The sequence below is a fragment of the Amphritea sp. genome (assembly GCF_016744155.1).
Lineage (GTDB): Bacteria > Pseudomonadota > Gammaproteobacteria > Pseudomonadales > Balneatricaceae > Amphritea.
In genome coordinates, this window is sequence record NZ_JADGEW010000007.1 from 1 (window position 1) to 57671 (window position 57671).

Genomic DNA, 57671 nt, shown 5'->3' on the forward strand with positions numbered 1-57671 from the left:
AACGAGCAACGAGCAACGTCTCACTTATTAACTGAACAAGTTGGGTGTAATGCAGAGTAAATTAATACTAAGAGGGTGAATCTTGGAAAGATGGCTGGGGTAGGAGGATTCGAACCTCCGCGTGACGAGATCAAAACCCGTTGCCTTACCGCTTGGCTATACCCCAACAATGTCTATCTTAAAAATGGTGGCAATAGCGGGACTCGAACCTGCGACCCTCGCATTATGAATGCGATGCTCTAACCAGCTGAGCTATATTGCCATTCTATATAGCAGTGAATAAAGAACTGATATACAAAATCTGGTTGTTACCAACCTATCTTTAAAGCCTTTGGGTAGATCATGAGGAGATTAAGCCTCTGAATCTTCAATCGCTTTAAAAGATGGCTGGGGTAGGAGGATTCGAACCTCCGCGTGACGAGATCAAAACCCGTTGCCTTACCGCTTGGCTATACCCCAACAGTCTTGATAAATGAAATGGTGGCAATAGCGGGACTCGAACCTGCGACCCTCGCATTATGAATGCGATGCTCTAACCAGCTGAGCTATATTGCCTTAGCACTTATCAAGGCCGCGAATTATTCTCTTTTTTGCTAACCATGTCAACCGATTAGAGGGAAAAAACAGACCATTTCCATGGCTATTCGGTGGCTAAAAAAAAAGCCATCCGGAATCATTCCCGAATGGCTGTTTTTTGTACAGATCTGATGGTTAGCAGATCAGGATTAACGGCGATCTATTTCTTAAACGTTAAAGCGGAAGTGGACAACATCACCATCTTTCAGAACGTAGTCTTTTCCTTCGAGTCGCCATTTTCCAGCTTCTTTCGCGCCGGATTCTCCTTTGAACTGGATGAAGTCGTTGTAGCTGGTTACTTCTGCGCGGATAAAGCCCTTTTGGAAGTCGGTGTGGATAACTCCGGCGCCCTCTGGTGCGGTAGCACCTTCTTTGACAGTCCAGGCGCGAACTTCCTGAACACCGGCAGTAAAGTAGGTGTGAAGTCCCAGCAGGTTATAGCCAGCACGGATTACCCGATCAAGGCCGGGCTCTTCCATGCCCATCTCCTGAAGGAATTCCATTTTTTCATCATCTTCCAGTTCTGAAATCTCAGCTTCCATCATATTACAGATGGCAACAATCTCGGCGCCTTCTTTCGCGGCGAGTGTTTTTACTTTGTCCAGATGGGGGTTGTTTTCGAAACCGTCTTCGGAAACGTTCGCGATATACATGGTAGGTTTGATGGTTAATAGGTGAAACTGTGATATTTCAGCCAGTTCATCATCATCGAGTTCCAGAGAGCGAACCGGATTGCCCTGTTCCAATTGCGCCAGCACTTTTTCCAGAATTGCCTTGGACTTAATGGCGGCTTTGTCACCGCTATTAGCGATACGAGCCACTTTATTTAGCTGTTTTTCAACTGATTCAAGGTCAGCCAGCGCCAGTTCAGTGTTGATGATTTCAATATCATCCATGGGGTCGATCTTATTCGCCACATGGATAACATTCTCATCTTCGAAACAGCGTACTACGTGCGCGATGGCATCGGTTTCGCGAATATTGGCGAGAAACTTGTTGCCCAGGCCTTCGCCTTTAGAAGCTCCGGCAACCAGACCTGCAATGTCCACGAATTCCATCGTGGTGGCCAGTACCCGCTTAGGCTTAACAATTGCAGCCAGCGCGTCAAGACGGGGATCAGGCATTGGTACAACGCCCGCATTGGGTTCAATTGTACAAAATGGGAAGTTTTCAGCACCGATACCTGCTTTGGTCAGGGCGTTGAAAAGGGTAGATTTACCTACGTTTGGCAAGCCAACGATGCCGCATTTGAAACCCATGCCAGTTATCCTGTCGTCAGTTATTCAGCTTTAAAAGTGTGTAAGGTCGTCATCGCTTTGTGCCAGTCGCCACTGGTGGCTTGTTCTAGCACTTGCATCGCTTCGTCACAGGCCGCTTCAGTCATTTTGAATTCGGAAACTGGGGCTTTTTTAAGGACGAAACCACTGACTTGGCTTGCGCTGCCCGGATGTCCGATGCCAATGCGCAAGCGATAGAAATTCTTGTTGTTGCCCATTTTGCTGATCATGTCGCGTAAACCGTTATGGCCGCCGTGTCCGCCACCTAATTTAAAGCGGGCAACACCGGGGGGTAAGTCCAGTTCATCGTGGGCGACAAGGATGGATTCAGCAGGAATCTTGTAAAAGTTAGCCAGTGAGGCAACAGCCTGGCCACTGAGATTCATGAAGGTAGTAGGGATCAGCAGGTGAACAGGAGAGCCGTTCAGGCTGATTTTTCCATACAGGCCGTGAAACTTTGATTCAGGCTTGAGTGGGGTAAGGTGTCGGGCAGCAAGCTGCCCGACAAAGTCGGCTCCGGCATTATGACGGGTCTGGTCGTACTTCTGGCCGGGATTACCCAAGCCAACGATCAGCTGTATCTGGTCTTGCATGCCGGAACCTGTCTTCTGTTAGCAGAATTACTCTGCAGCTACACTGCCGCGTGGAGTGTAAGCCTGTGCGATACTCTGATCACGGTCAGCACCGCGACGCAGCTGTACGATCTCTACGCCTGCTGGCAGAGTTACGTCAGACAGGTGAATAACCGTGTCCATATCGATAGCAGACATATCTACTTCAAGAGCTTCTGGTAGTTTATCAGCCAGGCAGCGAACCTTAGTGGTGTTCTGCTGGATAGTAAATTTACCTGATGCTTTGCCAGCTGGAGACTTGTCAAAGTTAACAAAGTTCAGCGGTACGACGATTTCGATAGGCGCAGATTTAGTGATACGCAGGAAATCGATGTGCATGATGTTGCTTTTAGATGGGTGGCGCTGCAGATCTTTGATGATTACTTGCTCTTCCTTACCTTCTAATTCCAGAGTCAGAATAGAGGAGTAGAAAGAAGAATCTTCAGTCTGCTTAACCAGTACGCGGTTTTCCAGAGAGATAGATACAGGCTTCTTACGCTTGTCTCCACCGTAAACTACAGCTGGAACATATCCAGAGTGACGAAGGCGGCGGCTCGCACCTTTCCCTTCGTCTGTACGTGGTAGTGCATTCAATACAAAGTTGCTCATTTTAATACCTATAGTAAAAACAAAACTGCAAACACCTTGCGACCAGGTCTTTGCAGTTGTTGAGTAAGCCCTTGTGGGCGCATTATCCCTATGTGGGATCTATATCAGCTGTCAGCTATGCCCAAAGGCTTAGCGGAACATTGCGCTGATAGATTCTTCGTTGCAGACGCGGCGTACCGCTTCTGCCAGCATCGGTGCCAGCGTTAGCTGGCGGATCTGACGGCAACTCGCAGCAGCTTCGCTGAGCGGGATAGTATCTGTTACAACCAGTTCGTCTAGTTCTGAGCCGGTAATGTTGCTGATCGCTGCGCCTGACAGCACTGCGTGGGTAGCGTAAGCAACAACTTTCTCGGCGCCGTTAGCCTTCAGGGCTCCCGCTGCTTTACATAGCGTGCCGGCGGTGTCACACATGTCGTCTACCAGAATACAGGTACGACCTTGTACATCACCGATCAGGTTCATTACCTGAGCTTCATTGGCTTTTTCACGACGCTTGTCGATGATAGCCAGATCGCAACCCAGTTGTTTTGCAACAGCTCTGGCGCGAACTACACCACCAACATCAGGAGAGACAACAATAGGGTTGTCATAGCTCTGACGGGCAATCTCATCCAGCAGAACCGGAGAGCCGTATACGTTATCTACAGGGATATCGAAGAATCCCTGGATCTGATCAGCGTGTAGATCGACGGTCAATACCCGGTCGATACCTACACCTGCCAGCATGTCAGCGACTACTTTGGCGCTGATCGCAACCCTAGCAGAACGCGGACGACGATCCTGACGGGCGTAGCCGTAATAAGGGATTACAGCAGTGATTCGGCTGGCAGAGCCTCGACGCAGAGCGTCAGCCATCACAATCAGTTCCATCAGGTTGTCATTAGTGGGAGCGCAAGTCGGCTGGATGATAAAGACATCCTTACCTCGTGCGTTCTCATGAATCTCAACGCTGATCTCGCCATCGCTGAATTTTGTTACGGTGGCTTCGCCCATTGGAATATCTAGGCGTTCTACTACTTTTTCAGCCAGCTGGCGATTTGCATTGCCAGTGAAGACCATCATTTTAGGCACAATGTCTACCTTCTCGGATCTACAGTCGTTTAATTGAGATTCTTTCATAATTTTGACGGGGCTCGCACTTTACTTAAACCTCATAAAAAGGGTCAGGTACTGCTGCCCGGCCATTCTCTTTAGCCTGATGCTATGAAAGCAGGGTTTTAAGATGGCTGGGGTAGGAGGATTTGAACCTCCGCATGACGAGATCAAAACCCGTTGCCTTACCGCTTGGCTATACCCCAGTAACTCTTAATTCCGGTCATTGCCCGGTAAAAGAGGCGCACATTTTCCCGGAACGAACCGTTAAAGTCAAACGAATGCCGCTGAAAAGCGTCAATTTCAGAGTTGGATCTGCCACTCTTTTGCAATGATAGTCAGGCGCAGGTCATTCTGGCTGATAGTGAGCTTTTCCGGTAGGGAATAGCCCTGTTGGTTACTGAATCGTAAGTAATTGATTTCCCAGTTGTTCTGGATTATTTTCTGCGGCCTTTGTTGGTTCAAACTTAGTTCGAATGGCTGTCCGGGTGCTGGAATGCCACGGACCCAGTACAGCAGCTGGTGAACCGGGAATTGCCAGCCAAGAGTTTGTTCCATCAGTAACTCAGGCGATGCTGCCCAGAGGGGGTCTTCACCGGCTATATTAATCGTAATTCCTTCGCCATTACCGTCGATTCGGGCGCCGCCTTGCCCCAGTGGGCCTGTGAGCTCGATCTGATAGTGCTGTTGTTGTTGTAGCCAATAGAGGCTGGCGCTTTGGTTTTCGCTGGGAGTGCGTATGCCAATCTTCCCTTTGAGCTGCCAACTGTCTGCGGTGAGTAACGCTTGTCGCAGTTCATCCCATGAGTGCGCCGGGACTGCAGCATCCTGTTTTTGTGTCAGACCGGAGCAGCCCGCCAGCAGTAATGCCATAGATAAAATAAGTGCACGAATCTTCAAGGTTTATTCCTATGGCTTATCGATGGATGTCGCCGCATCCATCAGAAAATCATTACCAGGGTGTTTGAGAAGTTCTTGATGTAAAAGTTTTTGAGCTCTCTGTAATTGCCCTGATGCCTGGTAAGCCTGGATAAGGTGAGCGCTTACTTCTGGATCGGGAAACTGGTCGTAAGCTTGTTGAAGAAAGTTGACCGCTTCTGCTGCTTTACCTTGTTTCAGTAAAATCCATCCCATGCTGTCGAGAATAGCAGGGTCATTCGGTTTGAGTTTGAATGCTGCTGTTATCAGCTCAAATGCTTCATCAAAGCGATCGGTATAGAGTGATAGGGTGTAGCCCAGTGCGTTGAGCGCCATGCTGTTATCTGGTTCCAGTTCAAGGACTCGGCGAAGATCGCGTTCTATCAGTTGAATATCCTGAGGCTCAAGTATCATTGCCCTCGTGTACAGCAGGCTAACGTCATCCTGGTGTTGCTGCAAGGCTTCGTCGAGAACACTGAGAGCTGTGCCTTTATAATCGTTTAGATTCAACCACTCGGCTTCCATAACATAAAGCTGAATGCTTATTTCAGGAATGCTGTTGCGGGCCTGCTGAATTATTTCTTGTAGGCGAAGGCGGTCACTGGGGTGGTCCAGCAAGGTTGCTATTCGTCGGTAAGCCGGCAACAAATTGTTATTGTCCCGTACTTTAAGAAAGTGATCGAGTGCCAGTTCAGTATTGCCTTCCTGTTGTTCAACCAAGCCCAGATAGTAGTGAGGGGTGGTGTTGTCCGGATAGCGAATAAGCAGGTCTTTCATTATCTTGCGGCTTTGCTCGGTCTGCTCGTTTTCCAATAGGAGTAGAGCAACATAAAAGCTTAGTTGTGGCTCATTCGAAAAGCTGTCGACCAGCAGTTGTGCCTGTTCGCTGCCTTTTTTTATCTGCTTTGACTGGAACAGTAGTTGAACGTATAGCGTATAGAGCTGCTGATCAGGTTTGTTTTTTTCCATTTGTGATTCAAGAATCACGATAGCTTGTCTGAACTTGTTCTGAGTTCGTAGAAGTTCTGCTTTTTGAATGATCGCTTCAAGGTGCTCAGGTTCTGCCTGGATGGCGGCATCAAAGCGCTTTAATGCTAGTTCGTTATTTCCTTGCTGTTTGTACAGCAGGCCTAACGTTGTAAGTAAGGTTGCATCTGTTTCATCGGCAGCGAACTCCTCCAGCAGGTGAATATAGGCCTCAGCCTCTTCGGAGCTGAATTGCTTTGTCTGGGCGCTGATGACCATCAGAGTTTGCGGGTTAGAATGGCTGAGAGCCTTTCTAAGTAGAGGCAATGCGGTAGCGAATTCGCCTTTGCGTAGCAGAAGGCTGGCGGCTATCTGGTAGGGCTCCGGATTTTCAGGCTCAGCCTGTTGCCAAAGTGTGCTGGCCAGCAACGTCTGGTCAGGTTGGTGTAAATATTGAGCGATATAGGTCGCCCGTTTGGCGATTGCCGGATCACCTGTTAGTTGAGCCTGGTGGAGGTAATTTTCCAGAGATAGGTCAAAGGCTTTTCGTTGGCCAGCTATTTCCGCTACAACCAGGTCATAGAGGGTTTCCCGGTTAAGTTCGCCAGGCACATATTCTACTTTTGGCAGCTGTGCTTCAGCTGCTGTAGTGGCTGCTTTGTTAAGTTGGCTGGTACATCCGCTGATGCTTAACAAAGTGGCTAAAAGTGTTGTCGCGATAGTCGTTACGAGATTAGGTGCTTTCATTGAGCTGATCTTATCTGTCGCAAATAGATGGAAGCTCCACTATAGATGAATCTCGGGGCTGTTGTCATATCTGGGTGTAAATAGTAAAAAATTGATCTGATCCGGCCTTGGTTTTTTAACCTTTCCCTTAATAAAGTGTATTATTACGCGCTATTTTAAATCTGGGTGTCGTTTTCCTATATGGCTTTGCTCGCGTTAGGTATTAATCACAAGACCGCTTCGGTATCCGTTCGGGAGAAAGTTGCTTTCGCGCCGGAGCAGATGGCCGAGGCGTTGGCACAAGCCTGCGAACTTGCTCACCTGAAAGAGGTGGCGATTCTTTCTACCTGTAACCGTACTGAGCTTTATTGCTCGACTGAGTTGGAAGGTACCCGGGCATTGCTGGAGTGGCTGGGTAGTTACCATCGTCTCGACCCTGATGAGCTGCAAGGCTGTAGTTATGCACATTGGAATCAGGATGCAGCCCAGCATATGATGCGGGTCGCCAGCGGGCTTGATTCATTGGTGTTAGGTGAACCTCAGATTCTGGGGCAGCTGAAGTCCTGTTATGCGGTCTCTCAGGATGCAGGCGTTGTCGGGGCTGAATTGGCACGGTTGTTCCAGCAGACCTTTGCAGTGGCGAAGAAAGTACGCACTGACACTGCTATCGGAGAAAACCCGGTTTCTGTTGCTTACGCCTCTGTTAGTCTGGCGCAGCATATTTTTTCCGATTTAAGTCAAAGTAAAGCATTACTGATCGGCGCGGGTGAAACCATTGAGCTTGTGGCGCGGCATCTATCTGAAGCCGGGGTGCAGCAGATGACGGTAGCGAACCGGACGCTGGTGCGTGCAGAAGCGCTGGCCGATGAGTTTAATGCCCGGGCAATAATGCTGGGTGATATTCCTGAAGCGTTGGAAGATGCTGATATTGTTATCTCATCTACCGCCAGTCAACTGCCGATTCTAGGCAAGGGTGCGGTAGAGTCTGCCTTGAAAAAGCGTAAACACCGGCCTGTCTTTATGGTGGATATCGCCGTTCCCCGGGATATTGAGCCGGAAGTCTCCGATCTGGATGACGTATATCTTTATACCGTCGATGACCTGAAAGAGGTTATCGAGGAAAACGTTCGCAGTCGTGAAACCGCTGCTATGGAAGCTGAAACGCTGGTGGAAGTTGGTGCCGTTGATTTTATGCGTCAGCTTCGGGCGCTGGGTGCGGTAGAAACTGTGATGGCGCTGCGTCAGCAAACAGAACAGCTGCGTGATGCTGAGCTTGAAAAAGCGTTGCGTCAGCTGAGTAACGGTAAGTCAGCGGATGAGGTGTTAAATAATCTGGCTCGCGGCCTGACCAATAAATTTCTCCACAGCCCCACAGTACAGCTGAGAAAAGCCAGTGCTGAGGGGCGTGACGACTATCTCGAGATGGCGCAGGATCTGCACCAGCTGTCTCATAATGTAAAAGAAGACTGATTAGCGATGAAAGAATCTATAGCTCTGAAACTGGAAATTCTGGCCGATCGATATGAAGAGCTGGCAGCATTGCTGGGCGATGCGACGGTAATCAATGATCAGAATAAGTTTCGTGCTTACTCAATGGAATACTCTGAATTAGAGCCGGTCGTTAAGTGCTTTCAATCTTATCTGACAGCTCAAAATGATCTGGAAGAAGCCAAGTTGATGCTGGAAGATTCAGACCCTGATATGCGGGAGATGGCGAAAGAGGAATTTACCGGGGCGAAGGAGAGTATTGAAACTCTGGCGCAGGAACTGCAAGTTCTGTTACTGCCGAAGGACCCTAATGATTCCCGCAACGTCTTTGTGGAAGTGCGTGCGGGTACCGGTGGTGATGAGGCGGCAATTTTCTCTGGCGACCTGCTGCGGATGTATAGCCGTTATGCTGAAAATCAGGGTTGGAAGCTGGAGATTATCAGTGCCAACGAAGGTGATCACGGTGGTTATAAAGAGGTCATCTCGCGCATAGTAGGCAAGGATGTTTATTCCCGATTGAAATTTGAGTCTGGTGCCCATCGGGTGCAGCGGGTGCCTGAAACTGAATCTCAGGGACGTGTTCATACCTCAGCCTGTACCGTGGCAGTGATGCCTGAGATGGATGAGGTCAGCGATATTGAGATCAATAAGGCCGACCTGCGGGTTGATACATTCAGAGCCTCCGGCGCCGGTGGTCAGCACGTTAACAAAACTGACTCCGCTATCCGTCTTACTCATATCCCTACCGGTGTGGTGGTTGAGTGTCAGGAAGAGCGTTCGCAACACAAGAACCGCGCAAAAGCGATGTCTCTGCTAGCGTCCCGTCTTCAGGCTGCGGAGCAGGAACGCCATGCGGCGACTCAGGCCAGTACCCGTAAATCCCTGGTGGGCAGTGGTGACCGTTCAGAGCGTATCAGGACATATAACTATCCTCAGGGACGTATTACAGATCATCGCATCAATCTTACGCTGTATAAGCTTCAGGAGGTGATGGAAGGTGCGTTAGGGTCTGTGGTCGATCCATTAGTTAACGAATACCAGGCTGAGCAGTTGGGTGCTCTGTCTGAGGACAGTTGATCGCTCTGCAAATGAACATATCTGATGCGTTGGCAGTTGCGGGCCAACTAACGGGGAGCAGTGACAGTCCTGAACTGGATGTTGAGCTGCTACTCTGCCATATCCTTGAGAAAAATCGTACTTTCCTGTTTCTTCATCGTGACTATCTGCTGACAGCGGCTCAACAGCATAAGTTTAAGTCTTTTATTCAGCGTCGTCAGCAGGGCGAGCCTATTGCTCACCTGACCGGTAGTCGTGGTTTTTGGACCTTAGATCTGGATGTTAATCCCACCACGCTTATTCCCCGTCCAGATACCGAATGTCTGGTTGAAAAAGCCCTTGAACTAATTCCCCATTCTGTAGCCAGAGTATTAGACCTGGGAACAGGTACCGGTGCTATCGCACTGGCGCTGGCTTCAGAATGCCCGGCCTGGCAACTGGTTGCTGTTGACCGGGTTGCAGAGGCGGCAGCATTGGCCGAGCAAAATCGTCAGCGGCTCGGGTTGGATAATGTGGAAGTGCTACAGGGCAGTTGGTTTGAACCGGTGGGCGGGCTGTTTGAGATGATCGTTAGTAATCCGCCCTATATTGATCCTCTGGATCCTCATCTGGAACGGGGAGATCTGCGATTTGAGCCGGTGAGTGCTCTGGTGGCGGCGGATAAAGGCCTGGCGGATATACGCCAGATCGCCACGCAAGCCAGGCGTTTTCTGATGGAAGGTGGCAAACTGTTATTTGAACACGGTTATGATCAGACCGCGGCGGTACAGCAGTTGCTGGCTGAATTGAGTTACAGCGACATAGATTCAGCTCAGGATTATGGCGGCAATGACCGTATAACCTGGGCGATTTGGAAAGAAGAGAATAAACAGAATGTTGAATGATGAGCAGCTGCTGCGTTATAGCCGTCAGATTATGTTGCCTGAGGTTGATATTGCAGGGCAGGAGGCCTGGTTAAAGGCGTCGGTTCTAGTGATTGGATTAGGTGGTCTTGGCAGCCCTGTAGCGATGTATCTTGCGGCGGCTGGAGTGGGCCGGTTGGTGCTGGTGGATGATGATAAGGTCGAGCTGACTAATCTGCAGCGGCAGATTGTACACCGTACCTCAACTATCGGTCAGTCTAAGGTGGATTCAGCGAAAACGGCGCTTATAGAGCTGAATCCAGATACGGATGTGGTGGCCATTAATAACCGCTTGAATGGCGTGGCGTTGGCAAAACAGGTTGCTGAAGTTGATCTCGTCGTCGATTGTAGTGACAACTTTACTACCCGTTTTGCGATTAATGACGCTTGTGTGAAGTATAAGACACCGTTAGTTTCAGGTGCTGCTATTCGCTTTGATGGCCAGGTAGCGGTCTTTGATCCGCGACGTGAAGATGCCCCCTGTTATCGCTGTTTGTATCGTGAAGGTGATGATGAAAATTTAACCTGCTCTGAAAGTGGAGTGATTGCGCCACTGGTCGGTATTATCGGTTCAGTGCAGGCGATGGAAGCATTAAAAGTACTGGCGGATGTTGGTCATCCTCTGGTCGGAAAATTGTTACTTCTGGATGGGCGTCATATGGATTGGCGAACCCTAAAACTACGGCGAGACCCTGAGTGTCCTTGCTGTGGGAATAAAAATAATTAAAAGGAGCCAGATTCAATGGAAGTCATTCGTCAGATTCTAGAAAAAAGTAAAACGATAGCGATGGTAGGTGCCAGCCCTAAGTCTCACCGTGCCAGTAATCAGGTGATGCATTTCCTGTTAGCTAAAGGCTATAACGTGATTCCGGTAAACCCCTTTAAAGTGGGTGAGCAGATTCATGGACGGGTGGTGGTTTCCTCTCTGGCCGATATAAAAGAACCTATTGATATGGTGGATATTTTCCGTAGCTCTGCAGAAGCGGGAGATGTGGTTGACGAAGCGATTGCCGTGAATGCGAAGTCGATATGGATGCAGCTGGGGGTTATTAATGAACCTGCTGCTGAAAAGGCTCAGGCGGCCGGGCTTCAGGTGGTGATGGATCGCTGCCCTGCCATAGAGATTCCCCGACTCTGAGTCACTCCTTTGCTTCTCATATGAGAAGACGCTCTGAGATAGCGATATTTTCTGCTATTACCCTGACAACATCTCTTTATGCCGCTAATGCTTCTCAATTCAGGAGCATTAGGCTGGTGTCTAATGGCTGATCTACTACAATTATTGATTTTTACACTAGTGTTTTTTTAGGATTAAGGGTGAATACAGATGACAATTGAACGACTGGAGATTGGCCAGCGGATGAGTCGGATCGTGATCCATAACGATACCGTTTACCTCTGTGGTCAGGTGGCAAAAGATGCGTCCGCTGGGATTAAAGAACAAACCGCTACCATGCTGGAAAAAGTGGATGCGTTTTTAGAACAAGCGGGTAGTGATCGTGAGCATATCCTTTCTGCGACGCTGTATATCCGTGATATGAAAGATTTTGCGGGTATGAATGAAGTTTGGGACAACTGGGTGCCCGCAGGACATGCACCGGCAAGAGCTTGTGTTGAAGCGCGGATGGCGCGTCCAGAGTTGCTGGTCGAAGTCTCTGTGGTTGCTGCAGTTAAGAAATAAGTTGTTAGCTTAACATCATCTGTCTGATTGCCAGATCATCGGCGAGCCGCTTGGCGTAGTCGATGATCTCTTTACTGCATCCCTCCGTCTCCAGCTTTTCTGATAACGCTGCGCCACTATTTATCAGCATCTGCACCAACGCTCTGTTTTCCATCTGCATTGCCAGTATCAGCGAACTATTGCCTTGCTTATCGCAGTGGTTGAGGTCGGCTCCATTTTCATTCAGTCTGCTGAGGTGAAGCATCAGACTGGTATCAGAGCAAAACTGGAAGCAGGCAAAGAGCGTGTGATCAGGGGTCATGTCGGGATAGGTTAAAGGTGCGCCAGCCTGAAGTAATATCGTCATTAGCTGTAAACTTTTTAATGGATGTTGCAGCGCCTGATATAACAAAGGCTCGGTCTGACTGGCGCTTAAGCCGCAGCCGGCTTGAAGTAAGTGTTGTAGTGATTTGGGCTGGCCGGATCTGATAGCGAGTTCGGCGGCGTTGAGGTTTTGACTATCGAAATCGAATAGATGTTCGTTTATTAACTTGGCGTCCAGCTTACTAAACTGCTTTTTTAGTGTGATTAGATCCGCTTCAATGATCGCTAGTTGTAGTTTTTTCAGATTGCGCTTATCAAAGAAGCTCATGCGCAGGCAGTCGTTGTATCTTTCCAGATAAACTGGCGTAGAGGCTTTACTGCCAGGACAAACAGGATAATCGCTGCAACCCATTTAATGATCATAAAGCCACCAGAATCGTGATGAGCCATCGCAGTGCCGACTGATATCATTTGATCGCTTAGAATGGCATCAGTCGCCAATCCCAGTAAAACCGCGCAGACACTAATGCCAAGAAGGTAGATAACGACGGCGCGGATACCAAGCTCACGGCTGAGAATGCCTATGGAGGCGATGTTAGTGGCGGGACCTACCAGCAGAAAGACCAGAATTGCGCCTGGAGACATGCCGGCGGCCAGTAGTGCGGCAGCCAGGGGTGTGGAGGCTGTTGCGCAGATATAGAGCGGTAGGCCAACAACTAGCATGAGTAGCATAGCGGTCAGGCCGCTGCCCCACTGACTCAGGCTGGCAGGCTCAACCAATGTGGCAACCACAGCGGCGAGTATCAAGCCGATGCTGAGCCATTTGGAAATGTCATCGAGGATATCTACGATGGCAAACTGTAGTCCGGCTAAAATACCAGATGGCTTCGGTGTCTCGCTCTGTTCAGCGTAGCAGTTGGATTCTGTTGCTTCAGTTTTGCTACAGCAGCTAGTAACGGGTTCTTCAGTTTCACTACAACAGCTACTAACCTTTTCATTTTCCTTCTTCTCGCTGCAGCAGCTAGTCTCTTTTTTGTCAGCTACCGCTTTTGTAGAAAAATCTCTGTTATTTTCGTTGCTGTCGAACAGTAAAATCATAATACCGCTGACCACCGCGCTGATAATGGCCGATATGGGTCGGATGATAGCCATAACAGGCCCCAGTAGGGCATAGGTTACCGAGATTGAATCAACCCCGGTTTCCGGTGTGGCAACCAGGAAAGATACTGTTGCGGGTTTTGATGCGCCTGAACGTCGCAGGGCTATTGCTGTGGGAAGTACTCCGCAAGAGCAGAGGGGTAGCGGTGCGCCGATGAGTGCTGCCCGGATAACCGAACCAGTGCCGGTACCGCTAAGCCATTTCTCCACCAGTGTGGTTGGAATCCAGCCTTTCAGCACAGCTGCCAGAACAAGACCGAATAGCAGCCAAACTGCGGTGTCGAGAAACAGGCTCAAAAGATGGTCAAAAAATTCAAGTAACATAGCGCTACCTTGTATATAAGATACTGCTTATCTTACTCTTCCCTAAGCCAAATTCCAGAGTCGTAGCAGGTAGATTCCGCTACTCAGTGTGACGATAGAGCCGATGGTAGTGGTCAGAATAATATTGGCAGCCAGTTGTGCATTACCTTTCATCGCTTTTGCCATAATAAAGCTGGCCGCTGCAGTAGGGCAACCGAACAGGATGAACAGGATGCCCAGCTCCTGGCCTCTTATGCCGCTTATCCAGGCGCCACTGGTCAATATCAGGGGCATAAGGATCAGTTTAATAAGAGTGGCCCAGCTGGACTCTCCAGAGGTGTCTCTCAAGCTTCTCAGGTTCAGGGATGCTCCTACGGCAAGCAAAGCAAGAGGTAGTGTCAGATTAGCGAAATAGTTGCCGATTTTATCAATAGCTGTAGGTAAGCCCCAATCGAAATAGGAAAAGGGGAGCGCCAGTAATACCGCTATGATTAGCGGATTTCGGGCGATCTCAATCAGAGGTTGAGTGAGGTTTAGTCCGTTCTGCTTCTGCATTGGTAGCGAAAGCGCGAGGACTGACAGGGTGTTGTACAGGGGGATAACACAAGCCAGCAAAAGTGAAGCTTGAGCAAGCCCACTGTCGCCAAACATATTAAAACTAACAGCCAACCCGATAATCCCATAGTTGCCACGAAAGGCTCCCTGAATAAACACGCCGAGATCTTCAGGCTTGTGAATAAAACGTTTACTAATCTGCCAGAGCAGCGAGAAACTGAGCAGAGTACTGATCACAAAGTAGGTGAGTAAAGTTGGGTTAAATACTGCCTGGAAATCCATTCTGGAGATGCTCATGAAAACCAAAGCAGGCAATGTAATGGTGAAAACCAATTTGGAGGCTGTAGCGACGAAATTCTGATCGATAACCTGCAATCGCATCAACAGGTAGCCAAGCAGAGAGATGAAAAAGATAGGTGCGACTATATTGCTAGTGAATAGTAACGTGTCGAGATAGAGGCTCACAGCGGATATTCCGATGGGTAACAGATAATGGTGCTAGTGTATCACTTTTGCTTTATATGTTACTTCACCAGGCTGGTCATCAATTATGTAACTTGGGGTAATCCAGTCGTTCCAGCGTACCGCAGGATTCCGAGATCTCTTCCCAGTTGGTGACGCTTAGGGCAAGCTGAATGACGCCGCTGGTGGGAAACTTTGGAATAAGCTCCTGTGTCAGATAAAAGCTGGCCATTTCAAGCGTTGGGCTGTGTCCAACGACTAACAAGCTACGATAATGATCTGACTGGCCCTGTAGTAGATTAATAAGGGTTTCAGATCGAGCATGATAGAGCTCGGGTATCTCAATAATCTTGTCGATTGAGTAGTCTTGCTCCAGGGCAATTTGCTCGGCTGTAGTGATTGCTCTGCGAGCACCACTACTGAGTATGAGGTCTGGCTGAATATTCATGTTGGCCAGCCTGGCAGCCATTAGGGGGAGGTCTCTCTTGCCTCTTTTGTTCAGGGGTCGATCAAAATCAGACAGTTCAGGGTTATTCCAGCTGGATTTGGCGTGCCTTACCAGTGTCAGCATCTTCATAGAATATCCCTTGGCTTCATAGGTGAAAACTCAAGTATTAACCATCGACGGGGTAAAAGCTATGGTTCAGCTAGCGATACAACCTTCCAGGCTATCTCTTTGTTCATTCAGGCTATGAATGAGTTGTGCCCAGACTTTACGCATATGCCCGGCGGGATGACTGCCGCTATGTAGCAGGTTCATCGGGCCCTCTTTAAAAAGTCTAGGATCCATTGGTGTCAGGTTGTCGTCGATCAATGGTGTGAAATCCATCTGATCGAGAATATCTTTTTGCAGATCGATGCCGGGTGCCACTTCTATCAGCTTGAGTCCTTTAGCTGTGAGGGTGAAGACAGCACGTTCAGTGATAAAGGTGACCTTCTGGCCCTGTTTTACCGCGTATTGGCCGTTGAATGTGATCTGCTGTACCTGCTTAAGAAACTTCTTAACGGATCCGTTTCTGACTACGTTCAGTTCGCCGTTGTTTATCTCAATCTGTTGCGATCCGGAGGTAAAGGTGCCGAGAAAATACAGCTCCTGAGTGTTCTGGGTAATATTAATAAAACCACCGGCCCCTGCAAGTTTGCTGCCAAAACGACTGACGTTAACATGGCCTTCGGGGCAAGTTTCGGCTAACCCGAGGAAGGCTTGGTCCAGCCCGCCGCCATCGTAAAAATCAAACTGAGCAGGTTGGTCTATGATGGCGGCGGCATTACTGACTGCGCCAAAACTCAGGCCGCTGGCAGGTTGTCCGCCAATACCTCCAGGCTCTACGGTCAGGGTAAAGTCATTGAGTATCTTTTCCTCGGCGGCCACAGCAGAAACCATTTCAGGCATGCCGATACCCAGGTTAACTACTGATCCTTTTCGCAGCTCCATCAAAGCTCTACGGCCAATGATTTTACGGGCTGAAAGGGCTTCTGGTTGCTGTTCTAATGGGGCAATAACGTCGCCACAATAGGCGGGGTTGAATTGTTCAGCAAAGGTTTGAGGATGGTCTTGTGGTTCGGCAATGACAACGTGGTCTACCAAAATTCCGGGGATTTTTACCCGGTCAGGTGTCAGTTGATGCTTGTCGGTGGTGCGTTCTACCTGAACAATGACTTTTCCACCACTGTTGTGGGTAGCCTGGGCTATAGCTAACACATCAAGGGGAAGTGCCTCGCGCTCCATAGAGATATTTCCATCTGCATCAGCGGTAGTGCCCCGGAGCAAAGCTATATCGATGGGAAAGGCTTTGTAAAATAGATACTCTTCGCCCTGTAATGTCAGGAGTTCTACCTGATCGGTGAGCGTTCGGCTGTTTATTTTGCCTCCACCCTGACGAGGGTCGACAAAGGTATGCAGGCCGACTTTGGTTAGGGTACCAGGCTTACCTGCGGCGATATCCCTGAATAGATGGCAGATGACGCCCTGAGGTAAGTTGTAAGCTTCTATTAGATTGTCGGTGGCTAGTTTTCCCAGCCCTGGTGCTAATCCCCAGTGTCCCCCGATTACTTTTCGTACCATGCCTTCATGGGCAAAATGGTTCAAACCTCGAGTTTTGGCGTCTCCCTGGCCGGCAGCGTAAACCAAGGCGAGCTGTTTGGGTTGTTGGCTGGATAAAAAACGTTGTTCGATCGCTTTGGCTATCGCTTCGGCAAAGCCGATACCGATAAAACCGCCGGTAGCGATAGTGGCGTTATCGGGGATAAGTTGGGCGACCTGCTCTGCACTCAGTAGCTTAGACATGGAGTAGTCCTGTGATTTTTATTTTTTTAATATATGTATTGTTTAGCAATCACTGAGCCAATACTAATAAGTGTTATTAAATCATAAGGTTATGTTGTTAATAGGCAGATATAAAAATACACAGTGTCTAAATTTATAGACATAATGTTTTTATATGTCTAATTCGATTTACATATTTAGACGTTTAATCCGGTTGTACAAAGTTGCTCGTGAAATACCCAACAGTCTGGCCGCTTTAGTTTTATTGTGCTGGCACTGCGTAAGTGCCTGTTGAAGGGCTTCTGCCTCAGCGTGATGCTTAATCTGATTAAAATCTGAAAAGACATTAACGGGAGGGCCGGTATTCAGGTCATCGGCGCCTAGGTCTTCTGCTGAGATAAGCTCTTGTTCAGCCATAACACAGGCTCGCTCGAGCCGGTTATGAAGTTCACGAACATTACCGGGCCAGTGATAGTGTTGCAGCCAGGACAGGGCGTCCTGGCTAAGGTTAAGTGCCGGCAGGCCTGATTCATGGGCGATTTTTTTCATCAGGTAGCTGCTGAGAGCGGGTATGTCCGTTGCTCTTTCTCGCAGGGCTGGAAGTTGAAGGGGTAATACATTCAGTCGGTAGTAGAGATCGGCTCTAAATAGCCCTTTATCGACCAGCTGTTTAAGGTCTTGGGAAGTGGCTGCGATAATCCGGACATCAACTTTTTCCAGCCGATTTGAGCCAAGTGCTTCAACTTCCCGTTCCTGGATAACCCGTAATAGTTTTGCCTGAATAGCCGCTGAGATATCAGCGATCTCATCGAGGAACAAGGTGCCGCCTGCCGCTAGCTGAATTTTACCCAGTCGGCCGTTTTTACTCGCGCCGGTATAAGCGCCTGCGGCTGTTCCAAATAGCTCGGCTTCCACCAAAGATTCGGGTAGGGCAGCCATATTGATGCCGACAAAAGGAGCGTCGCTTCGGGGTGAAGCATTGTGGATGCCCTGGGCAAGTAATTCTTTGCCTGTGCCGGTCTCGCCCAATAATAGAATAGTTGTATCGAGCTGTGCGGATCTCAGTGCCTGACGCTTAATTTTAAGCAGTGCAGGAGAGTTACCAATAAGGTCGTCCAGTTCATATTTGCTGGTTCGCAGCAAGTTCTCTGAAACCAGCTGTTTCTTCAGTCGAGCAAACTTATCAAACAGCGGTTGGAGGTTTTCCAGATCGTCATAGAAGACAAAGCCGATAGCGCCGAACACCGAGCCGTCGGGGTTTTTAAGCGGTAAGCGGGTAACTGCGCACCAACGGTTATTGATCTGCATAAGGTCGAGAAAGCTGGGTTGGCCTGTCTTGAGGATTCTGGGAAGTTGAGTGGTTGGCAGAATGTCGTTTACAAGCTGGCCTATGAATTCAGTATTGTCAGGCAGTTCCATCAACTCTCGGTATTGTTGGCTTAGCCAGACAATTCGACATTCTTGATCAATGGCTATAGCGCCCTGGCAAAGACTGGAGAGCAGAGTAAGGAGGTTTTCGTCGCTGGTATTAATGAGAGTTTCTAGCTGGCTCATTTGGATTCTGCGCTGCGGATAGATTCAGCCCAGTGTGCCAGAATTTACTTCAGGATGGCAGTGCTCAGCTCAGGCTGTTGTATTGCCTGCAGCAGACATATGGGAAACAGGCTAAAGCGTCAGGCGACGCGTTGCTGATTATCTTCTATATCAAGCAGTTCCCAGCGGTGGGGGACACTGATAAGGCCGATGTGTGAGCTGCAGTCTTTGCATATATACAGCGTGTTGTTATGCACATGTTTTACTTCGCTCAGGCCTCTATGCAGGCTGATGCTTTGATGTTCCAGTAGAGCCTTGCACTGAGGGCAGATACATGACATTTGAATTACCTCTCGACTGTATTCTGGATATCTTTTATGGACAGCAGATCTTTAAACAGTTATTTGTCTTTAAAAATAGACAATAAATAGCATAGATGGCGCTTTTTATGTCTTATATATGCGACTGATATTAACACAATATAAGTTGATTAAAAACATTGATATAAGTCACTGTTATATAAGAGGGAATAGCTGAAAGGGTTGATGTGTATCAGTAGTTGGATGGAGTATTAGGTGAAATATTTACCAGAAAATAAGAAAGCCAGTCTCTCGACTGGCTTTTTGTCTTTATACGGAGACAGTATTTACCCCCCTAAATATGCTTGTCTAACGGATTCGTCCGTCAGTAGGTTGGCGCCGGTGTCGGTCTTAATGACGCGACCGTTTTCCAGTACATAGCCCCGATCGGCGATACGCAACGCCTGGTTAGCGTTTTGCTCTACCAGGAAGATAGTTACACCCTCATCGCGCAGTTTTTGGATAATGTCAAAAATCTGCTGAATAATGATCGGTGCCAGGCCCAGAGATGGCTCGTCCAGCAGTAGTAGCCGGGGTTTGCTCATCATCGCCCGGCCGATGGCCAGCATCTGTTGTTCACCACCCGACATCGTTCCGGCGCGTTGCTTGTAGCGCTCTTCCAGCCGAGGAAATAGCTCTAGCACGTGCTTTACTGTTTTCTGGGCTTCTTCCTTACTGCGGAAGTAAGACCCCATAAACAGATTCTCTTCAACGGTCATACCACTGAATACACGACGTCCTTCCGGCACAATGGCCAGGCCTTTACGCATGATGTCGGGTGTATTCAGATTGTTTATTTCTTCACCATTGAAGATTACCGTGCCGGATGATGCTTGCGGGTCGCCGCAGATCGTCATCATCAGGGTCGTCTTGCCAGCACCGTTAGCACCGATAAGGGTGACGATCTCACCCTCGTCGATATTAACTGAAACGTCGTGCAAAGCCTGGATAGGGCCGTAATGGGTGTTTACATTATTAATCTGCAGCATCTTATTCCTCCCCGAGATAGGCTTTGATAACGTCTGGGTTGTTCTTGATTTCATCTGCATTACCTTGGGCTAGAGGCGCGCCCTGGGAGATAACATAGATGTGATCAGAAATACCCATTACCAGACTCATATCATGCTCGATCAGCAGCACAGAGATTTCGTGCTCATCACGTAGCTTGATAATCAGCTCATCAAGTTCCTTAGTCTCATTAGGGTTAAGACCTGCAGCAGGTTCATCCAGCATCAGTAGTTCTGGTTGGGTTACCATGCAGCGTGCGATCTCCAGGCGGCGTTGCTGGCCGTATGAAAGATTACCGGCTTCACGGTTAGCAAATTCCAGCAGATCAACTTCTTCCAGCCAATGTATGGCGTGGTTCATTGCATCTTTTTCCAGGCGGCGATAATTCGGGGTTTTGAACAGGCCGGAAATAAGATTTGTGTTGAGGTGACGGTGCTGGGCGACCAGCATATTCTCGATGACCGTCATCTTCTGAAACAGTCGTACGTGCTGGAAAGTACGTACCAGTCCTTTACGGGATATCTGGTAATCTTTCAGACCGGCAATCTGCTCATTTTTGAGCATTACACTGCCTTCGGTCGGGATGTAAAATCCGGACAGACAGTTAAATACGGTGGTTTTACCGGCACCGTTAGGGCCGATAACAGAAACGATCTGACGGTTTTTAACCTTCAGGTTTACGCCGTCTACTGCTACCAGACCGCCGAAGCGCATGGTGAGACCGTTTACATCTAGCAGTAACTGACTCATTGTTTCAACTCCAACTGTGGCCGTTTCGTCGGTATCAGCCCGTCAGGCCGCCAGCGCATCATCAGTACCATTAACAGTCCGAATAACAGCATGCGGTACTCAGAGAATTCACGTGCCAGTTCAGGCAGGATAGTCATGACAATAGCTGCCAGAATAATACCCATCTGCGAGCCCATGCCGCCCAACACTACAATGGCCAAAATGATTGCTGACTCAATAAAGATGAATGACTCGGGGCTGATAAAGCCCTGGCGCGCGGAGAAGAATGCACCGGCAAAGCCAGCCGTTGAAGCGCCCAGTGTAAATGCCGACAGCTTGATAGCTGTACGATTCAGGCCCAGAGAGCGACAGGCGATTTCATCTTCTCGTAGTGCTTCCCAGGCCCGTCCTATAGGCATGCGCATCAAGCGGTTTATTACGTAAATTACGATGCAAACCAGCAAGATAGCGATCAGATAGAGGAAAATAACCTTATAAGAGCTTGAGTAATCCAGATTGAAGTAGTCGTGGAAGGTCATTGCGTCCTCACCACCTTTGGCTTTTCGGGTAAATTCCAGACCGAACAGCGTTGGCTTGGCGATTCCGGAAATACCGCTTGGGCCTCCGGTTACTTCTGTCCAGTTATTTAGCAGGATACGGATAATCTCACCGAAACCTAGCGTCACAATTGCCAGGTAATCACCGCGTAGTCGTAACACCGGGAAGCCCAGGATGAAACCGAACAGTGCGGCCATTCCTGCGGAGATCGGCAGGCAAACCCAGAATGACAACCCAAAATATTGTGATAGCAGGGCGTAGGTGTAGGCTCCCACTGCGTAGAATGCTACAAAGCCTAGATCCAGCAAGCCGGCAAGACCGACTACAATGTTCAGACCAAGGCCTAGCATGATATAGATCAGGGTCAGTGTCGCCAGGTCAACCGAACCCCGGGACACCATGAACGGCCAGATAACCATGATTACAATGGCGCCTGCGATCAGCCATGGCTTTAAGGTCGCCATTTTTTTCTCTTCAGGCAGCATAGTGCTGATTGAAGGTTTTGGGATCATGCGGAACAGTGCATCAATCTGATTGGTGAACAGCTGTGACAGGAAGACGATGGCTATACCGCCGCCAATCCATGTCCATTGCGCTGTTGTGGCTCCTTTTACTGCCAATTGGGTGCCGGAAGTATCCAGCTTAACCCCGATCATCAGGCAGGCCAGAATTAAGGTGATACCGGCGGCGAAGATAGCGTTGTAAAACTTGTTAGTTGTCATACTTTTTCTATCTCCGGCTTGCCAAGAAGTCCACTAGGGCGGAATAGTAGAATAGTAATCAACAGACCAAAAGCGACGACATCTTTATACTCAGACGGAAAGAATGCCGCCGTCATCGCTTCAGTTACACCTAGTATCAGTCCACCTAATACTGCGCCAGGAATCGAGCCGATACCGCCGAGTACAGCAGCAGTAAATGCTTTCAAACCTGCGATGAAGCCAACAAACGGATTAACTACACCGTAATACAAGCCCAGCAGAAGGCCCGCGATAGCGGCTAGAGCAGCGCCGATGATAAAGGTCAGGGCGATAACTTTGTTGGTGTTAATACCCAGCAGGTTAGTCATGCCCAAATCTTCAGCGCAGGCGCGGCATGCTCGGCCCATGCGGGATTTAGAAATAAATAGGGTTAATAACGTCATAGTGACGAAGGTAACTGCGAAGATAATGACCTGCATATAAGAGACCGTTACTTCAAAGTCGGCTGGATTACCGAAAGCCCAGCCGCCAGAAACCATCGGTGGTAGAGCAACATCGCGGAAACCCTGGGATATGCCAACCGCGTTTTGCAGGAAAATCGACATACCGATAGCAGAGATCAGGGGGATCAGTCGGTTGGTGCCTCGTAGAGGGCGGTACGCGACCCGTTCGACTGCCCAGCCGTAGGTGCTGGCCATGAACATTGCGACAACCAGTGCAATGATCAGGATAATGGGCAGACTTACGATGCCCATGCTCATCAGACCAGCGATAACAATAAATGTTATGTAGGAGCCGATCATATAGATCTCGCCGTGGGCGAAGTTAATCATACCGATGATGCCGTAAACCATCGTGTAGCCGATGGCAATCAGCGCATAGGTTGAGCCGATGGTCAGCCCGTTAATGAGCTGTTGCAACAGATAGAGTGAGAATTCTGACATTTGCAGGGACCATATAAAACGAAACCCCGGCACCGGATCACGGCGCTAGGGTATCGGGATTAGATTTGCCCGACTCATGAGTCGGGCAGTGCTAATCAATTGTTATTATTGAGGATTACTGTGCAGGAGACTTAGAGCCATCTTTATGCAAACGGTAAACCAAGAAGGTAGACTCAGTCAGGTCGCCCTTTTCGTCGTACTTTATCTTACCGATTGCAGTGTCTGCTTCGTTAGCACGGATGTACGCTGCCAGCTTTTCAGTATCAGTCGACTTAGTCGCAGTCATAGCGTTAGTCATTACTTCCACTGCCGCGTAAGCGGTGAATACGAAAGGACCGGTTGGGTCTTCGCCCTTGGCCTTGATCGCTTCTACACGCGCTTGGTTAACAGCATTCTGATCGAAGCTCTTAGGCGCAGTCGCCAGAACACCTTCAGATGCGTCGCCAGCAATTTTAGCCAGGTCCGCGTTTACGATACCTTCAGGCCCCATGAATTGAGCGCCGAAACCTTTTTCAGCAGACTGACGTAGAATCAGACCTAGTTCAGGGTGATAACCACCGTAGTAAACAAAATCAACGTTCTCTTTCTTTAACTTAGCGATAAGTGCAGAAAAGTCTTTGTCACCAGGGGTAACACCTTCAAACATAGTCGCTTTCAGGCCACCCTCAGCCAGTTGATCGCGTACTGCTGTTGCCAAACCTTCACCGTACTGCTGTTTGTCATGAATAACGGCGATGCGTGCAGGTTTAGCGCTACCCAGGATGTATTGTGCAGCCATACTGCCCTGCAGACTATCCAGTCCGATGGTACGGAACAGCATCTGATGGCCTTTTTCCGTGATCGAAGGCGAAGTGGAGGCAGCTGTAATCATTAGTACGCCTTCCTCTTCGTAAATGTCAGAAGCTGGCTCAGTCGAAGAGGAGCACAGGTGACCAACTACGTGGAAAATACCGTCGTTAACGATTTTGTTTGCTACGGCAACAGCCTGCTTAGGATCGCAAGCGTCGTCATAGATAACGCCTTCCAACATCATGCCGTTAACACCACCGGCTTTATTGATATCTTCGATCGCGGCCATTACGCCGATCTTTTGCATGTCGCCATACTGTGCAACAGGACCTGTTGCAGGGCCAGCCAGGCCAATTTTAAGCGTGTCAGCCTGTGCTGCTGCAGTCATGCCCATAATGCAAACAGCAGTACTCAGGCCAAGCAATGTTTTACGGAATTGATTCATCGAGCTAATCTCCATTTATTATTCTTTACAGAGGGACCCTCAAATGGGGTTGCCTTATACATTTTTTATAATGGGTCGGACTTCAATCCGACTCGAGTTTGTTTACAGATGTATTAGACCTCCGTTGCAGTCGCTAACTCTACATCCGGCAGTCGATGAAAAGCAATCTTGATAGGAAAAATTTCTGTGATTGTATTGATCTGGGAAGCTTGTTTCCTGATGCTGGCAGAAAATGTCAATAATCTTGCTAGTATTTGCTATTGAGCCATTGACCGTTTTTGTTAATGATTTACACCCTTTTTGACCTTTCTTTCGACCTGGCTGGCTGACATGCTAGTTATTCAGAAAGAAACGTAATTCCTGAATAATGATAATAACTGGGAATAGTATGCTTCAGAATCGACCGGTAATACGCTGTTTATTGTTAGCTGTAGCTCTTTTTGGAGCCAGTTTTTCTATGGTCTCAGTTGCGGACCGGCTGAGTGTTCCTGCTTTAACAACCTTTAGGGCTGATCAGACATTGCTGCTGGATGTTGCAATTGCTGGAGATCAGCTGATTGCCGTTGGAGATCAGGGAACAGTTATTCGTTCCGGTGACGAGGGGCTGACCTGGCAACAACTTAAAACTCCATTTAGTGTGATGCTAACCAGTATTTTTTTTACCGATGAGCAACATGGTTGGCTGGTGGGCCATGATGGGCTTTTGGCTAAAACCGAAGATAGTGGCGTCAGCTGGCGTAAATTGTTGGATGGTGATCAGATTAATCATCTGCGTTTATCCAGATTACAGGCCTGGGTGTCTGAACTGGAAGCTCAGGTGCATGCTGAGCCTGATAATGAAAAGCTTGCTGAGCAATTCGACACCGCACAGTGGCAGGCTGACGATGCTGCTGCAGCTCTGGAAGAAGGGCCTTCTGTACCCCTGTTGGATATTTGGTTTGCAGATGATCAACGGGGGTTTGCTTTAGGCGGCTATGGTCTGCTGTTGAAAACCGATGACGCAGGTGAAAGCTGGCAGTATTGGGGAGATCGCCTTGATAATCCGGATAGTTTTCATCTGAACGCTATGACCGCCGATCATCGTGGCTACCTGTATATTATTGGCGAAGCAGGGCTACTGTTTCGCTCTGTGGATCAGGGAGAGCATTGGGAGCGTCTGGATTCTCCCTATGATGGCTCTTTATTCGCGATTACCGAATATCAAGATAACTTGTATCTGATGGGGTTGCGAGGGCACCTTTATCGTTCAGTGGATGGTTTGGAGTGGCAAGCGATTGATACAGGCTTTAGCGCCTCTCTGGTTGGTGCTGTTGCGAGTAAAGATAGGCTTGTTTTGCTAGGACACGGTGGTTTAGTGGTTCAGAGTCGAGACGGAAAGCGGTTCTCCCGGGTAGATTCTGGCAGTAGGCGGTCCATCAGTGCTGGAGCAGGCTTGCCGGGGAAGTATGTTCTAGTGGGAGAAGGCGGAGTGCGGACCCTGGAGGCTGATAATGAATAAGCTATCTCAACTCTTATTGGCGCCGATTAAAGCCTCCGAAGAATTTGCTGAACGTTTTCTGTTTCATCGACGCATTCTGGTACTGGTGGTTTTCTCCTTTATAACGCTCTTTCTTGCCTGGCAGGCGACGCAGATTCGCCCGGATGCCAGCTTCGTTAAAATGATTCCCACTTCTCATCCCTATGTTGAGAACTATTTAAAAAACCGTGATGACCTTGCGGGTTTGGGCAACAGTATTCGGGTTGCCGTAGCGGTAAATGAAGGCGATATATTCACCGCAGAGTTTCAGCAAACATTGCAACAAATTACCGATGAACTGTTCTTCATTCCCGGTGTAGATCGTTCAGCATTGAAGTCCATCTGGACTCCTAATGTACGCTGGACAGAAGTAACGGAAGAGGGGTTTGTTGGCGGCCCGGTGATCCCGGCTGAATACGATGGTTCTTCAGAAACGCTTGAGCAAGTGCGGGTTAATGTATTGCGCTCTGGGCAGGTAGGCCGCCTGGTGGCGAATGATTTCCGTTCGGCAATTGTCCAGGTGCCGCTGTTTGATAAGCACCCGGATACCGGTGAAAAACTTAATTATCAGGAGCTTTCCCAGCAGCTTGAAAGCCTCATCCGGGACAAATACACCTCAGACAGCATCAGTATTCATATCACCGGTTTTGCCAAAGTTGTCGGCGACCTGATCGAAGGCGCAGCTCAGGTTGCAGTGTTCTTCGGCATTGCGATGGTAATTACCCTGGTTCTCCTCTATCTCTATTCGAGAAGTATTACGGGTACTTTGGTACCGCTGGGTTGTTCAGTGATTGCGGTTATCTGGCAGCTGGGGCTATTGAAACTATTGGGTTATGGGTTGGACCCGTATTCTATGCTGGTGCCATTTCTGGTGTTTGCAATCGCGGTAAGTCATGGTGTGCAGATTGTTAATACTATTGCGCAGGAAAGCGCCCGGGGTGCTGACAGCTGGCTTGCCGCCCGGCGGGCCTTTCGGGCGCTATATATTCCGGGATTAACGGCGCTTTTGTCGGATGGTCTCGGTTTTATCACCCTTATCGTTATTGAAATTCAAGTGATTCAGGATTTGGCGATTGCCGCCTCTCTGGGTGTCGCTGTGATTATTTTGACGAACCTGTTTTTGTTGCCAGTGATTATGTCGCTGGTGGGGATTGGTGATCATGCCACTCAGCGGGCGCGTCGGGCAGAGCAAAATCATAATAGCTTTTGGCGAAAGTTGACCTGGTTTTCACAGCCTAAGGGAGCTTTGTTTGCGGTTGCAGTCGCTTTGTTGCTGTTAATGGGTGGGTTGTATCAGGGGCAAAATCTGCAGATAGGTGATCTGGACACGGGCGCTCCAGAGCTGCGGCAGGACTCCCGCTATAACACCGATAATCGCTTCATCACAGAGAACTACTCTACTTCAAGTGATATCTTCGTGGTGATGGTTACCACAGAGGCAGAGCAGTGTTCCAGTTTTGCTTCATTGGCGCTGGTGGATCGGTTTCAGTATTACCTGACCAATATTGAGGGGGTTCAGTCGAGTGTATCGTTAGTCGATGTTTCTAAACGAGTAACCGCTGGGCTAAATGAAGGTAGTTTGAAGTGGCGTACGGTCAGTCGTAATCAGCTGGTTATTAATGCGTCGCTGTCATACGTGCCTGCTGGACTGATGAATCCCTCCTGCTCATTATTGCCGGTGATAATCTTTCTGGATGACCACAAAGCGGCAACGCTGGAGCGGTTGACTGCGGCGGTTGAACAGTTTGCAGCAGCGAACGATTCGGAAGAGATTAACTTTGAAATGGCCGCCGGTAATTCAGGATTTGAAGCGGCAACTAATGAGGTGATCGGAACCGCTCAATACCAAATGCTGGCATGGGTATATGGGGTTGTGGGGTTACTCTGCTTATTGACTTTCCGTTCTTTGAAAACTCTGGTCTGTATTATCGCGCCGCTGGCACTGACTTCGATACTCTGTCAGGCACTGATGGCGAGTATGGGAATCGGTGTGAAAGTAGCCACCCTTCCGGTTATCGCTCTGGGGGTCGGTATCGGAGTGGATTACGGTATCTATATCTACTCTAAAATGAATACCTACCTGGTGCAGGGGCTTCCCCTCAAAGAGGCCTATTTAAATACCCTTGAAACCACTGGAAAATCGGTTGCTTTTACCGGTCTGACCTTGGCGATTGGAGTAGTGCTCTGGGTGCTTTCGCCAATTAAATTTCAGGCTGATATGGGGATCTTGCTTACCTTTATGTTCCTGTGGAATATGTTGGGTGCCCTGATTTTGCTTCCTGCTCTGGCATGTCTTCTTAATTGTGGCCCGGCTTCCGGGTCTAAACAGCCAATAAGCTCTGACCTGGAGGTAAATGATGTTGTTTAATAAACAGCTATTGCTGGTTATGGATCAACAGGATCAAGCCTGTCTGGCGCTGCAGCGCAGCCGATTAATTGCTAGCCGTCTGAACTGCTCGATTGAAATTGTTTGGGTAGGTGATGATGCAGAGAAAGCCAGTCAGCTGGCTACTCAGCTGGAATCGGAGGGGATTACAGCATCATTTCGTTGTACGCCTAAGTCTAAGTTACTGAAATTACTTGAAAGGCTTTGGGTTAAGCAGCGCTTTGGTTTGCTGATAAAAAGCTGTGACCCTCGTAAAAGTGGTTTTATGACCTCATTGGATGGACAGATTCTACGAGATCTTCCCTGTCCGGTATTGATGGTTAAGCATGATCATCTCTGGCATGAGGGCGTTGTAATGGCGGCGGTGAATCCCCTGACGACAGATCAGCATCAGCAACAACTTAACGATGATCTGCTGAAAGTGGCGGCCCAGATAGCACAGGTGACCGATTCTAGTTTGGCCGGGGCGGTCGCTTGTCCCTCGCCAATGATGGGTGCAGATCCTCAGTCGCAGTCTACAGCTTTGATAGAGAAGCAGGCCCGGGGGGCAATGGAGTTGCTGTTGTCTCAGTTGAAGTTGGGTGCCGAGGCTTTAGCGGTGGGAGAAGGGCCTGCAGAACACTGGATTCCTAAGGCAGCTGACGAGCTTGAAGCCAGGTTGGTGGTGATTGGGACCCGGGCTCATGGCGGATTGAAAGGGGCGTTACTCGGTAATACCGCTGAGCGGATCTTGCCGCGGCTAGACTGCGATATTTTAGTTCTACGCGCGGGGTTCTCTGAAGGATTGGTGCCTATCCTTAAGCAGTAAGGAAGGTTATGTCTACAATTAAAGCCCGCATTTGCGGGCTTTTTTGTTAATAAAACTAAACTTCGTGCTGTTTTATATCTTATTGATTTTAATGGGTAAGTTTTAATTTTAGTATGCTTTGGATTTTTGTGTCAGTAAAGTTGAAAGCTTTTGTTATTGGTTAAGTCGGACGCTTAATAGATCCTAGATCTATCATATTAATAACAATAGATATCTGTATTACATATACAGATAGCGTTACAGGTCAACCGAGGTGTAAGCATGCCAGATTATAAAGCGCCCCTGAGGGATATTCAGTTTGTACTGGATGAGATGCTGGAGAGTGAGCAGCACTATAAGAGCCTGCCAGGCTGTGAGGAAGCGACTCCGGATATGTTGAGCGCTATTCTGGAAGAGGGTGCGAAATTTTCAGAGCGGGTGCTGGCGCCTTTGAATTCAGTAGGTGACCGTGAAGGTTGTCAGCTGAATGAAGGCGAAGTAACAACACCAAAAGGATTTAAGGAAGCTTATCAACAGTTTGTAGAGGGCGGTTGGCCATCGCTGGCACATGATCCTAAGTGGGGTGGCCAGGGGTTACCTGAATCGGTCGGCATCATATTGAACGAGCTGGTAGGTACTGCCAACTGGTCATGGAGTATGTATCCGGGGCTGAGTCACGGGGCGATGAATACCATTGAGGCCCATGGAACCGATGATCAGAAGCAGACCTACCTGACCAAACTTATCAGTGGTGAGTGGACTGGCACTATGTGTCTGACAGAATCTCACTGTGGCACCGATCTGGGGATGTTGAGAACTAAGGCAGAACCTCAGGTTGATGGTAGCTATAAGGTTAGTGGCACTAAGATCTTTATCTCCGCGGGTGAGCACGATATGGCTGAGAATATTGTTCATATTGTATTAGCCAGGCTACCGGATGCTCCAGCAGGTACCAAAGGAATTTCTCTGTTTATTGTGCCTAAGTTCCTCCCGGAGGATAGCGGCAATATTGGTGAGCGGAACAGCCTCAGTTGTGGTGCCCTGGAACATAAAATGGGTATCCATGGTAATGCTACCTGTGTGATGAACTTTGATGGGGCTACCGGCTACCTTATCGGCGAGCAGAACAGGGGTCTGAACTGTATGTTCACCTTTATGAATACTGCGCGTATTGGCACCGCTTTGCAGGGACTGGCACACACCGAGTGGGGGTATCAGAATTCCCTGGCCTATGCCCGGGATCGTTTGCAGATGCGCGCCTTAAATGGCCCTGCATGTCCGGATAAGGCAGCGGACCCTATTATTGTGCATCCAGATGTTCGGCGTATGTTGCTAACCCAGAAAGCTTTTGCTGAGGGAGGCAGGGCACTGATCTATTACTGTGCTCAGTTAGTGGACAAGGCGGGTTTGACCTCCGATGAGAGTGAGCGTCAGGAAGCAGAAACACAATTAGCCTTCCTGACTCCGATAGCTAAAGCCTTTCTGACTGAAACCGGTTTTGAATCTGCTAACCAGGGGCTACAGATCTTTGGCGGCCATGGTTATATCAGTGAGTGGGGTATGGAACAGAATGTTCGTGATAGTCGTATCTCCATGCTATACGAAGGCACAACCGGTATTCAGGCGCTCGATCTGCTAGGGCGAAAAGTACTGATGACTCAAGGCGAGTCTCTGAAATCCTTTACTAAGGTGATACATAAATTCTGTGAATCACAGGCTGAGAATAAGTCGATGCAAGGGTTTATCAATCCTTTGGCTCGCTTAAACCAGGAATGGGCTGATCTGACCATGCGTGTCGGTATGAAAGCGATGCAAAATCGTGAAGAGGTAGGCGCGGCATCGGTGGATTATCTGATGTATTCGGGCTATATCACTATGGCATATCTTTGGGCTCGGATGGCTGTAACCGCGCAGGAAAAACTGGCTGAGGGCGAGGGTGATGGGGCTTTCTATGCCGCTAAAATAAAGACCGCCCGATTCTACTTTGAACGCATCCTGCCCCGTACGCTGACACTGGAAGCAACCATCGATTCTGGCGCAGATAATTTGCTAGAAATGGATGAAGCAGAGTTCTCTTTCTAATCAGCGATAAGAATAAGCATTGAATAATAGACTATGAAGTTACTTCGAACCGCAGCAGGTCGGGCTACAGTTTCCGGCCTGCTAAATTTAAATTACAGACTTCGACGATTGATTTCCCCCGAATCGACGTCGGCAATAAAGAATATGGAGACAACGATGTCAGATACTCAGGCTATGTTTGAGGAGATGGTTGGACGCTTTAGTAGCTCAGCCGCTAACGGTTTAGATGCGGTATTTCAGTATAAGCTGGATGAAGGTGACACTTATTTTGCAGCGATATCCGCAGGGAACTGCGCTCTGGAAAAGGGAGAGCATGACGAACCCAGCGTTGTCTTGTTGATGGATAACCAGACTTTCGGTGAAGTTTTAAGTGGTGAAACTAACGGTATGCAAGCCTTTATGAGCGGCAGGATACGCGCTGAAGGCGATATTATGCTGGCTACCCGGTTGGAAGCGCTCTTTCCTGTTGGTTGATGCCAAAAACGGCATTAAATCATGTTTGTTTCTGATTTAATTAGACTTTTTTGCCTGATCTCTTATGCTGAAGAGATCAGGTTAGGTGTAGAGCTCTACATAGAAAAATGTAAGAACTAATAACAACAATAATAGCTGACAGGGTCTGAAAATGGATCAAAAAGAACGCGCCGGGTCGATTCCAGAAAGCCTGAATCCCCGAGGTTATACAAACCTGGTCGATGCATTTAAGCGGATGGTCAGTGACTATTCAGATCGTCCGGCGTTTACTAGCTTTGGCAACGAGATGAGCTACGGAGAACTTGATCAGCTTTCCGATGCTTTTGCTGTATATCTTCAGCAGGAAACGGATCTGCTACCCGGCGACCGTATCGCTATTCAGCTGCCTAATTTGAATCAGTACCCGGTTGCCCTGTTTGGTGCGTTGAAAGCCGGACTGATCGTGGTGAATACCAACCCACTCTATACCCCCAGAGAACTGGAAAATCAATTTAATGACTCCGGTGCCAAGGCGTTAGTGGTTTACAAAGGGGTTGCCCACAACGTCGATAAGATAATTGCCAATACCGGTATTAAGTATGTTTTCACCACGCAGATTGCCGATCTACATCCCCCCCTTAAACGGATACTAATCAATTCTGTAGTTAAGTATCTGAAAAAAATGGAGCCAGCTTATAACCTACCCGAAGCGGTCGAACTACGGGATGTTATAAATCAGAAAAGAGGTCAGCTGCCAACGCTCATAAAAGCCAAACCGGCTGATATCGCGGTGCTTCAATACACCGGTGGTACTACCGGCGTGTCTAAGGGAGCAATGCTGACCCATGCCAACCTACTGTCGAACTTTCTGCAGGGGGTTAAACTCATTTCCGGCGCTGACGAGTTCTGGGCGGAGAAGGTGGTTGCGCCGTTGCCGCTATACCATATTTACGCTTTCACTATTACGATGGCGGTGTTGGAGTTAGGGGGCAACAATATTCTGATTGCTAATCCCAGGGATATTCCGGGATTTATCAAAGAGCTGCGTCAGCACTCGATCTCAGCTTTTATTGGATTGAACACCCTGTTTGTGGCGATCTGTAATCATAAAGACAGTTCAGCAATCGATTTCAGCCACCTAAAAGTTACGCTGTCCGGAGGCATGGCCCTTACTTTGGATGCGGCTACCGCCTGGGAAAAACTGACCGGATGTCAGGTTCTGGAGGCTTATGGCCTGACTGAAACCTCACCCGCCGTCGCGATGAACCCACCGAAAAATATAAGGGTAGGTACGATCGGGCCTCCTGTTGCAGAAACCGATGTGAAGATTATTGGTGCTGATGGCCAAGCATTGCCAGTAGGTGAGCATGGTGAACTTTGCGTTAAAGGCCCGCAAGTGATGTTGGGTTACTGGCAGAGAGAAAAAGCCACCGCCAGCTGTTTTACTGATGATGGTTATTTTATTACCGGGGATATCGCTGTACAGGAAATAGATGGTTATCTGCGCATCGTTGACCGGGCCAAAGATATGATCAATGTATCCGGTTTTAACGTCTACCCTAATGAAATTGAAGATATTGTTACCCTGCACCCTGAAGTAGTCGAATGTGCTGCAATTGGTGAGCCTGATCCCCACAGCGGCGAGGTAGTGAAACTCTTTATTGTGGCTAAGGGGGAGGTCAGTACCCAAGAGATTCGTGCTTGGTGTAAGGAGCGTCTAACGCCCTATAAAGTGCCAAAAATTGTTGAGTTTACCGATGAATTACCTAAATCCAATGTGGGGAAAGTGCTTCGTCGCATGCTCCGTAGTGAGAAGTCAGTTTGAGCCTCTGTTGGCTGGGTAAACCGTTATGACAGAGTTCAGTTCCCTGTCTAAACCTGCACCGCGAAAGTTACAACACCAGCGTTCAGTCGAATGTTGTGCATACCTTCGTGACGACGGTTTGTGGGATGTCGAAGCGCGAATGACCGACATAAAAGCAGAGACTGTGCCGCTACCCCGAGGGGGGGAAGTCCCCGCTGGCGAGGCTTTTCATGATCTGGGGCTGCGGATCACCTTGGATCAGCGGTTGCTGATTCACAGAGTGGAGGCTTTTATTGAGGCTTCCCCTTTTCCTACCTGCGCTAGAATTACTGAGTCATTTGGCCAGCTTGAAGGAACCCGCATAGGCCCAGGTTGGCACCGGGAATGTAAAGCGCTAACCGGTGGGTTTCGTGGATGTACCCACTTGAATGAGTTGCTGCCCGTAATCGCGACTACTGCGATTCAGGCGGTTTGGCCAAACAGTGATCTTGAAGTGATGAAGCTGGGGGCCTCGTTGATGGTTAACAGTTGTCATAGCTGGGCGCAGAACAGCGAAGTGATACAGGACCTGCTGCCTGAATATTATCGCCCTGAGCTACCCTGATAATTAAATAACATAGGAGTAAATTGTGAGCGAGCATCTAAATGTCACAACCCGGGATCGGATTTGTCAGATTTTACTGAATCGTCCGGATAAGAAAAATGCCCTGACGATGGCGATGTATGAAGGCTTAACCCAGGCATTAAAGGATGCTGACGCTAATCCGGAGGTTAGAGTTATTTTGCTGGGGTCTACCGGTGACAGCTTCTGTTCGGGTAATGATATTGGTGATTTTATTGGCGCTATTAATTCCCCTAATGCAGTACAGGCTCCGTTGCAGTTTCTGCAAACTATCTCATCACTGGCTAAGCCCATTGTGGCGGTTGTGCCAGGTGTAGCCGTCGGGATTGGGGTCACTATGTTGCTCCATTGTGATCTGGTTATTGCCAGTGATCAAGCCAGTTTTCAGCTACCTTTTGCCCGTCTGGGATTGGTGCCGGAAGGCGGAGCGAGTCTGATCTTGCCGCAGTTGGTAGGGCACCGAAGGGCATTTGAGCTGTTAGTGATGGGAGAGTCCTTTAGTGCTGCTACCGCCAGCGACCTGGGGATAATAAACCGTGTGGTGATGCACAATAGTTTGCAGGACCTGTCGATATTGGAAGCGGGCAAGCTGGCCGCCTTGGCCCCCGATGCAGTGCGGCAGAGTAAAGCGATGATACGCAATATTACTCAGTCCCAATTACAGGAAGTTCTATTAGCGGAAGTGGAGCAGTTTGCTGCCCGCCTGAAATCAGCAGAAGCGATGGAAGCTCTACAGGCGTTTATGCAAAAGCGGGAACCGGACTTTTCGCGTTTTTAAATCCCCGGAAACCATTTTATGGCTGCTTAATACTTATTACCTTTGTGGCGCAGTAGTAGGTCGCCATAAAGGGATTTGATTTCAGCTATATCCTTTTCGGCATCACCGCAGGTAATAAAACTGCGGTAGATACCCGCCCGGCGAGTTTTCCAATCTATATAGGCCGTCAATATTGGAACATCGGCCTGATGGGCGATATGGTAAAAACCGGTCTTCCACTCATCAACCTGAGAACGAGTTCCTTCAGGTGCAATAACCAGATAAAGATGCTCTGCATCGTTAAACTGAGATGCCGCCTGGGCAACCACATTAAGTGATTTTGATCGATCGATCGGGATGCCTCCCATCCACATCATCAGCTGCCGGAAAGGGAATTTAAAAATCTGAACCTTACCCATCCAGTAAATAGGCATGTCCTGACTGAAGCCTAGCATCAGCGCATAGGGAAGGTCCCAATTACTGGTATGAGGTGCGCCAATCAGTACCCCTTTATCTACACCTTCAATAGCTGAAAAGTCCAGCTGCCAGCCTTTCAGTTTAAAAAACTTACGGGAGAGCCAGCGCAGTGGGGGTTTGAAAAAAGGGCTGTCAAAAATAGTTGAGTGCATACAGGGCTTACTGAATTATTGGCGGTCTTTCAAAGCATTGTAGAGTTATTTAGCTAAATCGGATACGCAGTGGCTGCTAGCTGGGCTTTAAATCATAGTTAAAACGTCTATGGCATTTTAAATGCGCTTAAATGTTATTTTTTATGCCTGTTTAACTCGATGATTCTGAAGGGCTTATTGGTAATGTGGCCTTTTTTGTTACTGAATAAGGTATTTTTTGTTATTGCTGGAAAATAACCTGCGACTAGTATTAGAAAGTCTGAACTGTGCGTATCTCTATCTGCATTTTTTCTAGAAGCAGTCCGCCGCACGGAAGAGGGTTAACAATAATTATCCTAAGTATGGAGTGCACCATGCAATTTGAAGGTAAGGCTATTCAAGTTCAGAAGATTGATAGCGGCTTATATGAGCTGATATTTGATCTTAAGACTGAACCGGTGAATAAGTTTAATCAGCTTACCCTGAGTGAACTGAAAGATGCTGTTACACAGCTGAGTGCTGTTGAAGATATTAAAGGGGTGCTGTTTAGTAGTGCCAAAGAGAGCTTTATTGTTGGCGCTGATATTACCGAGTTTAGCTCGCTGTTTGGCCAGGGTGAAGCGGAGCTGATTGAAAAGCTGCTGGAAAATCATGCCATCTTTAGCGCAGTGGAAGATCTTCCTTGCCCTACCGTGGTTGCGATTAATGGCCTCGCTCTGGGTGGCGGTTTTGAGCTTTGTCTGGCCGCTGACTATCGGGTGATGGGTGAAAAGGCCAAAGTGGGCTTGCCGGAAGTTAAGTTAGGTATTAATCCAGGTTGGGGAGGTATTGTCCGTCTGCCACGCCTGATTGGTATTGATAATGCTCATGAGTGGATCTGTACCGGTGTTGAGAAGCGCGCAGCGGCAGCGTTGAAGGATGGTGCGGTAGATGCCGTAGTGGCGCAGGAGCGGGTGCGTGAGGCGGGATTAGACCTGCTGCGCCAGTGTGCAGAGGGTAAATTCGATTATTTGTCGCGTCGGACAGAGAAACAGAGCCCGGTAAAGCTTAATCAGATTGAACAGATGATGGCGTTTGAAACCGCCAAAGGGATGATCGGTGCAAAAGCAGGGCCTCATTATCCGGCGCCTTTACAAGCAGTTAAAACTATTCAGAAATCCTGTGGCATGAGTCGTGACCAGGCAATCGTTGCAGAAGTTAAAGGGGTCGCTAAACTGGCCTCCGGCCCGGTAGTGAAAGCGCTGGTCGGACTGTTTATGAAAGATCAGTACGTTAAGAAAGTCAGCAAAGGCCATGCGGCTAAGGGTGCGAAAGTCAATCAGGCCGCCGTACTGGGTGCCGGTATTATGGGTGGAGGAGTGGCTTACCAGTCCGCATCGAAAGGTGTGCCTATCCTGATGAAAGATATCAATGAAGCCGCCATTCAACTAGGTCTGGATGAGGCTAATAAACTGTTAGCGGGTCAGCTGAAGCGTGGCCGCACTGATGCGGCTAAGATGGCAGCAACGATTAACCGGATTCGACCAACCCTGAGTTACGGTGATTTTGGCAATGTTGACCTAGTCGTTGAAGCGGTTGTCGAGAACCAGAAAGTGAAGCAGATGGTGCTGGCTGAAGCTGAGACCCATATTGCTGATGATGCTGTGCTGGCATCAAATACTTCTACTATCTCAATTAACGCACTGGCGAAGTCTCTGAAACGGCCGGAAAACTTCTGCGGAATGCATTTCTTTAATCCGGTTCATAAAATGCCGCTGGTGGAAGTTATTCGTGGAGAAAAGACCTCGGATGAAACCATTGCTCGTACAGTGTCTTTCGCGACCGCCATGGGAAAAACCCCGATCGTGGTTAATGACTGTCCTGGATTTTTAGTCAATCGGGTACTGTTTCCCTACTTTGGTGGCTTCAGTGGTTTATTGCAGGATGGAGCAGATTTCCGCAACGTAGATAAAGTGATGGAAAGATTTGGCTGGCCAATGGGCCCTGCATATCTGTTGGATGTTGTAGGTATCGATACCGCGCATCATGCGGATCAGGTGATGGCTGCAGGCTTCCCTGAGCGGATGTCCCATGAAGGGGAGTCGGTGATTGATCGGATGTACTCACTGGATCGCTTTGGCCAGAAAAATAGTAAAGGCTTCTTTCGCTACGAGCTGGATCGTAGAGGTAAGCTGGCCAAGCTGGCGGATGATGAAGTGGATTCTTTATTGGCAAGCTGTGTGGGTGCTTCTCAAGAGTTTACCGATCAGACAATCATTGAGCGGATGATGATCCCTCTGTGCATCGAAACAGTTCGCTGTCTGGAGGAGGGTATTGTTGCTTCACCGGCAGAGGCGGATATGGCGATGATTTACGGTATCGGCTTCCCTCCGTTCAGAGGTGGTGTATTCCACTATCTAGATGAGATGGGCCTGGCAGCGTTCTGTGAGATGGCTGCGAAGTATGAAGAGTTGGGGCCGCTGTACCAGCCAACTGAAAAGATGCAACAGATGGCCGCCAACGCCACTAAGTACTTTAACTGAGGAGGGATCGAAGATGAGTTTGAATCCAAATGATGTTGTCATCGTCGATGCAGTACGTACCCCCATGGGTAAGTCCAAAGGCGGTTCCTTCCGTAATGTCCGGGCTGAAGCGCTGTCTGCCCGAGTAATGAATGGATTATTGGAACGTAATCCGAATGTTAACCCTGCTGAGATCGAAGATGTTATCTGGGGTTGTGTGAATCAGACCAAAGAGCAGGGGTTTAATATTGGCCGTAATGCAGCTGTCCTGGCAGGGCTGCCCCACAGCGTGGCTGCTCAGACACTTAACCGTTTGTGTGGCTCGTCTATGGCGGCACTGCATACAGCGGCTCAGGCGATTATGAGCGGTAACGGTGACCTGTTTATGGTCGGTGGTGTCGAGCATATGGGGCACCTGGATATTATGCATGGTGTTGATATCAATCCGGAGATGAGTAAGCAGGTAGCGAAGGCCGCGATGATGATGGGTCTTACCGCTGAGATGCTCGGTAAGATGAATATGGTTAGCCGGGAAGAGCAGGACGCCTTTGGTGCCCGTTCTCACCGCTTGGCAGATGAAGCCCGTCGCGAAGGCCGCTTTGATAATGAGATCGTTGCTGTTGAAGGCCATGATGTGAATGGCTTTAAAATTCTGCTGGAACAGGATGAGGTGATTCGTCCTGAGACAACCGTGGAGGCCCTTGCATCGCTGAAGCCAGTCTTTGTACCGAAAGTGGGTACGGTAACAGCAGGAACTTCCTCAGCCTTTTCTGATGGTGCATCGGCGATGCTGATGATGTCGGCGGCCAAAGCTCAGGCGCTGGGGCTCAAGCCAAGAGCAAAGATTCGCTCGATGGCGGTGGCAGGCTGTGATCCTTCTATCATGGGTTATGGGCCTGTTCCTGCGACTCAGAAAGCATTGAAGCGTGCCGGGCTACGTATTGAGGATATCGATTATGTCGAACTCAACGAGGCCTTTGCTGCTCAGGGTCTTGCGGTACTGAAAAACCTCAAACTGATAGATCAGATGGAGGAGAAGGTTAACCTTAACGGTGGTGCTATCGCACTGGGTCATCCGTTAGGTTGCTCCGGTACCCGGATCTCCACCACGTTGCTGAATGTGATGGAACAGAACAACGGCACATTAGGTCTTGCGACTATGTGCATCGGCATGGGACAGGGTATTGCTACTGTTTTCGAACGACTAAACTGAGCCTGATTCATCCGGGTAAGTAACTACCCGGATTGCCGCTTAAGTAAAAACCCCGGATACTGCGTATTATCGCTTTTGTATTCGGGGTTTTTTATTTGAATTTCTTTGCGCATTTAGTACTGGCCGAACAGACGGTTGAATCCCGTGTAGGCAACCTGTTGGGTGACTTTGCCCGTGGCGTTGATCAACAGAGCCTTTCTGCTGAAGTGCTGCAGGGACTAATAAACCACCGACGTGTCGATCAGTTTACGGATCAGCATTCGCAGGTTTTACAGATGAAGCGTAGTTTTACAGCGCAAAGGCGACGCTTTGCGGGTATCGCACTGGATGTTCTGTTTGACCATTTTCTGATAAAGCACTGGCAGCTATTCAGCGAACAACCTAAAAAACAGGTGATCGATGATCTGTACCGGGATCTGCTGGCGGGTCAGTCAGTCATGCCGGAACGGATGCAACAGGTTACCCAGAAAATGGTTGAAGGGGATTGGTTCAGGGCTTATGAAACACTGGACGGTGTTGCTTATGCGTTGGAGCGTGTTGCTGGAAGAATACGTTTCAGCAATAACTTTGGCGGAGTGGGGGAGGAGCTTGCGCTGCACTACCCCCAATTCGAGATCGGCTTTAAGCTCTTTCTCCCCGACCTTATTGAGCGTTTTTCGTCACCCTATATTCTGGATGGGAAAGTCGGTGAGAAAACCTGCTAGTTTTTGCGTTGTGCCAGTCGATCCTGCAGAGAGCTTATCAGCTCCTGCTTCCCCTGACTGGGTTGGCCCTTGGCAGGTATAGCTATTTTGCGATAAAGAGCAATGCTATGGGCTATCTTTTGTTCCTTGTCTAACCCTGCGTGTTCCTTGAAACGCACACCGGATGAAACTTTTTCAGTTACTGCTAATCCTGCAGTGCTGCCCTTTTGTTCCTGCTTCATTAGAGAAATGTCTGAACTCAGTTTTATATCTCTGTCGAGCTCTAGCCGGGTTTCCTTTAAGGAGGCTGTAGGTTTTTTCAGCGACAGACTACCTGTGCGGCCCATTGCAGACTTAGGCTTTGCTGTAGGCTTGGTTTTACGCATGCCCTGAGCTCTGGCATCGATGCGTGACATGACATCCGCCATCTCTCGAGCTTCAGCTTTTTGACGCACAATTTTTTCGGCTTCGCGGGACTCACGTTCCTGCTCAATCTTTTCCTTGATCAGTTTTTCCTGTTTAGCAGAAGCAACTTTGCCTACAGCTAATTTAGGTGTTGCAGAGGTGCTGGTTGGCTTCACCGTTTTAGTCTTTGCCTTAACGGTTTTGCTACGCTTACGGGAGTCCATTTTGGCAAGCACTTTAGCCATCTCCAGCGTTTCCTTTCGCTCCCTGGCAATTCTTGCTTCCAGCTCTGCGTCCCGCTTTTGAGCAAGCAGTTTCAGATCGGTTTCACTCGGATTTGAAACCGGGGTAGTTGAGCTTTTCTTATCGCCTTGTAATTGCGCTTTTTGTTCAGCTTCTTCAAGCAGGGCTAAAGCTGCCTTCCGCTCGCCGGCACTTTGACGGTGGGCTTTACTGGGCTTGGGTTTAGTAATCAGGCCTTGCAGGCTTTTGCCGTCAAAGGTTTCCATTGCATCGGCAGTGAGTTCCCGCGCTTCGCTCAGATTATCAGCGAATCCCCATTCGGTAAAAGTAAAGCAGTTAGCCCCCGAGCTACGGATGTCTTCGTAGAGCTCGGCTTCTACACCGGATTCTGCGGCGATCAGCAAGGTTTCCCAATGGTGGTCTATATCATTACGGGTTGAGCCCACATAGACTTGATTTGAAACTGTGTTGGTAATGGTAAAAATGATCAAGGGTTTACTCGGTGTCACTGAAAAAAGAGGGCATATTATAGAGGTCGAAACGGCAAAGGTAAGACTTGAAATTTAGTTTTTTTTCCGGCCTGAAATAAGTCATTGGTATTATAGCCATGAGAATAGTTTTCCGGTTAGACATTAGGGATGTATGGCGAGACTAAAAACTGTTGGATAATCAAGGTTCAACGGCTTAGCTGGGCGATTATTTCAGCCAGTTGTTTATACTCAGAGTAGGTTTCGACTGTCGGCTTACGCAGAGAATAAGGTACTTTAGCCAGACCGTTTATTTTGCCCTCAGGCAGTATCTGTTGCCATGCTGCTTTGAACTGCTGATCCCGGTCCAGTAGTTGCTGGCATGGGGAGCTGCTCCAGATCTGATTTAGTTCAGTACTTTTTTGGGCTTGAATCAGGCAAGCATTGATCAAAGGGCGCTGCTTGAGAATATAAACCGCAGCGGATCGTGGGTCCTCCAATTGCATGCTGAAGGCCGCTGGCGCGGCACAGGTCAGAATCAGAGGTAGTGCCAGAAATAATGTCAGAGGTTGAAATACGGACAAACTGCGGCTCCTGATATATCTTCAAGTAATACCTGTAGCCAACAGTTTATCCTATTTTCAAAGAATCGCTCAGTCCTGTGTCTTAAAAACCTTTATAAGTCAGCCGCCGTTACTCGCTAAGCAAGCTTAGTAGCTCTGCATATCCGGCATCCGCCATCTCTTCCCGGGGGATAAAACGAAGCGATGCTGAGTTGATACAGTAACGCAGTCCTGTAGGTTTTGGACCATCATTGAACAGGTGTCCCAAATGAGAGTCGGCATATTGGCTGCGTACTTCGGTCCGGCTCATAAAGAACTTTGTATCACTATGCTCTGAAATTGAAGCTGGGGATATAGGTCGGGAAAAACTTGGCCAGCCGGTACCGGACTTAAATTTATCCTTTGATGAAAATAGCGCCTCACCGCTGACAATATCAACGTAGATGCCTTCTCGCTTCTCGTTCCAGAATTTATTTTGATAGGCACGTTCAGTGCTATCTTGCTGAGTGACCTCATATTGCAAGTCGGTCAGGCTGTTACGTAATTCTTGGTCAGTAGGCTTTTTGAACGATTTTAACCGCTCATTGATGCTTATATCAGTTTTATCAGAATCTATTTTTTGGCCGCGGCCAAACTGTGTAAAGTCGGGGTGCAACTGATCGCCCCAGGTTTTTTCCAGATACTGATCGCGGCCTGAGTTAAAACGGTAGTACTTATACCTGATGGAATTACGTTTGTAATAGTCCTGATGATAATCCTCGGCCGGGTAGAAAACGGTTAATTGAGTGAGTTCGGTCGCGAGTGGCTTGCTGTAACGTCCTGAGGCAGCGAGTGCGGCCATAGATTCTTCAGCTAACATACGTTGTTGGTCATTATGAAAAAACACCGCTGGGCGGTATTGTGTACCCCTGTCGACAAAAGAACCTTTGCCGTCAGTTGGATCCATCTGTCTCCAGAGCGACTGCAGTAAACCGTCGTAGGTGATAACTTGAGGATCATAGTAAACTTGAACCGCTTCAGTATGTCCGGTGGAGCCTGAAGAGACTTGGCCATAGGTAGGATTTTTTTCCTGTCCACCGGCATAACCAGAGATCGCTTCTTTTACCCCGGGAAGTTTTTCAAATCCAGATTCTGTACACCAGAAACAACCTCCGGCAAAGGTGGCGACCTTTAAACCCTGCTGTTGCAAGTCAGATCGAAGAACCTGATCAGGGTTAGTAGTAGGGCTGGCAATGACGGTGACCACGCTCACACCTGTCAGTAGAGCCAGTGCTATGGCTATCTTCATCTTCATAATTGTACCCTCGGTAAACTTAAGAAAGAATTTAGAAAAAGTTTCGATAGGTAAAAGATACATCTGGGTCATGAAATAAAGCTGAAAATACCAAAATGGTGATACTTACTTTGACCCTTTAAAGAGGCTGTAGTATTTCTATAACTAGCTATTACATGGAGAGAGTGAATTAATGCCAGCAGATACCGAAACGGTAGTACTAAATGAGCTTCCGAAAATTGAGCAAGGCAGTGTTATTCAGGTGAGTGACGCCACTGGCGAGCTGAAATATGTGTCGCGTTTTTTTGGTATTGATGGTCAGGTTATCATCACCCGCTTGCCGGCAGTGTCCCAATTGAAAAAGGGAGGCATGGGGACTGATGAGTTAACCTATAGGGATAATTTTAAGAGAAGTCGCAAGTTAGTGATGCGGTTGATCTCTAACGGCCGTGTTTTTGCTTTTGAAAGCCGGGTGATCGACCTGTTTCTGATGGGTGGAAAGCTCTTGATGACTACTTATCCTAAACAGATTCAGTCTCGGTTGTTGCGTAAAGAACCCCGCTACCCCTGTGCTATTCCTGCGCAACTTGTCGCTGGGGATCTGACAGTCGAGAGTATACTGATTAACTTTAGCACCGGAGGAGGGTTACTTAAAATTACCGAAGAAGAAGCGTTGCTATCAATGGTTCCGGTTAAAAATGAAAACCAGGATTGCGTACTTAAGCTTCAGCTTCCGTTTGATGAAAGTCCCTCAGAGGTTAAGGTCAGAGTAATGTCTGTTTCTACGGCTGAAAAGCAGATTGGTCTGTCCTTTACTGATGGCCGGGAAGTGATTCAGCGATATATTACTGCGCTTAAACTCGATTCTATTAGCGATTATTTCTGAATCAGGCGAGAATTACCTGATCTACCGCTTCTTGTCTGATACTGCCGATTATGCAGGCCTGAGCGTATCCAGCGGCCTGTAATTCCTCAACGACTTGTTCTGCCTGATCTGCGCTGACGGCGGCTAAAAGACCTCCGGCTGTCTGTGGGTCGAAGAGCACTTCGGTAATGGTTTCATTGTCGTATTCGTGGATATTCAGTACAGAGCTTTCAAATTTTCGGTTTTGAGGGTGTAGCGAACTAAATATTCCCGCTCGCAGGCAGGCCATTGCCCCGTCCAGAACGGGAAGCTTTTCCAGCCTTAAACGTGCGCTCAGCCCTGAGCCATCTAACATTTCGTGCAGATGCCCTACGAGTCCAAAACCGGTGACATCGGTGCAGGCGTGGGTGTTGGCAGTTGTCAGAATCTGACTGGCACGGTAGTTTGATTGCAACATATGTTTCAGGGCCTGGCTGATCCAACTTCCCTGTGCCTGACTGCGCATATCGCTGGCAAACAGGGTGCCGGTACCCAGAGGCTTAGTGATAATTAATTTATCGCCTGGTTGTAGTCCTTGCTTGGTCAGTAGTTGTTTTCGGTCTGCCAGGCCGTTGATGGTAAAGCCTAACGTTAGCTCGGTACCTTCAGACGTGTGCCCGCCGACCAGGCCTATGTTGCAGTCTGAAAGCACCTTACTGGCGCCTAACAGTAGGTGGCGCAGACGTTGCTCAATTATTTCATCGCTGGCGTGGGGTAGACTGACGATAGCCTGTGCGCTGTGGGGTTGAGCACCCATGGCAAAGATATCTCCCAGGGCATGGTTAGCGGCGATCTGGCCAAAAAGAAAGTCATCGTTGACCAGTTGACGAAAACTGTCAACGGACTGTACCAGCAATTTCCCTTCAGGGACGTTAATGACTGCAGCATCATCCGGCCGGTCTAGACCGATCTCAATTTCATTAGGTGGCGGCGGCAATTGTTTTAACACTCGGTTAAGGATGCTGTGTCCGACTTTCGCCCCGCAGCCTCCGCAGCGCATGTCGGGGTTCTCAATTTTAAGTTTAGCTCCGGGAATCTGATCAGGTAATTCGGTCAGGTCGCTAAAGCGGCGCATGAATTTTTGATCAATACTGTCTTTCCAACGCCAGACCCAGTCACCAGCAAGACTAAAGGGGCCTTTAGACGCTACCGCAAAGCGGTCTCCGGTGCTGACCAGACTGAGAAACTGCTTTTGTGGTTTGTGGCGAACGAATGAACCGCCGGCTAAAGCTGCCAATAGGTTGTGGGCCAGTGGAGGGCCCTGGCGCACAGCAAAAACGCCTGCTTTCGGTCGAGGGTAATTAACCATATCGGCGATATCACCGGTGGCAAAAATTTCAGGATGGGAGAGCGATTGAAGATAATCATTGACCTGGATGCAGCCATTGTCTGAACATTCCAATCCCGCTTTTGCTGGCCAGCCCGCTCCCTGGGCTGCGGTAGCCCAGATGATTTCATCCAATTCGACAGTCTGTCCTGTTTCGCTAATGACCCGCCCCTGTTTTACCTGAGCAACACGGAAACTGCTATGCAGTTTGATGCTGCGCTCCTGGAGTACTTTCCGGTAACGCTTCTGAACCCGTGGGTTATGGCTCGGCAGAATCTGTTGTGGGCCGCTGATAATATGAAAATGCAGGTGATCAGTGCTGCGCTGCTGCTTATTTAACATTTTGTGTAGCTTGTATTGCATCGCCAGCAGCACTTCGACGGCACTGGCGCCACCGCCAACAGTACCGATATGGAACTCTTGACTATCGTCTCCCTGCATCACTTTATTTTGCAGTTCATCCCAGTAACTGAGTAATTGTCTGACCGGTTTTACAGGGGTCGTGAATTCAGTCGCACCGGCAATAGTGGAAAGGTCAGGTGTGGAACCGATATCGATGCTGAGGAGATCGTAACTGAAGTCAGGGTGATTCAGGCATTGAACGGTACGGTTTGTGGGGTTGATACCGACGACCGAATCTTCAATAAAGTCGATTCCGGCATAGCGGCAGAAACGGCCAAGGTCGATGTGAATCTGATCAAAATTATAATGCCCGGCAATTAGTCCCGGCAGCATACCGGAGTATGGTGTCTGAACCAGATTGGATATCAGCGTGATACGGACACCTGCAGGTTTCTTCATCGCCATCATCAATAGAGCGATGGCGTGTGCATGCCCCCCACCGATAAAGATCAGGTGTTGAGTTGCCGGGGTCAGATCCTGTTGCATTGCTGGTTAGCCTGTCAAAAAGTTCGCCCTATAGTAGCGAAAAACAGACTTAAGATAAGTAAAAAATACCGAGTGATTGCATCCAGTCAATAAAAAGGAACCTACTGAAAAGTTTTGGGAGGTTTTCAGAGTCTGATCGGAGGCTTCCGTTAGGATTGGATATGCTAAAAACGGGTCTCAGAATTACTTAAAACGGCGCAGACGTTGGCTCATTAAATTCTGGCGCGCGGGAGAATGATAGTGAGGTGAGCGTAATCTGCCTCTGATTATGAGTTGGGTTGTTAATAACTATTTGTTCTTTAGGTTGCTCATAAATTAAACCGCTTTTTCAGATCGATGCGTTATCTGCTCTGAGCGGACTTATAAGCGGCTATACAGTAGTTTTCCCATAGGCTATCCACAGGAACCGGGGATAAAAAAACTTATCCAGGTCAGGCCTTAGTCAGAATAATATTGAACAATTCTGCAGTCGCGTCTTAACTGAAGGTATTGATGATCTCAGCTACGGATCAGATTATGGGGCTTGAGATAAAGAAGTCTGAATTTACCCAGCGCGATTATGAGCGCTTTACCGGCAAGCTGTTCAATAATTTGGATGCGCTTAAACAGTTATTACAGCAGCCAGATTTTGGCCGGGGGGAATCAACTCTGGGGGCTGAGCTTGAACTGTATATTATTGACAGGCTAGGCCGCCCACTCGCGGTGAATAGTGAGTTGCAGAAGGCAGTGGGGGATCCACAGTTAACCCTTGAATTGAATCGTTACAATCTTGAATACAATCTGACACCTGTGGATATGGGGGGCACCCCGTTTTCTAAAATTGAGTCTGAGATCTGCACTGTACTAAGTAAGCTTAATGAGCACGCTCAACAGTTCTCTGGCAGGGTGCTGCCTATCGGTATTCTACCAACCCTGAAACGCAGTGATTTTGGCCTCCATGCGATGACGGATCTGTCCCGTTATCACGTATTAACCCGGGCTTTGTCAGAGATACGAGGGGAAAGGTTAACGATTAAAATAAATGGTGCTGATCCTATCTCTTTACGGGCTTCAGATGTGACCCTGGAGGGAGCAAATACCTCTTTGCAGATGCACTATCGTGTCCCCCCTGAGCAGTTTGCGGATAGCTATAATTCGATTCAACTGGTTACCCCTCTGGTGCTGGCAATCTCTGCCAATTCGCCATTATTACTGGGTAACAGGCTCTGGCATGAAACCCGCATTCCCCTGTTTAAGCACGCTATCGATGGGCGTGATCATAATCCGGTTAAAACCGGTGAGCCTGATCGGGTGAGTTTTGGTAATGGCTGGGTTCGCCACGGGGTACATGAACTGTTTGCAGAGGCGGTTTATCTGCATAAGCCAATTTTGCCTATTTGTGAATCAACCCAATTCAGGCAGAAGGCAGCAGATAAACCGGTGACGGACGTTACGGGCAAAATTGCGCCATCCTTATTTGAACTATCTTTGCATCAGGGCACGGTATGGCCCTGGAATCGTCCGGTGTATGACCCTGCGGATGGCGGCCATCTGAGAATTGAGATTCGGGCTCTGCCAGCTGGCCCCAGCCCCTGCGATATGATGGCAAACGCTGCATTGATTATCGGCTTAGCGGAAGGCCTGCGGCCCAGGATTGAAGAAATCATACCGGCATTACCGTTTCAGACGCTGGAGTATAATTTCTATCAGGCGGCAGAGAAGGGGATGAAGGCACAGCTGATGTGGCCTAATGGCCCCCGGGAACAACTATCACGTACGCCTGTTATCGATATTGTCGCGGAATTATTGCCGACGGCTCGTAAAGGCTTGCTGAGGGCGGGCATTGCTCCCCGTGAAGTTGATTACTATCTGGGTATTATTCGTCAGCGTTTACAGGCAAAAACCAACGGTGCCTGTTGGCAGCTACGGCAGTTTAACCGTTTGTCCCATTCGTTAGTAAAGCGGCGGGCGCTAAGGTCAATGCTGGAACATTATATTCAGCATTCTGGCAATAACCGTCCAGTCGCTCAGTGGGAAGATATCTGATGACGCGCAAGTCACGGCCTATTCACTTTCTCCATAACCCTAAACCGGAAACCCTGCCAGAAAATGTAGGGGCATTTCTACGGCAATTAGGTGGACCCACTCTGATTGTTGTAGATGGTCGGGATAATAGTCGTTGCCGTGCTATCGCAACGTTATTACATGGTAATGAGCCGTCCGGTGTTCGGGCCGTATTGGGATGGCTGCGCAGTGGAGAACGTCCTGCGGTGAAGTTGATCTGCTTGATTGCGTCGGTTCACACTGCGTTGCATGAGACGCTGTTTCACTACCGGCAGATACCCGGGCAGCGTGATATGAATCGTTGCTTTCGGCCCCCTTTCGGCGACTCCCTGGGGCATGTGGCCAGTCATTTTATTGAGCTGCTAGAACAGTACCGCCCGGAAGCGGTGTTGGATATCCACAATACCTCAGGGATGAGTCCGGCTTTCGGTGTTGTCACTTATGAAAGCTCCGTCCATGAAGCTCTGGTGAGTCTGTTTACCCGGCGGATTATTGTGACTGAATTTCGTTTGGGATCGTTGATGGAGCTTAGCGGAGATCAATTGCCGATAGTGACTATAGAATGCGGTGGCGCTCAGCAACCCGAAGCGGATCAGACGGCAGTAGATGGCTTACAAGCCTATCTGTTCAATGATGATGTTTTAAGTTTAACCTCAGGGCTGTTGTTGGATCTTTATCGCCATGCGGTGCGTCTGGAACTGCAACCGGATTGCCGGATAGCCTATGCAGATCAACCTATCCCCGGTGCTGATCTGACAGTTTGTCTTGATGTAGAGAAATTTAATTTTGGGGTGATACCGGCGCTTACCCGGTTGGGGTGGTTAGGTCCGCGAGGGATGTCGGTTTTTCAGGTGCTGAATGCAGCGGGTGAGAATGTTCTGCCTCATTATTTTCTCAGCAAATTCGACAGATTCTATTCAGCGCAACAATTGAAGCTCTTTATGGTGACGACTAATCCGGCGATTGCGCAAAGCGACTGCCTTTTCTATGCCTGTGCAGAAACTGAACATGAACAGATTAGGGAATAGCTCGTTAAATAGAGCAGAGAACTGATAATGCGGTGGATAAGAGGAGTAAGTTAGCCTGGGGGGAGAGCGCTGGGTAGATTATACTCAGCTTCTTCGTTCCCAGTAATGGCGGGCTCTGTCGCTGTGTTAATAAAGTTATGCAGGGTTTTCCCCAGAGGTTATGCACAGATTTTGTGGGTAACCTACTCTCGTCTGGTCAGGCCCATTTTTTTAGGATAGCGACACCCTGTTTATAGCCCAGGCCGCCATTTCCATGTACTGCTCCTATGTGATGGCCGGGGCTGGCAATCATCTGCTGGTGCATTTCGATCAGACTGTTCAAAGCAGGATTATTCCAGGGGCCCTTGGCCAGATTCATCCCTCCGGTAATGGTAATCAGGTGCTGCTCCAGAAATGCTGGAACCTGTTCTAACAGATCGACCAGGCCACTCGCTAACAGGAATGCGATAGGGACAACAGGATAGCAGGTGTAAGTTTCTAATAAGGCTTTGCCCTGTCTGAACTGTTCGGCGAAATCGGTTTCGGCCTGATGACAGGCTGCTTGATAGGCCAGCTTGAGGTGATCGTAGCTGACAATGTCTTCAACATGCTGCTTACCATCGCCGGGTAAAAAACCGAGCCCTACACCTGATATCTCAAGACAGGTGTCTGCAGGAATCGTCAGCTGTTGAGCGATAGCAGAGCTGCTGATCAGTATTCTGCCTGCAAAATCGATCAGGGGGTTGGCACAGTCAACGCCACGAAATAGCGGCGTTATATGGTTATACCAGCGCTCATCAGGGAGTTGTTCTGCGATGAGTTGATCTGAAACGACGTTGCGGTAGCTGCACTTATAGTTTTCAAACAGATGATGGGCGAGTTGCTGGAAAAGTTCAGCGTCGGCTCCGTGGCGATGAAGAAACTGCTCTGCCAGCTCGTTATAGGCGGTTGTCAGAGGGTAGTCATCACCATAGATCGCCATCAGATCCAGTCGCTCCTGGCGCTGGTAACCGGTCCGTAGCATGTCCTTGCCACTGATGACGACCGCGTCAGCTTCACCCCTCTTGATTAAATGCCGGGCATGGGACAATGCTTCGAGTGGGCCGCAGCCACTGCGGTAATGATTCGGCTGTAATTCGCTGTGCCAGGGGGTGCTTAGAGGATCGATAGTCAGCTCGGTTATCCGGGCTTTCTGTTGTTGAAGCGTTTGTTCCAGTTCCAGGCAGTGCTTCAGAGAGCCTGTTTCATCGACGGTTTTTGCTGAGGCGATTATCAGGGCTTCCGGCATAACATCAGTTCCAAACAGAGGGAGGTGTTATTCTATCAGGGTTTTCCTGTATAGGCTAAGTGGCCTAAGCCGCTTGATCCGGGAGGTATTACTTACTGAGCAGTCGTATGCCGCTTTCTTCAATAGCAATTTTTCGTTCTTTATAGCGTCTTCCAATAGACAGCTTAAATGCTTTTTTACTACAGCTGAACAGGCGTTTGGTCCTTTCCGGAGAGTTTTTTATTAAGCGTTGACCTGCAGACAGCGGTCCGGAATTTAAGAGGTAAGGTATGGTATTTCGACTGGGAATAGATACAGGTGGCACATTTACAGATGCGGTGCTGGTGGATGGCCAACAAAAGATTGTGGCTGCCTTCAAAAGCCTGACGAGCCGCTATGACCTGACTATCGGTATCGGCAATGCATTATGCGGGTGCCTGCTGAAATGCCGCGCGGGAACTTTACCAGCTGGCCCTGAACGTCGGCACCGACATCGCGACAGATCTGTAACGCTTCTTCATCGTCATGAAATTCAATGCCGACCTCTTCGATAATAATTTCGGCACTTTTCACGATCAGGCTCAGGCCGTCATCAAGCACACCGCTGGTGTTTAACGTTAGCCAGGTCTTTGGTGCGAGTGGTCAGATATCCATCTGCAGCTAATAGTTATGCAGTGTTATACGCCGTTAGTGCTGGGTATAGCCATCTTCGTGCATTGCCTCACGCGCTTTCTCTAGATCCAGTTTCTCAATCGGATCAGACAGATAGTAAGGTAGCTCGACCGATTCATCGGTCAGCTGGATCATCTTGCCTTCTATTAGCCTATCGATAACCGATTCAATAGTTTTGACTAATTCGGTAGGTACCGATGCCGGGTATTGGACCGTCATATAATCAATAAGCTGTTGCAGGGTATGTTGACCATCGGCCAGTGACACGACGATACCCAGCCAGTCTTCAATGTCTGTTGTGTGTGTAGGATTATGGATATTAACCAATGCGATCCTGCCGCCCTTACGAGTGAAAATAACGTTACGATAAAAATACTTGTTGGTTTCCAAGGCAGGGCCCCCAGTTGGTAAATTCAGTGCCAGACTATAGCAAGCACAAGGGGAAGGCTATATACCTCTTAAGTGAAGGCCGATGGAAATGTGTTACTCAAAACCCAGCTCTTTCAAACTGACTTTTTGATATCTCTTTATTGCAGATAGACGTTTTTTCTTTGCTTTTACTTCGGTACAGCGCTTTAACGGTTACGCCTTTGGTTTTCTGGGGTTGCGTCTTGATCGGCGTGTCTGGCCGCCACTTGCGGAGCCTCCGGCGACACTCAGATCTCTGTTAAGCTGGGCTTTAGCTCCAGTGCTGCTGATCAGCATTCTGCCTGAAAAATCGATCAAGGGATTGGCACAGTCAACGCTAAATACGGTTATACCATCGCTCATCAGAGAGTTGTTCTGCGATAAGTTGATCTTAAACGACGTTGCGGTAGCTGCACTTATAGTCTTCAAACAGATGATGGGCGAGTTGATGGAAAAGCTCAGCATCGGCTCCGTGGCGATGAAGAAACTGCTCTGCCAGCTTGTTATAGGCGGTTGTTAGGGGGTAGTCAGCTCGGTTATCCGGGCTTTCTGCTGTTGAAGTGTTTGTTCCAGTTCCAGGCAGTACTTCAGAGAGTTTGCTTCATCGACGGTTCTTGCTGAGGCGATTATCAGGGCTTTCCTGTGTAGACTAAGCGGCCTAAGCCGCTTGATCCGGTAGGTATTACTTACTGATCAGCCGTATACCGCTTTCTTCAATAGCAATCTTTCGCTCTTTATAGAGTCTTCCGATAGACAGCTTAAATGCTTTTTTACTACAGCTGAACAGGCGTTTGATCATTTCCGGAGAGGTTTTATCGTTGGCAGCGATATACCCGTCGTGCTCCTCTAAGAGGTGCATGATACGCTTACCCAGGTCATCAGTTTTGCCATAGCCTAGTTGCTGCAGGCATAGGTTTATCTTGCCATCGGGGCGAACCAGCTTAATGAAGCCTTTCATCCGCTGGCCATAACGTACCGGTTTAAAGACGTCATCATCGTAGATAACTCCCCAGTGCTGCCCGTTAATGATCGCTTTGTAGCCGATGTGGGTGTGGTCTTCGATGATAAGGTCGACCTGCTGGCCTTTCTCATAACTATGAGGGTAGTTATCTAGAAACTTATTTAGTTTAGTTGTGCCCGCAATCCGATCCGTTTCCTGATCAAGGTAAACATAAACAATCTGCTCCTGATCTTTCTCAACGGTTTTCTTCTGCTCGCTGAAAGGTACCAAAAGGTCTTTGGGCAGGCCCCAGTCGAAGAATGCACCGATGCGATTAAGATCCAGTACTTTGAGGCAGGCGAAGTCACCGACCTGGGCTTTAGGGGTCTCTGTAGTGGCGATCAGAAAATCATCGGAGTCACGGTAGATAAATACATTGAGACTGTCTCCAATGGCGGTATTTTCCGGGACATAGCGCTGTGGTAGCAGAATTTCTCCCAGCTCTTCGCCGTCGAGATAGATGCCGAATTTAACTTCTTTGACCACTTCCAGAGTGTTGAACCGGCCGATCATTGTCATGGGAGTCTGTGCCTCATAAAAAATAGAAAAAACGGAGACTGGCTCCGTTTTAGGATCAGTGTATTGCGCGGTTGTTTATGAATGGTCTTTCAAAAACTCAGGGTCAAGCTGCAGCTCGTTATTGCTGTTAATGCTGATGCCTCGCTCACGGATGTTTTTAGCGATCAGCTTAGCTTCTCCCAGAGAGTGCATGCTGTAGGTTCCGCACTGATATTCGTTCAGTTCAGGAATTTCGCTCTGCTTCTCAACCTGCTGAACATCGTCCATCGCTGCCAGCCAGGCATCTGCGACTTGCTGCTCTACTGGTGTGCCGATCAGGCTCATGTAAAAACCGGTACGGCATCCCATTGGAGAGATGTCGATAATCTCAACACCATTGCCATTCAGATGATCGCGCATAAAGCCCGCGAAGAGGTGTTCAAGGGTATGGATGCCCTTTTCAGTCAAGATCTCTTCATTTGGCAGACAAAAGCGCAGGTCAAAGACGGTAATGGCATCGCCGCCAGGGGTAGTCATCGTCTTGGCAACACGCACTGCCGGGGCATTCATACGGGTGTGATCAACAGTAAAACTATCTAACAGAGGCATGTCGGAATCTCATAGGAAATTACAAATAGTATATTGGGCTGATTATCCCAGTATTACGTTGGGAAATTAACCCTTTACAGATGATTTCTTTTCAGGCGATTAACCGCCTATATCTCTTTGAGTCGGTTTAGCAATGCACGGGCCGGAAAGCCTAATTTTTTTTCCAGTTTTTTTGCTCCGTTCAGCAGTGCTCTGGGGTTCGATTCAGGTTTACCATCTTTAAATGCAAAAGCGATCAAGTTACCACTATCCACGGTACAGCAGAGCCAGTTGTCACCGAAAATTTGGGTGAGCTGCTGGTTGGCTAATGGGTGGAAACCGTCACCCTCATCCCAGAGATTCAATACCAGCACCCCCTGATCATTCAGCAGATGGTAACAATGGTGCAAATATTCATCTTGCAGTTGCTGGTGCAGCATCCCTGCGTCGGTAAACAGGTCTGTGAAGATCATGTCCTGAGGTTCTATTGTTTGCTGCAGGTACTCCAGAGCGTCGCTAATCGTAATGGTAAGGCGGTCGGATACCGGAAGCTGAAAATGTTTAGCTGCGGCCGCCAATACCTGAGGGCGGAGTTCGGCAACACTGATAGTCAGGTTATCAGAGTAATTGAGTAATGCCTGAATCAGTGAACCTCCACCCAGGCCAAGCATTAATACCTGATGAGGATTAGGTTGGTAGAGTAGGCCTAGTAGCATCGCTTGTAGATATTGATATACAGGGTATTCCGGACGACTAAGTTCGATCCGGCTTTGTTCGCCGCCAGAACCAAAACTCATATAGCGGAAAGGACCATCATCATAAACATAGATTGGGCCGTACTCGTCAAAATAACAGGCTATCTCTGTTCCATGCATGTTGCTCAAAAGGTACTCCAGAATAAAGGCAGAATATATTGCACTGCAAAATAAAGATTGATTCAAGTCAGTGTTTCTAGGTTCAAGATTAAACCTATGCAACTTTTCTCTCGGTTAACGGTTATTTTTTCATCTAAATTAGCCACTTAGTTGAACAGCATGAGTGGCCGACTTCTCCTATCATTAATGAACTGCAGTAGAGATAAAAAAAATAAAAGGCGGGAGAGTCCTATGAGGAAAAGTCAGTTGGCGACAGCCTATTGTATCGGCTGTGGCTGTAATGATCATCACAGTTGCGATACTGATTATGGAAAATGTACCTGGATCATCGTTGACCGGGAGTTGAATGCGGGAGTATGCAGTGGTTGTGAAGAGGCATTAGCTGCCTGGCAACAGGGAGCGAGGACTGCTCCGATGCTGCAAGCGCAGGCCAATCTGTAATATGACAGATTAATAGAGAGGAGGCTTGTTAACCTCTTCCTAAGCCTAACAACTTATAAGTAAAGTAGTAAAAAAGGAGCCATTGGCTCCTTTTTTGTTTTTGCCTAGTAATCATAGACAGCAGTTATAGGCCTAGATTTAACGTTTACCCATGCGGCGGATCGCCTGTGGAGTGAAATCGCTGTGTTTGAAGCGAGCGTTGAAATCAAATCCATCTCCCTCTTCATTGGTCAGACTACCCACCAGATAACGGTTGGATTGCAAGTCATATAGCGCCTCCGCTGTCAGCCAGGGTACCTGGGCATCCTGATACTGCATCTGGTGCGCCTCACCGACGCGCCAGAGTTGATCGCGGCCATCAAAGTGATCCACAACCGCTGCCTGCCAGGTATCTTCATCTATGTAGAATACGCGTTTAGCGTAAACGTGGCGTGCGCCCTCTTTCAGCGTGGCCTCCACTTTCCATACTCGGTGTAGCTCGTATCGGCTGTATTCAGGGTTGAGATGCCCCTTGGTTAGAATATCCGTATATTTTAGATTACGGTCAGCCAGTTTGTAGCTGTTGTAAGGGATGTAGATCTCCTCTTTACCGACCAAGTTCCAGTCGTAACGATCGGGAGCTCCATTAAACATATCCAGATTATCGGAAGTACGCTGCCCGTCAGATGCTGTTCCTGGAGCATCATAAGCGATCTGTGGCGCACGACGTACACGACGTTGGCCAGCATTATAGACCCATGCTTCACGGGGTTTAGCTATCTGATTCTGGGCTTCATGTACCAGCAGCACATTGCCGGTTAAACGCGCCGGTGCTTTTATCTGCTGAACAAAATAGAACAGAATGTTGTCGTCCTTCGCGGTGCTGCCCTCTTTCAGGTAGTTGGGCCATGACATTTTTTCGGTAATTTTCACCGGAACAAAGTTACCATTAGCGTGCACAGGTACCTGCACAAATGTCCGCTCTAGGGCGCCACCCCGATAGCGGGTCATATGGTTCCAGATGACTTCCAGGCCGCTCTGAGGAATTGGGAAAGGAACGCCTTCCTGTGTATTGCTGCTCAGCCCGTTGCCGTTGTCGACCAGTTCTGATTGCACTGCATTACTACGTGCATAGTCATACTGAGCCTGGGGCAATGAAGCACTGCGATGCGTTGGATAGACATTCATTTTGAATGTATCCGGGTACTTAGCAAGTAGTGCCAGCTGTCCCTCTGTCAGATGCTGTTTGTGCTTTGATGCGTTTTCAGCCGTGATGGTCAGTAGTGGCTGTTCATCGGCGTAAGGGTCTTTAAAGCGTTCGCCTCCTGGGGGGAGCCCTCCATCCCAGGCTGGAATAGTGCCTGCTGCATTTCCTGCCATCTCTGCGCCCATTGGCGTCAGGCTGTTACCTAACTTAGCGGCTTCTGTTTCGGAAACAGCTGCCATCAGTTGCAAGCTAAAACTTAAACCCATAGCGGAGCTAAGGATCAGTGCAGTCGATTTAAACGTCATAATATTCTCCTGTAATCCTTAACTATTAAAATGAGGCCGATGCGCTGAGAGAAAGGAAATCTCGGTCATCAATAGCGTTATAGTCGCCACCAAAGAAATCCGTATAGCCTAGTTGTACGCGGTATTGATTCAGGTAATCAGCGGTCAGACTGATAGTTGCGGCTTTTTCGCCTTCACCAAATGATGCTCCTGGTTCAGGCCCATAGCCCTCAATGCCATGTTTAAAGCTGACTTCTGGCTTAAGATTAACGCCAGCAAACACATCTGAGTATGTCAGGTTGGCTCTAACGACATAACCAAGAGAGTTTTGGGTGACAAAACCGTCATTGTCTCCAGCGGTATAGCCGAACAAACTATTCCGCCCGTATTTGACTGCTGAATCGCTGTCATCGAGATCGTGTACATGGGTCCAGCCCAGTTCGCCGATCAGCGTCATTCGACTAGCGCCCATCACCTGGTCAACAAACTTCACAAGGCTGGTTTGTACCTGAGTTACATCGAATTGGTCATAACCTTGAACGTAACCATCACCACCACCTAAAAAGTCACCAAATGCAGCCGAAACTCGGGAGTTTGCAGGATTACCTGGAGCTGTTCCGCCAGTTAGCATGGAAGCTACTAGCATTGATCCATTTAATTGTAGGGGGACGTCTCTTTTATGGCTGACTTCACCGGACCAGGCTAGTTCGCCTATGTTGCTGTTCCAGCTAATTCCGGCCATATAAATATCTTCCGGATATTCAATAAAGTATTCCGACGAGAAGGTGGCTCCTGCAGGAAGGGCCCCAAGCTGGGCTACGCCGCTGATGAGTGGGAGCCGGCTATGGTATTTAGTGAGATAAAAACCGAATTCAGTACTGTTCAGTTCTTCAGCGAAATAGCGAAAAGCTAAGCCGTATTGACCGTCGTCGCTAGGCTCACGAATCCCATCAGCATTACGATCGACAACAGCGCCAATTGCAGCAGCTGTTCCACCGTAGTAATTCTGATCGTCTACACCTAATACTGGGTGGCCATCGGCGAAGATGCGAATACCATTACAGCCTTCGGAGCTAATATCTGCGGCTGAGAAATATGTACCGCAACCATCGACAACGGTTTTTTCCCATTCCAGCTGATAGAAGGCTTCAACACTCAGGTTATCGGTTACACCGAGGGAGGCAAAGGCCATATTAACCGGCAACAATCCTTCTTTTACTTCTGCACCTGCCCGACGGAAGGCGTTTACATCGAATGGGTTGATGACGTTAATGCCGCCCTGAATAAAGGTGCTTTCACCCCAGTTCACAACCTGACGGCCCAGTCGTAGGTCAAGAGGTTGATCGTTCAGTTCAAATTCGCCATAGATATAGGCATCGAGAATCTCTGCACCGGAGAATTTGGCATAGTCATTAAAGCCGCTATCATCAAGGGAGGAGTTGGAGGCGTAGCCGTTGGGGATATGACCATGATTTACGCTGCCTTCGCTCAGAGCGTAGTCGTACCAATATTTACCGCGAATAAAAGCGCCGATATTGTCTTTGCTTAGCTCAAGATCATGAACACCCTTAATTACTGTAGAGAAGGCATCACCCTTTGAGTAGTTTTGAGTACCATCATCGAAACTACCTAAGTCAGCTCCGGTTCCCCCATTGGCTTTGGATACCAGATCGCTATTAGTGTCACTCATTCGCCAGCTCGAGCCGATGGATATCTGAGAATCAAAACGGCCTTCGATCTCTCCGAGGTTAAATTCGACTGCGGCAGCCGGGCCTGCAAGGGTCGCTGTGAAAATTGCGAGGGATATGCTCTGCGAGAGTCTGTTACGTATCGGGGTGGGGCGCCAGGGTGCTGACGTCCTTATCGATCTGTGTGCCATTTCGTTCACCTTCTCAGTCATTTGTT

The 57671-nt window shown here is 48.6% G+C and carries 54 protein-coding genes, 5 tRNA genes and 1 pseudogene; 24 read left to right on the plus strand and 36 right to left on the minus strand.

Annotation, left to right across the window (positions count from 1 at the left end):
- Positions 1-91 precede the first annotated feature (91 nt).
- The 11 genes from QZZ54_RS07670 to QZZ54_RS07720 all read right to left on the minus strand — a co-directional run bounded on the left by QZZ54_RS07670 (position 92) and on the right by QZZ54_RS07720 (position 6796).
- Positions 92-166, minus strand: a tRNA-Gln gene (locus tag QZZ54_RS07670).
- A 19-nt stretch (positions 167-185) separates the two neighbouring features.
- Positions 186-262 (minus strand) — tRNA-Met (locus QZZ54_RS07675).
- 122 nt (positions 263-384) lie between these two features.
- Positions 385-459 (minus strand) — tRNA-Gln (locus tag QZZ54_RS07680).
- A 19-nt stretch (positions 460-478) separates the two neighbouring features.
- A tRNA-Met gene (locus tag QZZ54_RS07685) sits at positions 479-555 on the minus strand.
- Between the two features lie 188 nt (positions 556-743).
- Positions 744-1835 carry a redox-regulated ATPase YchF gene (ychF, locus tag QZZ54_RS07690; RefSeq protein WP_290701122.1) on the minus strand — a complete coding sequence of 364 codons (1092 nt, stop codon included), beginning with the start codon at positions 1833-1835 and terminating at the stop codon, positions 744-746.
- A gap of 20 nt (positions 1836-1855) precedes the next feature.
- Complete coding sequence (gene pth, locus QZZ54_RS07695) at positions 1856-2446, minus strand: aminoacyl-tRNA hydrolase (protein ID WP_290701124.1); 591 nt, start codon at positions 2444-2446, stop codon at positions 1856-1858.
- Positions 2447-2473: 27 nt separating this feature from the next.
- The gene (locus QZZ54_RS07700; protein ID WP_290701126.1) at positions 2474-3073 is read right to left on the minus strand and encodes a 50S ribosomal protein L25/general stress protein Ctc; all 600 of its coding nucleotides are present in this window, start codon (positions 3071-3073) and stop codon (positions 2474-2476) included.
- A 129-nt stretch (positions 3074-3202) separates the two neighbouring features.
- Complete coding sequence (locus QZZ54_RS07705) at positions 3203-4144, minus strand: ribose-phosphate pyrophosphokinase (protein ID WP_290701129.1); 942 nt, start codon at positions 4142-4144, stop codon at positions 3203-3205.
- Positions 4145-4296: 152 nt separating this feature from the next.
- Positions 4297-4371, minus strand: a tRNA-Gln gene (locus QZZ54_RS07710).
- A gap of 97 nt (positions 4372-4468) precedes the next feature.
- Positions 4469-5065, minus strand: a complete 597-nt coding sequence (gene lolB / locus QZZ54_RS07715; protein WP_290701132.1) for a lipoprotein insertase outer membrane protein LolB — start codon at positions 5063-5065, stop codon at positions 4469-4471.
- A gap of 9 nt (positions 5066-5074) precedes the next feature.
- Entirely contained in the window at positions 5075-6796 is a 1722-nt protein-coding gene (locus QZZ54_RS07720; RefSeq protein WP_290701135.1) for a tetratricopeptide repeat protein, read from the minus strand.
- Between the two features lie 180 nt (positions 6797-6976).
- Here QZZ54_RS07720 and hemA point away from each other — a divergent pair, with 180 nt between their 5' ends.
- From hemA to QZZ54_RS07750, 6 genes are all read left to right on the plus strand, one after another.
- Complete coding sequence (gene hemA / locus QZZ54_RS07725; protein WP_290701138.1) at positions 6977-8245, plus strand: glutamyl-tRNA reductase; 1269 nt, start codon at positions 6977-6979, stop codon at positions 8243-8245.
- A gap of 6 nt (positions 8246-8251) precedes the next feature.
- Positions 8252-9340, plus strand: coding sequence for a peptide chain release factor 1 (gene prfA, locus QZZ54_RS07730; protein ID WP_290701140.1), 1089 nt, complete (start codon positions 8252-8254; stop codon positions 9338-9340).
- A gap of 11 nt (positions 9341-9351) precedes the next feature.
- Complete coding sequence (prmC, locus tag QZZ54_RS07735; RefSeq protein WP_290701143.1) at positions 9352-10203, plus strand: peptide chain release factor N(5)-glutamine methyltransferase; 852 nt, start codon at positions 9352-9354, stop codon at positions 10201-10203.
- Positions 10193-10948 carry a molybdopterin-synthase adenylyltransferase MoeB gene (locus QZZ54_RS07740; RefSeq protein ID WP_290701145.1) on the plus strand — a complete coding sequence of 252 codons (756 nt, stop codon included), beginning with the start codon at positions 10193-10195 and terminating at the stop codon, positions 10946-10948. Before prmC ends, QZZ54_RS07740 begins: the two co-directional genes overlap by 11 nt.
- A 15-nt stretch (positions 10949-10963) precedes the next feature.
- A complete protein-coding gene (locus tag QZZ54_RS07745; protein WP_290701147.1) occupies positions 10964-11359 on the plus strand; it encodes a CoA-binding protein in 396 nt (131 codons plus the stop codon).
- 189 nt (positions 11360-11548) lie between these two features.
- A complete protein-coding gene (locus QZZ54_RS07750) occupies positions 11549-11902 on the plus strand; it encodes a RidA family protein (protein ID WP_290701150.1) in 354 nt (117 codons plus the stop codon).
- A 4-nt stretch (positions 11903-11906) separates the two neighbouring features.
- Here QZZ54_RS07750 and QZZ54_RS07755 read toward each other — a convergent pair whose 3' ends face one another.
- The 6 genes from QZZ54_RS07755 to QZZ54_RS07780 all read right to left on the minus strand — a co-directional run bounded on the left by QZZ54_RS07755 (position 11907) and on the right by QZZ54_RS07780 (position 18503).
- On the minus strand, positions 11907-12533 hold the full coding sequence (locus QZZ54_RS07755; protein WP_290701152.1) for an ankyrin repeat domain-containing protein: 627 nt from the start codon (positions 12531-12533) through the stop codon (positions 11907-11909).
- Positions 12530-13687, minus strand: coding sequence for an SO_0444 family Cu/Zn efflux transporter (locus tag QZZ54_RS07760; protein ID WP_290701153.1), 1158 nt, complete (start codon positions 13685-13687; stop codon positions 12530-12532). Before QZZ54_RS07760 ends, QZZ54_RS07755 begins: the two co-directional genes overlap by 4 nt.
- A gap of 42 nt (positions 13688-13729) precedes the next feature.
- Positions 13730-14686: an AEC family transporter gene (locus QZZ54_RS07765; RefSeq protein ID WP_290701155.1), complete on the minus strand. Its 957-nt coding sequence runs from the start codon at positions 14684-14686 to the stop codon at positions 13730-13732.
- Positions 14687-14765: 79 nt separating this feature from the next.
- The gene (locus QZZ54_RS07770; RefSeq protein WP_290701156.1) at positions 14766-15260 is read right to left on the minus strand and encodes a histidine phosphatase family protein; all 495 of its coding nucleotides are present in this window, start codon (positions 15258-15260) and stop codon (positions 14766-14768) included.
- Positions 15261-15326: 66 nt separating this feature from the next.
- On the minus strand, positions 15327-16970 hold the full coding sequence (locus QZZ54_RS07775) for an acyl CoA:acetate/3-ketoacid CoA transferase (RefSeq protein ID WP_290701158.1): 1644 nt from the start codon (positions 16968-16970) through the stop codon (positions 15327-15329).
- A gap of 168 nt (positions 16971-17138) precedes the next feature.
- Entirely contained in the window at positions 17139-18503 is a 1365-nt protein-coding gene (locus QZZ54_RS07780; protein WP_290701161.1) for a sigma 54-interacting transcriptional regulator, read from the minus strand.
- A gap of 32 nt (positions 18504-18535) precedes the next feature.
- On the opposite strand from QZZ54_RS07780, the gene QZZ54_RS07785 reads away from it, so the two are divergent.
- Complete coding sequence (locus tag QZZ54_RS07785) at positions 18536-18700, plus strand: hypothetical protein (RefSeq protein WP_290701164.1); 165 nt, start codon at positions 18536-18538, stop codon at positions 18698-18700.
- A 428-nt stretch (positions 18701-19128) separates the two neighbouring features.
- Here QZZ54_RS07785 and QZZ54_RS07790 read toward each other — a convergent pair whose 3' ends face one another.
- The 5 genes from QZZ54_RS07790 to QZZ54_RS07810 all read right to left on the minus strand — a co-directional run bounded on the left by QZZ54_RS07790 (position 19129) and on the right by QZZ54_RS07810 (position 24015).
- Positions 19129-19830: an ATP-binding cassette domain-containing protein gene (locus QZZ54_RS07790; RefSeq protein WP_290701167.1), complete on the minus strand. Its 702-nt coding sequence runs from the start codon at positions 19828-19830 to the stop codon at positions 19129-19131.
- 1 nt (position 19831) lies between these two features.
- On the minus strand, positions 19832-20599 hold the full coding sequence (livG, locus tag QZZ54_RS07795; protein ID WP_290701170.1) for a high-affinity branched-chain amino acid ABC transporter ATP-binding protein LivG: 768 nt from the start codon (positions 20597-20599) through the stop codon (positions 19832-19834).
- Positions 20596-21858, minus strand: a complete 1263-nt coding sequence (locus tag QZZ54_RS07800; RefSeq protein WP_290701174.1) for a high-affinity branched-chain amino acid ABC transporter permease LivM — start codon at positions 21856-21858, stop codon at positions 20596-20598. The genes livG and QZZ54_RS07800 overlap by 4 nt, the downstream gene beginning before the upstream one ends.
- Entirely contained in the window at positions 21855-22781 is a 927-nt protein-coding gene (gene livH, locus QZZ54_RS07805) for a high-affinity branched-chain amino acid ABC transporter permease LivH (protein WP_290701177.1), read from the minus strand. The genes QZZ54_RS07800 and livH overlap by 4 nt, the downstream gene beginning before the upstream one ends.
- A gap of 115 nt (positions 22782-22896) precedes the next feature.
- The gene (locus tag QZZ54_RS07810) at positions 22897-24015 is read right to left on the minus strand and encodes a high-affinity branched-chain amino acid ABC transporter substrate-binding protein (protein WP_290701180.1); all 1119 of its coding nucleotides are present in this window, start codon (positions 24013-24015) and stop codon (positions 22897-22899) included.
- A 388-nt stretch (positions 24016-24403) separates the two neighbouring features.
- Between QZZ54_RS07810 and QZZ54_RS07815 the strand changes: the two genes are divergently transcribed.
- From QZZ54_RS07815 to QZZ54_RS07850, 8 genes are all read left to right on the plus strand, one after another.
- The gene (locus QZZ54_RS07815; RefSeq protein WP_290701183.1) at positions 24404-25513 is read left to right on the plus strand and encodes a YCF48-related protein; all 1110 of its coding nucleotides are present in this window, start codon (positions 24404-24406) and stop codon (positions 25511-25513) included.
- Positions 25506-27899, plus strand: a complete 2394-nt coding sequence (locus QZZ54_RS07820) for an MMPL family transporter (RefSeq protein ID WP_290701188.1) — start codon at positions 25506-25508, stop codon at positions 27897-27899. The genes QZZ54_RS07815 and QZZ54_RS07820 overlap by 8 nt, the downstream gene beginning before the upstream one ends.
- Positions 27886-28725, plus strand: coding sequence for a universal stress protein (locus QZZ54_RS07825; RefSeq protein WP_290701191.1), 840 nt, complete (start codon positions 27886-27888; stop codon positions 28723-28725). The genes QZZ54_RS07820 and QZZ54_RS07825 overlap by 14 nt, the downstream gene beginning before the upstream one ends.
- A gap of 261 nt (positions 28726-28986) precedes the next feature.
- The gene (locus tag QZZ54_RS07830; protein ID WP_290701194.1) at positions 28987-30786 is read left to right on the plus strand and encodes an acyl-CoA dehydrogenase C-terminal domain-containing protein; all 1800 of its coding nucleotides are present in this window, start codon (positions 28987-28989) and stop codon (positions 30784-30786) included.
- Between the two features lie 156 nt (positions 30787-30942).
- Positions 30943-31260: an SCP2 sterol-binding domain-containing protein gene (locus QZZ54_RS07835; protein WP_290701197.1), complete on the plus strand. Its 318-nt coding sequence runs from the start codon at positions 30943-30945 to the stop codon at positions 31258-31260.
- A 151-nt stretch (positions 31261-31411) separates the two neighbouring features.
- Positions 31412-33064, plus strand: coding sequence for an AMP-binding protein (locus QZZ54_RS07840; protein ID WP_290701200.1), 1653 nt, complete (start codon positions 31412-31414; stop codon positions 33062-33064).
- Positions 33065-33089: 25 nt separating this feature from the next.
- Complete coding sequence (locus QZZ54_RS07845) at positions 33090-33647, plus strand: DUF2889 domain-containing protein (RefSeq protein WP_290701203.1); 558 nt, start codon at positions 33090-33092, stop codon at positions 33645-33647.
- 25 nt (positions 33648-33672) lie between these two features.
- Positions 33673-34443 (plus strand): enoyl-CoA hydratase-related protein, encoded by a 771-nt coding sequence (locus QZZ54_RS07850; protein ID WP_290701206.1) that lies wholly within the window; start codon positions 33673-33675, stop codon positions 34441-34443.
- Positions 34444-34469: 26 nt separating this feature from the next.
- Here QZZ54_RS07850 and QZZ54_RS07855 read toward each other — a convergent pair whose 3' ends face one another.
- Entirely contained in the window at positions 34470-35051 is a 582-nt protein-coding gene (locus QZZ54_RS07855; RefSeq protein WP_290701209.1) for a 1-acyl-sn-glycerol-3-phosphate acyltransferase, read from the minus strand.
- Between the two features lie 353 nt (positions 35052-35404).
- Between QZZ54_RS07855 and fadB the strand changes: the two genes are divergently transcribed.
- The 3 genes from fadB to QZZ54_RS07870 all read left to right on the plus strand — a co-directional run bounded on the left by fadB (position 35405) and on the right by QZZ54_RS07870 (position 39448).
- Entirely contained in the window at positions 35405-37552 is a 2148-nt protein-coding gene (gene fadB / locus QZZ54_RS07860; RefSeq protein WP_290701212.1) for a fatty acid oxidation complex subunit alpha FadB, read from the plus strand.
- A 13-nt stretch (positions 37553-37565) separates the two neighbouring features.
- Positions 37566-38744, plus strand: coding sequence for an acetyl-CoA C-acyltransferase FadA (gene fadA, locus QZZ54_RS07865; protein ID WP_290701216.1), 1179 nt, complete (start codon positions 37566-37568; stop codon positions 38742-38744).
- Between the two features lie 95 nt (positions 38745-38839).
- On the plus strand, positions 38840-39448 hold the full coding sequence (locus QZZ54_RS07870; RefSeq protein ID WP_290701218.1) for an ACP phosphodiesterase: 609 nt from the start codon (positions 38840-38842) through the stop codon (positions 39446-39448).
- Here the strand turns inward: QZZ54_RS07870 and QZZ54_RS07875 are convergent.
- The 3 genes from QZZ54_RS07875 to msrB all read right to left on the minus strand — a co-directional run bounded on the left by QZZ54_RS07875 (position 39445) and on the right by msrB (position 42399).
- Positions 39445-40566, minus strand: coding sequence for a hypothetical protein (locus tag QZZ54_RS07875; RefSeq protein WP_290701220.1), 1122 nt, complete (start codon positions 40564-40566; stop codon positions 39445-39447). The genes QZZ54_RS07870 and QZZ54_RS07875 overlap by 4 nt on opposite strands.
- Positions 40567-40751: 185 nt before the next feature.
- Positions 40752-41126 carry a hypothetical protein gene (locus QZZ54_RS07880; protein ID WP_290701222.1) on the minus strand — a complete coding sequence of 125 codons (375 nt, stop codon included), beginning with the start codon at positions 41124-41126 and terminating at the stop codon, positions 40752-40754.
- Positions 41127-41235: 109 nt separating this feature from the next.
- The gene (gene msrB, locus QZZ54_RS07885) at positions 41236-42399 is read right to left on the minus strand and encodes a peptide-methionine (R)-S-oxide reductase MsrB (protein WP_290701225.1); all 1164 of its coding nucleotides are present in this window, start codon (positions 42397-42399) and stop codon (positions 41236-41238) included.
- Positions 42400-42571: 172 nt separating this feature from the next.
- Here msrB and QZZ54_RS07890 point away from each other — a divergent pair, with 172 nt between their 5' ends.
- Entirely contained in the window at positions 42572-43264 is a 693-nt protein-coding gene (locus QZZ54_RS07890) for a PilZ domain-containing protein (RefSeq protein ID WP_290701227.1), read from the plus strand.
- Position 43265: 1 nt separating this feature from the next.
- On the opposite strand, the gene selD is transcribed toward QZZ54_RS07890, so the two are convergent.
- On the minus strand, positions 43266-45497 hold the full coding sequence (gene selD, locus QZZ54_RS07895; RefSeq protein ID WP_290701229.1) for a selenide, water dikinase SelD: 2232 nt from the start codon (positions 45495-45497) through the stop codon (positions 43266-43268).
- A 492-nt stretch (positions 45498-45989) separates the two neighbouring features.
- Here selD and QZZ54_RS07900 point away from each other — a divergent pair, with 492 nt between their 5' ends.
- Entirely contained in the window at positions 45990-47522 is a 1533-nt protein-coding gene (locus QZZ54_RS07900; RefSeq protein ID WP_290701231.1) for a glutamate--cysteine ligase, read from the plus strand.
- Positions 47522-48568, plus strand: coding sequence for a hypothetical protein (locus tag QZZ54_RS07905; RefSeq protein WP_290701234.1), 1047 nt, complete (start codon positions 47522-47524; stop codon positions 48566-48568). The genes QZZ54_RS07900 and QZZ54_RS07905 overlap by 1 nt, the downstream gene beginning before the upstream one ends.
- A gap of 196 nt (positions 48569-48764) precedes the next feature.
- Here QZZ54_RS07905 and QZZ54_RS07910 read toward each other — a convergent pair whose 3' ends face one another.
- Both QZZ54_RS07910 and QZZ54_RS07915 read right to left on the minus strand, forming a co-directional pair.
- Positions 48765-49835 carry a hypothetical protein gene (locus QZZ54_RS07910; protein WP_290701236.1) on the minus strand — a complete coding sequence of 357 codons (1071 nt, stop codon included), beginning with the start codon at positions 49833-49835 and terminating at the stop codon, positions 48765-48767.
- 88 nt (positions 49836-49923) lie between these two features.
- The gene (locus QZZ54_RS07915; protein WP_290701238.1) at positions 49924-50139 is read right to left on the minus strand and encodes a hypothetical protein; all 216 of its coding nucleotides are present in this window, start codon (positions 50137-50139) and stop codon (positions 49924-49926) included.
- On the opposite strand from QZZ54_RS07915, the pseudogene QZZ54_RS07920 reads away from it, so the two are divergent.
- Positions 50105-50188 (plus strand): annotated as a pseudogene (locus QZZ54_RS07920) (hydantoinase/oxoprolinase N-terminal domain-containing protein); the annotation flags it as partial. The gene QZZ54_RS07915 and the pseudogene QZZ54_RS07920 overlap by 35 nt on opposite strands.
- 31 nt (positions 50189-50219) lie before the next feature.
- Here QZZ54_RS07920 and QZZ54_RS07925 read toward each other — a convergent pair.
- Both QZZ54_RS07925 and QZZ54_RS07930 read right to left on the minus strand, forming a co-directional pair.
- Positions 50220-50414, minus strand: a complete 195-nt coding sequence (locus QZZ54_RS07925; RefSeq protein WP_290701240.1) for a trimethylamine methyltransferase family protein — start codon at positions 50412-50414, stop codon at positions 50220-50222.
- Between the two features lie 87 nt (positions 50415-50501).
- Positions 50502-50876 carry a hypothetical protein gene (locus QZZ54_RS07930; protein WP_290701243.1) on the minus strand — a complete coding sequence of 125 codons (375 nt, stop codon included), beginning with the start codon at positions 50874-50876 and terminating at the stop codon, positions 50502-50504.
- 214 nt (positions 50877-51090) lie between these two features.
- Between QZZ54_RS07930 and QZZ54_RS07935 the strand changes: the two genes are divergently transcribed.
- On the plus strand, positions 51091-51414 hold the full coding sequence (locus QZZ54_RS07935) for a hypothetical protein (protein WP_290701246.1): 324 nt from the start codon (positions 51091-51093) through the stop codon (positions 51412-51414).
- Positions 51415-51576: 162 nt separating this feature from the next.
- Here QZZ54_RS07935 and QZZ54_RS07940 read toward each other — a convergent pair whose 3' ends face one another.
- The 3 genes from QZZ54_RS07940 to QZZ54_RS07950 all read right to left on the minus strand — a co-directional run bounded on the left by QZZ54_RS07940 (position 51577) and on the right by QZZ54_RS07950 (position 53855).
- On the minus strand, positions 51577-52413 hold the full coding sequence (locus QZZ54_RS07940; protein ID WP_290701249.1) for a S1-like domain-containing RNA-binding protein: 837 nt from the start codon (positions 52411-52413) through the stop codon (positions 51577-51579).
- A gap of 75 nt (positions 52414-52488) precedes the next feature.
- Complete coding sequence (gene luxS, locus QZZ54_RS07945) at positions 52489-53001, minus strand: S-ribosylhomocysteine lyase (protein ID WP_290701252.1); 513 nt, start codon at positions 52999-53001, stop codon at positions 52489-52491.
- A gap of 107 nt (positions 53002-53108) precedes the next feature.
- Positions 53109-53855, minus strand: a complete 747-nt coding sequence (locus QZZ54_RS07950) for a fused MFS/spermidine synthase (RefSeq protein WP_290701576.1) — start codon at positions 53853-53855, stop codon at positions 53109-53111.
- A 231-nt stretch (positions 53856-54086) separates the two neighbouring features.
- On the opposite strand from QZZ54_RS07950, the gene QZZ54_RS07955 reads away from it, so the two are divergent.
- Entirely contained in the window at positions 54087-54296 is a 210-nt protein-coding gene (locus QZZ54_RS07955) for a hypothetical protein (RefSeq protein WP_290701255.1), read from the plus strand.
- A gap of 138 nt (positions 54297-54434) precedes the next feature.
- Here QZZ54_RS07955 and QZZ54_RS07960 read toward each other — a convergent pair whose 3' ends face one another.
- Positions 54435-55787 carry a DUF1329 domain-containing protein gene (locus QZZ54_RS07960; RefSeq protein WP_290701257.1) on the minus strand — a complete coding sequence of 451 codons (1353 nt, stop codon included), beginning with the start codon at positions 55785-55787 and terminating at the stop codon, positions 54435-54437.
- Positions 55788-55812: 25 nt separating this feature from the next.
- Positions 55813-57645, minus strand: a complete 1833-nt coding sequence (locus tag QZZ54_RS07965; protein WP_290701260.1) for a DUF1302 domain-containing protein — start codon at positions 57643-57645, stop codon at positions 55813-55815.
- Positions 57646-57671: the final 26 nt, after the last annotated feature.

Excerpts from the sequence above, each read along its gene's own strand:
- ychF (WP_290701122.1), bottom strand. The coding sequence starts at position 1,835 with ATGGGTTTCAAATGCGGCATCGTTGGCTTGCCAAACGTAGGTAAATCT.
- pth (WP_290701124.1), bottom strand. The coding sequence starts at position 2,446 with ATGCAAGACCAGATACAGCTGATCGTTGGCTTGGGTAATCCCGGCCAG.
- QZZ54_RS07700 (WP_290701126.1), bottom strand. The coding sequence starts at position 3,073 with ATGAGCAACTTTGTATTGAATGCACTACCACGTACAGACGAAGGGAAA.
- QZZ54_RS07720 (WP_290701135.1), bottom strand. The coding sequence starts at position 6,796 with ATGAAAGCACCTAATCTCGTAACGACTATCGCGACAACACTTTTAGCC.
- hemA (WP_290701138.1), top strand. The coding sequence starts at position 6,977 with ATGGCTTTGCTCGCGTTAGGTATTAATCACAAGACCGCTTCGGTATCC.
- prfA (WP_290701140.1), top strand. The coding sequence starts at position 8,252 with ATGAAAGAATCTATAGCTCTGAAACTGGAAATTCTGGCCGATCGATAT.
- prmC (WP_290701143.1), top strand. The coding sequence starts at position 9,352 with ATGAACATATCTGATGCGTTGGCAGTTGCGGGCCAACTAACGGGGAGC.
- QZZ54_RS07740 (WP_290701145.1), top strand. The coding sequence starts at position 10,193 with ATGTTGAATGATGAGCAGCTGCTGCGTTATAGCCGTCAGATTATGTTG.
- QZZ54_RS07745 (WP_290701147.1), top strand. The coding sequence starts at position 10,964 with ATGGAAGTCATTCGTCAGATTCTAGAAAAAAGTAAAACGATAGCGATG.
- QZZ54_RS07750 (WP_290701150.1), top strand. The coding sequence starts at position 11,549 with ATGACAATTGAACGACTGGAGATTGGCCAGCGGATGAGTCGGATCGTG.
- QZZ54_RS07755 (WP_290701152.1), bottom strand. The coding sequence starts at position 12,533 with ATGAGCTTCTTTGATAAGCGCAATCTGAAAAAACTACAACTAGCGATC.
- QZZ54_RS07760 (WP_290701153.1), bottom strand. The coding sequence starts at position 13,687 with ATGTTACTTGAATTTTTTGACCATCTTTTGAGCCTGTTTCTCGACACC.
- QZZ54_RS07770 (WP_290701156.1), bottom strand. The coding sequence starts at position 15,260 with ATGAAGATGCTGACACTGGTAAGGCACGCCAAATCCAGCTGGAATAAC.
- QZZ54_RS07775 (WP_290701158.1), bottom strand. The coding sequence starts at position 16,970 with ATGTCTAAGCTACTGAGTGCAGAGCAGGTCGCCCAACTTATCCCCGAT.
- QZZ54_RS07780 (WP_290701161.1), bottom strand. The coding sequence starts at position 18,503 with ATGAGCCAGCTAGAAACTCTCATTAATACCAGCGACGAAAACCTCCTT.
- QZZ54_RS07790 (WP_290701167.1), bottom strand. The coding sequence starts at position 19,830 with ATGCTGCAGATTAATAATGTAAACACCCATTACGGCCCTATCCAGGCT.
- livG (WP_290701170.1), bottom strand. The coding sequence starts at position 20,599 with ATGAGTCAGTTACTGCTAGATGTAAACGGTCTCACCATGCGCTTCGGC.
- QZZ54_RS07800 (WP_290701174.1), bottom strand. The coding sequence starts at position 21,858 with ATGACAACTAACAAGTTTTACAACGCTATCTTCGCCGCCGGTATCACC.
- livH (WP_290701177.1), bottom strand. The coding sequence starts at position 22,781 with ATGTCAGAATTCTCACTCTATCTGTTGCAACAGCTCATTAACGGGCTG.
- QZZ54_RS07810 (WP_290701180.1), bottom strand. The coding sequence starts at position 24,015 with ATGAATCAATTCCGTAAAACATTGCTTGGCCTGAGTACTGCTGTTTGC.
- QZZ54_RS07815 (WP_290701183.1), top strand. The coding sequence starts at position 24,404 with ATGCTTCAGAATCGACCGGTAATACGCTGTTTATTGTTAGCTGTAGCT.
- QZZ54_RS07820 (WP_290701188.1), top strand. The coding sequence starts at position 25,506 with ATGAATAAGCTATCTCAACTCTTATTGGCGCCGATTAAAGCCTCCGAA.
- QZZ54_RS07825 (WP_290701191.1), top strand. The coding sequence starts at position 27,886 with ATGATGTTGTTTAATAAACAGCTATTGCTGGTTATGGATCAACAGGAT.
- QZZ54_RS07830 (WP_290701194.1), top strand. The coding sequence starts at position 28,987 with ATGCCAGATTATAAAGCGCCCCTGAGGGATATTCAGTTTGTACTGGAT.
- QZZ54_RS07835 (WP_290701197.1), top strand. The coding sequence starts at position 30,943 with ATGTCAGATACTCAGGCTATGTTTGAGGAGATGGTTGGACGCTTTAGT.
- QZZ54_RS07840 (WP_290701200.1), top strand. The coding sequence starts at position 31,412 with ATGGATCAAAAAGAACGCGCCGGGTCGATTCCAGAAAGCCTGAATCCC.
- QZZ54_RS07845 (WP_290701203.1), top strand. The coding sequence starts at position 33,090 with ATGACAGAGTTCAGTTCCCTGTCTAAACCTGCACCGCGAAAGTTACAA.
- QZZ54_RS07855 (WP_290701209.1), bottom strand. The coding sequence starts at position 35,051 with ATGCACTCAACTATTTTTGACAGCCCTTTTTTCAAACCCCCACTGCGC.
- fadB (WP_290701212.1), top strand. The coding sequence starts at position 35,405 with ATGCAATTTGAAGGTAAGGCTATTCAAGTTCAGAAGATTGATAGCGGC.
- fadA (WP_290701216.1), top strand. The coding sequence starts at position 37,566 with ATGAGTTTGAATCCAAATGATGTTGTCATCGTCGATGCAGTACGTACC.
- msrB (WP_290701225.1), bottom strand. The coding sequence starts at position 42,399 with ATGAAGATGAAGATAGCCATAGCACTGGCTCTACTGACAGGTGTGAGC.
- QZZ54_RS07890 (WP_290701227.1), top strand. The coding sequence starts at position 42,572 with ATGCCAGCAGATACCGAAACGGTAGTACTAAATGAGCTTCCGAAAATT.
- selD (WP_290701229.1), bottom strand. The coding sequence starts at position 45,497 with ATGCAACAGGATCTGACCCCGGCAACTCAACACCTGATCTTTATCGGT.
- QZZ54_RS07900 (WP_290701231.1), top strand. The coding sequence starts at position 45,990 with ATGATCTCAGCTACGGATCAGATTATGGGGCTTGAGATAAAGAAGTCT.
- QZZ54_RS07905 (WP_290701234.1), top strand. The coding sequence starts at position 47,522 with ATGACGCGCAAGTCACGGCCTATTCACTTTCTCCATAACCCTAAACCG.
- QZZ54_RS07910 (WP_290701236.1), bottom strand. The coding sequence starts at position 49,835 with ATGCCGGAAGCCCTGATAATCGCCTCAGCAAAAACCGTCGATGAAACA.
- QZZ54_RS07940 (WP_290701249.1), bottom strand. The coding sequence starts at position 52,413 with ATGACAATGATCGGCCGGTTCAACACTCTGGAAGTGGTCAAAGAAGTT.
- luxS (WP_290701252.1), bottom strand. The coding sequence starts at position 53,001 with ATGCCTCTGTTAGATAGTTTTACTGTTGATCACACCCGTATGAATGCC.
- QZZ54_RS07950 (WP_290701576.1), bottom strand. The coding sequence starts at position 53,855 with ATGCATGGAACAGAGATAGCCTGTTATTTTGACGAGTACGGCCCAATC.
- QZZ54_RS07955 (WP_290701255.1), top strand. The coding sequence starts at position 54,087 with ATGAGGAAAAGTCAGTTGGCGACAGCCTATTGTATCGGCTGTGGCTGT.
- QZZ54_RS07960 (WP_290701257.1), bottom strand. The coding sequence starts at position 55,787 with ATGACGTTTAAATCGACTGCACTGATCCTTAGCTCCGCTATGGGTTTA.
- QZZ54_RS07965 (WP_290701260.1), bottom strand. The coding sequence starts at position 57,645 with ATGGCACACAGATCGATAAGGACGTCAGCACCCTGGCGCCCCACCCCG.